We start from the raw sequence: 55661 nt of genomic DNA on the forward strand, positions 1-55661 counted from the left end.
CCATCTTGGACAAGGTGCGGGAGCAAGTCGCGGTGCGTCAACCACCGAGTTACAACCGCTTTCAGCATAGCTTTGGGCATATCTTTGCCGGCGGTTATGCGGCAGGCTACTACAGTTACAAGTGGGCTGAAGTGCTTTCTGCGGATGCCTTTGGACGTTTTGAAGAAGAAGGTATTTTCAACCGTGAGGTGGGTCAAGACTTCTTAACGGCGATCTTGGAGCGCGGTGGTTCCCGTGATGCGATGGAGCTTTTTAAAGCTTTCCGTGGCCGTGCGCCAGAAGTGGATGCCTTGTTGCGGCACTCAGGTATTGAATCACAAGAGCAAGCGGGTCGTGCGTCTTAACGGACGACCCAGTTCACGATTAACAAGAGTGTGATGACAAATAACACGATGAAGAAAACCCCAATAGCGATGAAGGCAGCTGGTTTGCCGTTGCTGAAGTCGCGTTGACGGTTTTCTTCAGTTTGCACTCCAAATAACGCGGCGAGCACGCTAAAGACAGTACTAAAAAGGCTGGTTGAGCGAGCCATTAGCCGAGACGAACTTTCTTGTCGCTATTGTAATCGCTACCACTACGCTCGGAACTACCGAACAGCAACTCGAACAGATCCATGAAGTGAAATTGGGTCGAGCGACTGTTTCCTGTCAACCAAGTACCCCAAGTTAACTCATTCGTTTTTGTCGTTTGTCCGCACTGTTGTGCTGTGCTGGCGTCTTCAGAGTTATTCAGGAGTTGTTGGCAGTGCGCTTGGCTCATCGCGGTAAGTTGCGTTGCGCTATTGTCCGCAGTGTTGTTTGAGCTAAGGACCACCACAGCCATCACCATACCAACGCTGATGACGCTGGTCGCAATTTTACGCTTCGCCTTAGAGCGAAGTGAGATTGTTGATGTTGTGTGTTGTGCTGTCATGAGTGACGCCTCCTTAACAACTGCGTGAATAACGTACAATTTATCAAGATAATGTTGCATTTGCTACGCTTTTCGAGGTTTTTTTTCACTGGCAAGCCAGCGAGGGTTTGATAAACTAGTGCACTTTCTAGGCATCGCCTAAGTGGCACCTAATGTGGCACCGCCTCAAACCATGTCTCAAATGTGGAGCGAATCATGGCAGACTTCTTGATTGCACCTTCTATTTTATCGGCTGACTTCGCTCGTTTAGGTGAAGAGGTCGAAGCGGTTCTCGCAGCTGGAGCCGATGTGGTTCACTTCGATGTGATGGATAATCATTTCGTACCGAACTTAACCATCGGCCCAATGGTCTGTAAAGCCTTGCGTGATTACGGCATTACCGCACCTATTGACGTGCACTTAATGGTTCAGCCAGTGGAGCGTATGATTGATGACTTTGCGGCTGCGGGCGCTTCGATCATCACCTTTCATCCAGAGGGCGCGACGCACATAGATCGCTGCTTACAGCAGATCCGTGACCATGGATGTAAAGCTGGTTTGGTGTTTAATCCGGCGACCCCACTACATTACCTTGATTATGTGATGGATAAAGTTGATGTCATCTTGCTAATGTCTGTCAATCCGGGCTTTGGTGGCCAGAGCTTTATTCCCGCGACCCTCGATAAGTTGAAGCAAGCGCGGCAACGTATTGATGCAAGTGGCTACGACATTAAGTTGGAAATCGATGGTGGTGTGAAAACAGAGAATATTGCCGAGATAGCGGCAGCAGGAGCTGATATGTTCGTGGCCGGTTCGGCCATTTTTAACCAGCCCGATTATGCGAAAGTAATCGCAGAGATGCGCGCTGAACTCGCGCAAGTTCATTCATTGTAAGCATTGAGACGTAACGGAAAATAACATGAGCAAACCCATTGTATTAAGTGGCTGTCAGCCATCAGGACAACTCTCTATCGGTAACTACATTGGCGCCTTACGTCAGTGGGTCAACATGCAAGATAGTCATGATTGTCGCTTCATGTTAGTTGACTTGCATGCGATTACCGTGCGCCAAGATCCAGAAAAGCTGCGTCAAGCGACCCTCGATGGCTTAGCGTTATATTTGGCGTGCGGCCTAGACCCTGAACGCAGCGTCGTGTTCGTTCAGTCGCACGTGCCTGAGCATGCGCAACTCGCGTGGGTACTCAATTGCTACACCCAAATGGGTGAGTTGAGCCGTATGACGCAATTCAAAGACAAGTCAGATCGTCATTCAAACAACGTCAATGCTGGTTTGTTTACCTACCCGACGTTAATGGCCGCAGATATTCTGATGTATCAAGCCAACCAAGTGCCGGTGGGGAACGATCAGAAGCAACACTTAGAGCTTGCGCGTGATGTTGCAACACGGTTTAACAATATCTACGGTGATGTCTTCACGATTCCAGACCCATTTATTCCAGAAGTGGGCGCGCGAGTGATGAGCTTGCAAGACCCCTTGAAGAAAATGTCGAAGTCAGATGACAACCCGAACAACTTTATTGGTTTGCTTGAAGATCCGAAAAAAGTCAGCAAAAAGCTGAAGCGAGCGGTAACTGACTCTGATGAGCAAGCGCGTATTTTCTTCGATGTTGAGGAAAAGCCGGGCGTATCAAACTTGTTATCCATCCTCTCGGCGGCCACCGGTCGTACTATTGCTGATTTGGTGCCAGAGTATGAAGACAAAATGTACGGTCATTTGAAGACTGACACGGCTGATGCTGTGGTCGCGATGCTTGAACCTATTCAGCAACGCTATCAAGACTACCGCAGTGATATGGCGTTCCTTAATCAGGTGATGGCGAAAGGGGCGGAAGCGGCGAGTGCACATGCTGCGCAAACCTTGCAGCAGGTGTATGACGTGGTTGGTTTCGTACCACGCCCACGTTAATCCGTGATGAGTGTGAGTGTTGCGCTGCTAGCGTTGTTATTGCTTGGTGGTATGGCGTGGTTTTGGCGCCATACCCGCCCGGTCGCATTGCCGGTAGCACAATGCCAGCGTTTCGGCGAAGCTCCTGCGGCAACTGCCGAGGTACCTAAAATCATCTGGACCTTTTGGCACAGCCCGGAACTGCCAGCAACGGTCGCAACCTGTATCGAAGGCTGGCGCCGGCTTCACCCTGATTACGCCATTCATGTCCTCAATGCGGACTCCGTACAGGAGTTTATTGATGACATTCCAGAGCAGCTGGCAACGCTGCACATTACCAAGCAAGCGGATTGGTTTCGGCTGAATTTATTGGCGCGCTACGGCGGTATTTGGGTCGACGCATCGGTGATTCTGACCCAACCTTTGGCTTCACTCTATGCCGCGCACAGTGATGCCGAGTTTATTGGTTATTATTTAGAGCGTTATACCACGAGCGACACCATTCCGGTGGTAGAAAATTGGTTGATGGTCGCCACTCCAGGCAGTCGTTTTGTGCAGGATTGGTTAGCCCTTTTTAGTGCGATTATTCTCACCGAGAGAACCGAGCCGTACTTGCAGCGTTTGCGTGACGAAGGACGCTATACCGCGCTGACGCAAGCCATCGGCGATCCGAGTTATCATACGATGCATGTGGCTGCGCAGGAGCTACTGCAACATCCTCAAGCGACACAGCGTTATCGGCTCGCGCTGGTCTGTGCAGAGCAAAGTGCTTACGTGTTACAGGCACACTCACAATGGCGGCGAAAACGTTTGTATGCCAAGCTCCTTTGGCAGACTCAGCAACAAGCTCCTGCGGTGATTAAGTTACGCGGCGGTGAACGGCGCAAGTTGGACGCTTATCTAAAGCACCGTTGGTACTTCACACGCAGCATTGTGGGCCGGTACCTTAGCAGTAAGTAGAGAAACGTAAAAACGATTGTCCTCACTCAAGCGCAGTCGTATAGTAGCACGATCATTTTCAGCGCTAGCACACTGCCATGCGACGATCTTCGCTCGACCCATCAAGACTCACTGACATTCATTATTTGCAGCAACAGTATGAGCGCTGGCAGACCATCTACGAGTTGGCTCCAGTGGGTATTTCCGTTGCCGATAGTAGTGGCCAAATCATTGCTGCAAACCCTGCGGCCGAACGTATTTTAAAGCAACCCACCAGTGCCCATGTCGGGCGGGATATTGATGATGCGCGGTGGCAAATTCTTGCCGAGGACGGTAGCCCGATGCCGAGTGAGCGCTTCGCCAGCACACGTGCGTTACGCGAGCAATGCATTGTGGAAGGGCAAGTCATGCAGGTGGTGACTGCCGATGAGGTCACTTGGTTAACCGTGAGTGCCGCGCCGTTGCCGCAAGGTGGTGTGATCGTGGTGTATGCGGATATTACCGATATTAAGCAACATCAGCGCCGAATTGAACAGTTGTCAGCCTACGATCAGTTAACACAACTGGCGAATCGAACTACCTTTTTTGCGATGCTCGACAAGGTGATGGTTGAGATGCAGGCGTCGGCCAAACAACTTGCTGTTGCCGTATTTGATATCGACAGCTTCAAAGAAATCAATGAGACCGCAGGCCATGAAGTCGGTGATCGGATTTTGTGCGAAGTGGCACAACGGCTCCAGGATCATGCTCCCGCGGGAAGTTTTGTCGCGCGCATCGGCGGTGATGAGTTTGCCGTGTTATGCGAGCATGGCGAAGCCATTCAGCAGCGCGCAACGCAGTACCTTGCTGCCTTGAGTCAGCCGCTAAGTGTTGGGCAAGCGGAGTTTCGGATTAATTTACGTGCGGGGTTATCATTGATGACCCCAAATAGTTCGCGTAGTGAAGCGTTATGGCGGCAAGCTGATTTAGCCCTGCATGAAGCCAAAGCGCGCCAACAGCAACTGGTGATCTATCAGCAAGCGATGTCAGAGCGTTTTAACCGTCGGTTTGAGTTAACCAAGCGCTTGCAAGAGGCCTTGTTAAACGAACGTTTGCACCTGTATTTTCAGCCTCAATTTGCAGTGAGCGGAGCGTTCACTGGCACCGAAGTGCTCGCGCGTTGGAACGATGCGCATTTTGGCGATGTCTCGCCTGCAGAGTTCATTCCCTTAGCCGAAGAGCGCGGGCTGATTTGTCAAATTACAGAGACCATTTTCACTCAGTTGTTGGCGACCATGCAAGTTTGGCAACGCCAAGGTCTCCTCGGACAGCAGACGTATGCGGTGAATATTTCGATACGCGATCTTGAGCGTCCAGATTTCGCTCAGCAGTTGGTCGAAAAAATTCAGACGGCGGGGTTTACCCCCACCCAGTTTGAGTTAGAGATCACTGAAACGGCGTTGATGAAAGACCCGCAGCACGCCTTTGTCACCTTGCGTGAGCTGCAGGAGTGCGGTTTTACCATTGCTATTGATGATTTTGGTATTGGGCATTCGTCGTTAAGCTATATCAAGCAAATGCACGCGCAACGGCTAAAAATCGATATGAGTTTTACCCAAGAAATGCTCAGTAACCCTGCTGATTACGGCATTGTAAAAACCATTATCGCGATGGCAGATATTTTCGCCATGAAGACGCTGGCCGAAGGGGTTGAAACGGAGCAGCAAGCTGAGGAGCTTAAGCGGCTTGGTTGCGACTATGTGCAAGGCTACTTGCTGGCAAAACCTATGCCAGCAGAAGACTATCAAGCGTTTTTGCATCGTCAGCAGCGCTAGCTGCTATTGTCACTGGCGCTCGATGAGCAAATACCCTTTACCGCGATAGGTCACGATAGGGTCTGCACAAGCGTCGTTAAAGCGTAGCTTTCGCCGTAAGCGTGACATCAAAATATCTAGTGCTCGACCTTCTGAGTAGTGTTCTTTGGCATCGACCGCTCGCGCTAAGGTGGTACGGTTGACAACTTTTCCTTGATGACCAATTAAGAGCAGCAGTAAGCGGTGTTCATTGATACTCAATTCACAGCTTAACTCCCCACAGCTTAAGAGGCGATTTTCAGGGTGTAACTGATAACCAAGAAAGCCGAGCGTTGAGTGGCTCTCGTCGTTGTTCGGGGAAAGCCGCCGTAAGAGCGCCTTAATGCGCAAGACGAGCTCTTCAGGATGAATGGGTTTGCAAACATAATCGTCAGCACCACTATTGAAGCCTTCGACGCGGGCCTCCTCTGAGGTACTTGAAGAGATAAAAATCTTGCCAAAGGTATCCTGTTGGGAGCTTTGGAACAGTTCAAGACCGGATCCATCGGGTAAGCCAATATCGGTGATGATAATATCAAATTGCCGTTGGGCAAGCTGCGCCTTGGCTTCAGTCAGAGTGGTTACGGCAACGACTGCAAAGCCAGCATCTCGCAGCTGAAAGGTCAGCCCTTGAAGGAGCCAGTCATCATCTTCGACAAGTAAAAGTTGAGGATTAGCCATAGTGTTGTTCTTCTCGTTGTTGTTGTAACGCTTCAATACTATTGTCGACAAGGTCTTGCAATACGTCTATTAGCACACTTTGCGGCGCGTCGCTCTGCGATAACTGCTCGCAACAGGCAGCCAGCTTTACAAAACCAAGTGTCGCGGCTTTACTGCCAATTTTATGCAACTGCTGCTTTAACTGCTGGGTATCATCCTGCCGTTGAAATGCGAGCAAAGCATGCAACAGACGCTCAAATTCATCGCCTAAATTGGCCATTTTATCGTTGCGCAGCTGTGCGGGTAAAAAATGCGCGATTTGCCAAAACTGTTCTGCATCAAACAGCGTTAGGCTGTTGCAATGATGCGTCAGTGCTAACGCAAGGTCTTCACGAATTAAGGGTTTGTGCAGGACTTGCACGATGCCTGCTTGCAAGGCTTCCGTTTCTATTTGCTGTGACACATTCGCGGTGACAAGAATAACAGGTGGGAGTGGGCGATACTCTTGTTTTAGATCAATAAAGGTGTCGATACCGTTGCCATCGGCAAGGTTAAGATCGAGGAGGACACCATCAAAATAGTGCTGGCGGAGTAACTGTTTTGCCTCGCTAAGCGATGTGACTGTCTGGCTCGAATGTCCCAACTTGCGCAGCAAACCCTGTGCAACGTGTTGGTTGATTTCAATGTCTTCAACAATCAGCAGGTGGAGTGGTTGTAAATGTTCGGCCTGCGGAATTGCTTGTGATTCGCAGGTGGCGAGTTCGAGCTCGAAGGAAAACACACTACCTTTCCCTTCAGAGCTCTGGAGCTTCAGGTTACTTCCAAGGCTTTGTAGGAACTGTTGGACCAGTGCTAACCCAAGCCCGGAACCGATTTGCGACAAACCATGCCAAGCACGGTTAAACGGAGCGAGAATAGAAACGTGTTCGTCCTCAGGAATACCAGCTCCTTGGTCGGTCACCGAGAAACGGTAATGGTTTGCAGTGGTAGGCACCACCGTAAGGTTAACCTCGCCTTGGTCGCTGTACTTAATTGCATTGCCGATCAAGTTATTAAGAACATGGCGTAAATAAGTCACATCGATCATCAGCCACTGGGGGATGGTTTCGGCAAGGGTGACGCTTAGGCGTAAACCTTTTTTATGGGCACTATCGCGATGGTTGGCGACGAGTTCTTCAAGCCAGTCTTTAACTTGCGTGGGCTGAGGCTTGATCAGCTGTTCACCGACATGCTCCACTTCAGCTTGGCGTAATATCAGTTGGTTAATCGCAGAAAGCTCCATGCCCGCGCTGGTAATACGTTCAATGGCGGCTTGTTGGGTTTTATTTTCCAGTTGCGGAGCTAATAATTGCGCTGTACCAACAATGGCATTGAGCGGCGTTCGAAACTCATGACTTAGAAAAGCGAGTAAGTGTTTTTTGCTTTCTGCCTGTTGATTTGCGGCCTGTTGGAGCTGCTGTATCTGCAGGTAGTTACGTTCGTTACTGAGCAAGAAGAACACCACCACCATGGCAAAGCTAATGAAGAAAGGTAGGCCGTGAATCAGCTGAACCAGAATATCGTACAGTTGATCGCCGCGCTGACTTGATTGTGCAAATAGCGCCCACAAGCGGTAGAGCATGAGCCCAATGGCGGTGCCTGCGATGACGTAATAGAGGCTCGCGGCAGCGCGATAGTGGGGCGTCCGACGCGTGACGAACAAATAGGCTAAACAGCCCAAATAGATAATGTAGTTGAGACTAAAAACGATGATACGTGCGGCGAGTGACGGCTCAACATAGGTGAAATAGAAAAATAAAAGGCTGTAGCAAATCAAGCCAACAATGACCGGAGCTCGATACAAAGGGCGCGAAAAAAATGTGAGCAAGCCGACAAGTTGTAATACCATGGCGGCGGCAAACAGGTGGTTCGAGGTAATGACGCCGAACCATTTGGGTGCAACATAAAGCGTACTCGAGGCGATAAGCGCGATAGCGAAGCAAGCGGTACCTAATGACCAAGCGACCACTCCCGGAATGGAGCGGTTGGAGCGGTACAACAACCAGCAAAAAAACAGGCAGAGTACGCACAACACTAGCATTGTAAATGAGTCTAATAAGTATGCGAGCACCCTATGGCCTCCTTGGCGTGCGTGTGCGCCACTGACGATTAGAGCAGATCAGTGATGGTTCTTTACATTGTATACTACGGTGGTAAGGCGTTGATGAAAAGAGGTTTGCCGTAGGAAAAAAGCCCTAGGCAAGTCGCAGCACTAGGAGTAAACGCGTGTTATTAATGATCGATAACTATGATTCCTTCACGCATAACGTGGTGCGGTACTTACGTGAAGTAGGTGCTGTGGTTGAAGTGATTCGTAATGATCAAATGAGTGTGGCGGCGATTGCTGAACTTCCATTGACCGGTATCGTTATTTCACCAGGGCCCTGTACACCTAATGAAGCCGGTATTTCGCTTGAGGTGATCCAGCATTTTGCCGGTAAACTGCCGATACTTGGAGTGTGCCTAGGGCATCAAGCGATCGGTCAGGCATTTGGTGCCAACGTGGTTGCAGCGCAACAGATAATGCATGGAAAAACTTCCCAAATCTGCCATCTCGATACGGGCTTGATGCAGGGCTTACCCAAGCAATTTCGCGTGGCGCGTTATCATTCCTTAGTGGTTGACCTAAATACTCTGCCAAAGTGTCTGGTGGTGGATGCATGGACGGATGATGCTGCGCAAGAAATTATGGCGTTTCATCACCGTGAACTCCCCATTTGGGGCGTGCAATATCATCCTGAAGCAATTGAGACGGAATACGGCCATGCGGTATTCAAACAATTTGTTAATGCCTGTTTAGCACCGCGTTACTAACTATTCACTTGAATAACTCCTTTGTGCATAGTTATGCAGCTAGTTCGCAAGCTTAGCCTAAAGCGCTGGAGCGCCTATTTTTTCTGCTCTGCGGACACGACATCGCCTTTTTTTTCTGCAATAATGACCGCCACTAAACCCATCCGTAATTGCATCCGACTGAGAGGAATTTATGGCAGAACACATGAAAGTTACCCGTGCGACGTTTAATGACGTCATGGTTCCAAACTACAACCCAGCGAAAATGATCCCTGTGAAAGGTGAGGGCTCGCGTGTATGGGACCAAGAAGGCAAAGAGTATGTTGATTTTGCAGGTGGTATTGCAGTGAACTGTTTAGGTCACTGTCACCCTGCGATGGTAAACGCCTTGACGGAGCAAGGTAACAAGTTATGGCATTTAAGCAATGTGTTCACCAATGAACCTGCCATTCGTCTCGCTAAAAAGCTTACCGATGCGACCTTTGCAGAGCGCGTTTATTTCGCGAACTCAGGCGCAGAAGCCAACGAAGCCGCGTTAAAACTCGCGCGTCGTTGGGCACTGGATAAATTCGGTGCTGAAAAAGATCAAATTATTGCCTTCACCAAAGGCTTCCACGGTCGTACTTTCTTCACTGTTACTGTCGGTGGTCAGCCTGCTTACTCAGATGGCTTTGGCCCTAAACCAGGTGCGATTGAGCACGTTGACTACAACGATTTGGCCGCGCTTGAAGCGCAAATGTCAGAGCGTACCTGTGCCGTAATGATGGAGCCTCTCCAAGGTGAAGGTGGTGTGATCAGCCCTGACGCCGACTTTGTCAAAGGTGTACGTGAGCTGTGTGACAAATACAACGCGTTGTTGATTTTTGATGAAGTACAAACTGGCTTCGGTCGTACCGGCAGCTTGTATGCTTATCAACAACTGGGCGTGACGCCTGATATTCTTGCTACGGCAAAAGCACTGGGTGGCGGTTTCCCAATTGGTGCCATGTTAACGACAGCGGCAATTGCTGAGCATCTTAAACCTGGCACGCACGGCAGTACTTACGGCGGCAACCCATTGGCGTGTGCTGTTGCTGAAGCGGTGTTTGATGTTGTCAACACTGACGAAGTACTGCAGGGCGTGAAAGCGCGTGAAGAGCTGTTCAAAACTAAATTGGCTGAAATCAACGAGCGCCACGGTATTTTTAAAGACATTCGTGGTCAAGGTTTGTTGATCGGTGCTGAGTTGAGCGAAGCCTATGAAGGCAAAGCGCGTGACTTTTTGAACGCTGCTGCTGACGAAGGCGTGATGGTCTTGGTTGCTGGTTTGAGCGTGGTGCGTTTTACGCCTTCGTTGATCATTCCAGAAGAAGATGTGCTTGAAGGTTTGGCACGCTTCGAAAAAGCGGTTGCAAAACTCGTCGGTTAAGACGAAACGGAGCCGTTTATGCTAGTCGTACGTCCGATAACGCCGCAGGATTATGCGGCGCTTTATACTTGCGCAGTTGAGTCTGGTTACGGTTTCACCTCACTGCCGGTCGATGAAGGTCTATTGCGCCGCCGCATAGCGCGGGCGCAGGAGGCCTTTGCCCGGGAGCATGTCAGTGAACCGGGCGAAGAGGGCTACCTGTTTGTCATGGAAGATACCGCAACCGGAGAGGTTGTTGGCTGCAGTGGTATTGAAGCTGCGGTTGGGTTGACCGAAGCCTTTTATCACTACCATCTGGGTAAAGTTGTGCATCACTCAAAGAGTCTTGATGTCTACAACGCATTAGAAACCTTGACGCTCTGCAACGATTACACGGGCGTAAGTGAACTTTGCACCTTATTTTTACGCGAACCGTTTCGGGTCAACCAAAACGGCCGCGTGCTCTCACGTTTCCGCATGTTGTTTATGGCGGAATTCCGTGATCGCTTTAGCGATATTGCGATTGCGGAAATGCGTGGGGTTTCCGATGAAAACGGAGAGTCACCGTTTTGGGGCTGGCTTGAGCAACACTTTTTCACCATTGATTTTAATCAGGCTGACTACCTTACCGGTATTGGTGAAAAGAGCTTTGTCGCTGAATTAATGCCGAAATTCCCGATTTACGTGAAAATGTTAGCTCCCGAAGCGCAAGCGGTCATTGGGAAAGTGCATAATAATACGCGGCCAGCATTGCGCATGCTCGAGAGCGAAGGCTTTCATTTCCGCGGTTATGTCGATATTTTTGATGCCGGCCCTACTGTTGAAGCTGAAGTTGCGCATATTAAGAGCGTCCGTGAGAGCCAGCGTTTACCTGTGCGGGTCGGCACGCCTTCGGAAACCGCAACAGCAGTGATTTTGTGTAATACCAAGCTAGCTGACTTTCGTGCTGGTAAAGCCGCGATTGAGGTCGGCGAAGATCATATTGTCGTGTCGCAAGAGGTGGCGGATGCATTGCATCTGCAAGCGGACGACCAAGCTCGTTTTGTCGCGCTCTAAATCAGCGCGCTAGTGGACTCAAGCATAGAGGAACACAGAATGTCAGAACAGAATCTATTTATTAATGGCCAGTGGGTTGCTGGCGAAGGTGATAGCTTTAAATCGATCAACCCTGCGCGCGATGAAGTCGTGTGGGAAGGCCGTTGTGCCAGCGAAGATCAAGTTGATGCCGCAGTCATGGCTGCGCGTAACGCATTCGTAGCGTGGGCGGACCGCTCGTTTGAAGATCGCTTAGCGATTTGTAAAAAGTTTGCCGAATTACTTGAAAGCAATAAGCAACAACTTGCCGAAGTTATTGCTGAAGAAACTGGTAAGCCAGTTTGGGAAACTTTGACTGAAGTTGGCGCAATGATCGGTAAGGTTGCGATTTCCGAGCGCGCCTACCAAGAGCGTACAGGCACCGTTGAGAATCCAATGCCTGCAGCGAAAGCCTTTATTCGTCATAAACCACACGGTGTGGTGGCGGTGTATGGACCTTATAACTTCCCTGGTCACTTGCCAAATGGGCATATCGTGCCGTCGCTATTGGCAGGCAACACCGTGGTCTTTAAGCCGAGCGAAATGACTCCTAAAGTGGCTGAATTTACGGTAAAACTCTGGCAAGAAGCAGGTATTCCTGCAGGCGTGATCAACCTTGTACAAGGTCTGGTCGAAACCGGGAAAGCATTATCGGCGCACTTGCAGATTGATGGTTTGTTCTTTACCGGCTCATCGACTACTGGACACTTGCTGCACAAGCAATTTGCTGGTCGCCCAGATAAAATTTTGGCACTCGAAATGGGCGGGAATAACCCACTTATCGTCAAAGACGTCAGTGATGTTGATGGCGCGGTTCACGATATTGTGCAATCTGCCTTTATCACCTCAGGCCAGCGTTGCACCTGTGCGCGTCGTCTGTTTATTGAGCGTAGCGCCAATGGTGATGCCATTTTGGAACGCTTGTTGGAAGTGACTAAACAAATTCAAGTGGGCGATTATGCTGCTGATCCACAGCCATTTATGGGCGCGATGATTTCTGCAAAAGCGGCCAATGATATGGTGAAAGCGCAAAATGATCTCGCTGAGGCTGGCGCCAAGGTATTGGTTCGCATGCAGCAAAAAGATCACCACTTAGGCTTTGTTACACCAGGTATCCTCGATGTGACCAATGTTGAAAAAATGCCTGATATTGAGCACTTTGGTCCGTTATTGAAAGTCTACCGCTACACTGATTTAGACGCTGCGATTGCTGAAGCGAACAACACCAGCTTTGGTTTGTCAGCGGGCATCTTGTGTGATGAAGAAGCAACGTATCGTTACTTCTTTAAGCATATTCGTGCCGGTATTGTTAACTGGAACAAACCGATCACTGGTGCGAGCAGTGCAGCACCATTTGGTGGTATTGGTGCCAGTGGTAACCATCGTGCGAGTGCCTACTACGCCGCTGATTACTGCGCATACCCTGTGGCCTCGGTTGAAGCTGAGCAAGTGGTTATGCCGGAGAAGCTAGCACCAGGTTTAGATTTCTCGAAGAGTGAGGGGTAATCCATGGCAGCAGCAATGCAAGCGACGGTCGAGTGGCAGAACGGTTTAGTTTTTAAAGCGACCTCGGGTACTGGACACGAATTGGTGATGGACGGCAACAAAACAGTTGCCGCTTCACCGATGGAGTTGGTGTTAGCCGCCGCCGGCGGTTGTGCTTCGGTTGATGTGGTAAGCATTTTAGAGAAAGCACGCCAACAGGTGACCGGTTGCCGTTGTGAGGTTGCTGGTGAGCGCGCCGATGCTGTCCCTGCGGTGTTTACCAAAGTGCACTTACACTTTGTGGTGACAGGGCATGATGTTGCTGAAAAGCATGTTGAACGTGCGGTCCAGCTTTCTGCGGATAAATACTGTTCGGTTGCGAAAATGCTTGAAGCATCGGTAACCATTACCCATAGCTACAGTATCGAGCAGGCCAACTAGGTGAACTACCGTCATAGTTATCATGCCGGCAACTTTGCCGATGTGTTAAAGCACGCCCTGCAATGGGTGTGCTTGTCCTATTTGCGGCAAAAAGAAAAGCCGTTTTGGTTGCTTGATACCCATGCGGGCATCGGTATGTACGACTTGCTGGGTGAGCAAGCAACAAAAACGGGCGAGTGGCAAGAAGGCATTGCCCGCATTCTAGCCGCAGAGCAGGTGCCAGCAAGTATTCAGGGCTATGTTGAGACGATACAAGCCTTGAATGATGATGCAAGCTTGCGCTGGTATCCTGGCTCGCCTTATCTGGCTGCAGCGCAGTTGCGTGCACAAGATCAGCTGGTTTTGTGCGAGCTCCACCCTGAAGACGCCCAGTCATTGCTGGAAAATGTGCAGCAGGGCTTTCCGCAGCGTGGACAAATTAAGGTCGAGACACAGCGCAACGGTTATGCAGCCTTAAAAGCGTTAACACCACCACCGATTAAACGCGGAATGGTGCTTATTGATCCTCCGTTTGAACAACCTGATGAGTTTGCCCAGATTGTGCGCGCTTTGGCAGAAGGCACACGGCGTTGGGCGAACGGTACTTATGTGGTGTGGTATCCGATTAAAGACCCGCTGGCGATCGGTGAGTTTCACCAGCAGGTTGCTGACTTACCTCAGGTCGATAAGGCTTTTGCGGTAGATCTATTGGTGCGTGCACCGGTGGATGCGAAAAAGATGAATGGCTGCGGCATGCTGTTTGTGAACCCGCCGTACGGGGTACTACAGCAACTTAATCCATTACTTGATTTCTTGTTACCCCACCTCGCCCAAGATCGTGGTGCTGAGTGGCAGGGACGTTGGCTGGTTGGTGAGCAAGCTTAACGCTTGAGCCAACCAGGCTTACCGCCGTGCTGTTTGGCAAACATCATTTCTTCAATTAGCGGCGCTAAAATCAATTCCATCGCAAACACCATCTTGCCGCCCGGAACCACTAAGGTATTCATGCGCGACATAAATGAACCGTCGATCATTTGTAGGTAATACGGGAAGTTGACGTTGCGCATGCCGCGAAAACGAATTACCACAAAGCTCTCATCCAGTGATGGAATATCTTTAGCACTAAATGGGTTTGAGGTATCAACCGTAGGCACGCGTTGAAAGTTAATATGTGTACGAGAGAACTGCGGCACAATATGGTGAATGTAGTCCTCCATACTGCGGACGATACTTTGTGTGACGGCTTCACGACTGTGACCACGCTCGGCGGTGTCGCGTAACAGCTTTTGAATCCATTCCAAGTTAACGATGGGCACCATACCAATAAGCAAATCGACATATTGCGAAACATCGTGCTTTTCGGTTACAACACCTCCGTGAAGCCCCTCATAAAAAAGTAAGTCAGTGGCTTCTGGAAGAGGCTCCCATGGCGTGAAGGTGCCAGGCATTTGGTGATAAGGAACGGCGTCATCAAAATTGTGTAGATAACGACGTACCTCGCCTTGGCCAGATGCACCGTATTCGCGAAACAGCGCTTCGAGGCGATCAAAAGCATTGGCCTCAGGGCCAAAGTAGCTAATGTGACGGCCTTGCTCTTGCGCTTTACGAATGGCGACGTCCATTTCTGGACGGGAGTAGCGATGGAAGCTATCGCCTTCGACACAGGCTGCAGTGATATTCTGCGACCGAAAAATATGTCGTAAGGCCTGACTAGTTGTCGTTGTTCCGGCTCCAGAAGAACCCGTTACCGCAATGATTGGATGCTTTACCGACATGCGAACTCCGTTAATAATTGAATAATTGTTATACGGGCTCGCAACCGAGTGGTCAAGTAACGCCGGTGTTAGTAATGGGGAGGGACTTCATCCGCTGGGTTTGTCGATGACGGGTCATCGTTGCGCTCTTGTAGCTGTTGAAAGCGCTCACCAAGCAGCTTGAGCTTATGTTCGAGCTGTTGAATTTGATGGAATTGTTGGGTCACCAATTGATTCAAGGTTTCAATGGTATCGTCTTGAAAGGCGACGCGACTTTCAAGGTCTGCAATTTGTGTGATGATTGCGTTAGTGTGCTTTTCAGCCATAGGCAAATGCCCCACTTTATGTGTAGTATAGGAACCGCAACGCATTAGACCCTGTTAACAGCAAGAATTCAATCTTGGAGTAAAAGGAATGAGTTATTTAAAGAAAACATTTGCGATCAGCATCATTGCGCTCGCAATTTCTGGATGTACACAAGAAAAACAAGAAGCGTATCCAGTTTCTGAACAGGTGCCGACCGAAGAACAAGCAAAAATGGCTTATGCACTGGGTGCATCTGTAGGTACGTTCGTTGGCGGCAACCTTGATGAACAAGATAAAATGGATTTCGTTCTTGATCGTCAATTGGTCATCGCTGGCTTTGTTGATTCATTAAAAGACACTTCTAAGTTATCTGATGAAGAAACTGAAGAACTGTTGATGGCCATGCAGAAGCAGTACACCGAATTGAAAACCTCTAAGCTAGGTGCGGCGTCACAAGCTGAAGGTGATGCTTACCGTGAAGAAAATGCGGCCAAAGACGGCGTGCAAGTGACCGAGTCTGGTTTACAGTACGAAGTGCTTACCGCAGGTGAAGGTGGTGCGAAACCAACTGCCGAAGACGTGGTTGAAGTGCACTATGAAGGCACCTTGATTGACGGTTCTGTATTCGACAGCTCTGTTGAGCGTGGCAAACCAGCCGTATTCCCTCTCAACCGCGTGATCGCCGGTTGGACCGAAGGGGTTCAGTTGATGAGCGTAGGTGATAAATACCGTTTCGTTATTCCACCTGAACTAGCTTACGGCGATCGTGAAGTGGGTAATGGCGCGATTCCACCAAAATCAACTTTGGTTTTCGAAGTTGAATTGTTGGACATCAAAGAGAAGCCAGAACAGCCTGCAGCTGATGTCGAAGTTGAAGGCGAAGGCGAAGCGAACCAAGGTTAAGGTGCGCTGCGAGAAACAAAAAAAGCCGCTTGTAGAAGCGGCTTTTTTTATGGGGTATTAGAGTAACCGGTGCTGCTCAAGCGCGTGGAGCAGTCGATCTTCAAACTCCATCCGTAGCTCTAGCGCCTCACCAAGTGAGGAGAGCTGCTGATCGAAACCATTGAGCTCTTCACCGTCGTTCAAGTCACCGTATGCGTCGTTGAAATCGAGCGCGATCACTGTTGTGTCACTGATTAGAGGGAAGACATCTTCAGCCAACTCCTGTGTTGCTTTTGGCGCATCGGTACAGTTTGAGATGATACGGTCGTAGATCTCAAAATGACCTGCGGAAATGTAATCCATGAGTAAGCCACAGAAATTACGAATGTCGCGCGTTGCTGGTAGTGCTTGACTGTCGCGCTCATAGGGCGGAAGTCCTGCCAATTTAAAGTAGTCGATCAGGAGACTTTGGCGTTCATGTAACCAGGTATCAATGGCGGTATGAGCTCCTCCCCATCGCTGCTTCGCTTGTTCTTGTTTCTTCAGCATGGTTGTCCCCCCTTGTTTGTGCATAGAGTCAATCTTCCGATGATGCTAAGCTAAGGTCAACCGTTTTTATTGCATAGTAAGTGATTCCCTATGACCAAACCTTATCAACGCCCGTCTGGCGATGAGCCAGCATGGTGGTTTATTTGTTCCGCGGGTGAATTGATTCTCACCGAGCACGCCTTACCCCCACATGGTCGTAAAGATGACCTGCCGCTGCCAGATATTGATGAGTATCAAGTGGTGTGGTTAGGAGAGTTGCGCGAGCGTAGCTGCTACCTCGTCGTCGCCGATCTCAATGATGATGCGTTCGCAGCTTTGGGTGACTTCAGTTCGTTGCGTGCGCTGATTGATGCGCAAGATGATGAGCTCTTCATGATGGCAGCACGGGCGAAACAAGTAACCGAGTTTTTGACCACCCATCGCTACTGTGGGCGCTGCGGTACGCGGATGCAAGCGGTGGATTGGGAGCTAGCGATGCAATGTCATGCCTGTCAACATCGCTGTTATCCACGTATTTCGCCGTGCATTATTGTCGCGATTCGAAAGGGAGACCAGATCTTGCTGGCGCGTGGCGAACGCCATCGTCCAGGTTTGTACTCGGTACTCGCGGGCTTTGTTGAGGCGGGTGAGAATTTGGAACAAACCGTGGCACGTGAAGTCATGGAAGAAGCTGGTATTAAAGTAAAAAACGTCCAGTACCTTTGCAGTCAGCCGTGGCCGTTTCCAAACTCATTGATGATGGGCTTCACTGCGGAATGGGCCGAAGGTGACCTACACTTTGACCCCTTTGAACTTGAAGATGGTGGTTGGTATCGCTTTGATGCGCTGCCAGATATTCCGCAACAGGGAACAATCGCAAATAAATTGATCCATGCCGTAAAAAAGCAAATAGATCGAGAATCAGGTGCGGGAGACTGATAGAATAGCGCGCACTTATTAGCTAGCTGAATTAAGGGTAGTCGAAACACGATGAGTACTTTGCAGAATGATCTCTACTTGCGCGCCTTATTGCGCGAACCGACCGAACGTACGCCGATTTGGATGATGCGCCAAGCAGGGCGTTATTTACCTGAGTACCGTGCGGTACGTCAGCAAGCCGGGGATTTCATGGCGTTGTGTAAGAACGCTGAGTTGGCCTGTGAAGTAACCTTACAGCCACTGCGCCGTTTCCCTTTAGATGCGGCAATCTTGTTTTCTGACATCTTGACCATTCCGGATGCGATGGGGTTAGGGCTTTACTTTGAAGCCGGTGAAGGTCCTAAGTTTGAACGTCCCGTGCGTGATATTAAAGCGATTGAAAAGCTTGGCGTACCCGATCCAGAGCAAGAGCTTGGCTATGTGATGAACGCGGTTCGTACCATTCGTCATGAATTACACGGTAAAGTCCCCTTGATTGGCTTTTCGGGGAGCCCGTGGACGCTGGCGACCTATATGGTCGAAGGTGGCAGCACCAAAAACTTCAGTTTAGTGAAGAAAATGATGTTTGCTGAGCCACAAGCCATGCATTTATTGCTCGATAAACTGGCTCAGTCGGTCACCAGCTATTTGAACGCGCAGATTGCTGCGGGTGCACAGGCGGTGATGATTTTCGATACTTGGGGTGGGGTGTTGAGTCCGCGTGACTATCGCGAATTCTCGTTGCGTTATATGCAGCAAATCGTTGACGGCCTTACCCGTGAAGCGGACGGTCGCCGTGTACCGGTCACTTTGTTTACCAAAAATGGCGGTGCGTGGTTAGCTGATATGGCGGCAACAGGTGTAGATGCGCTTGGGGTTGACTGGACCACTGACCTTGCTGATGCCCGTTCGCGCGTTGAAGATAAAGTTGCGTTGCAAGGTAACATGGACCCGAGCATGTTGTATGCGTCGCCACAGCGTATTGAAGAAGAAGTCGCTACGATTCTCGCAAGCTACGGGCATGGGCATGGCCATATCTTTAACCTTGGTCACGGCATTCATCCAGAAGTCGATCCAGAGCATGCTGGCGCCTTTATTGAGGCTGTACATAAACTAAGCCCTGCGTATCACCGTTAATTTGCGGTAGACCTCAAACTATCGGCGGTAAGCGGTGCTGCCGCCGATGCTCATCACGTTACAATATTGCCCTATTTTTTCAAATTCCTTAACAAGGGATCTCCGAGGGGCATGTTGTGACCAAGCTTTTTAATCCTATTTCACTCGTCGTAGTCCTCCTCGCAGTTGCTGCGGTCTACTTTAGTTTTCTCCATACACCAAGCGTTGAAGAACAGCGTCCGCAGCGCGCGGTCCCGGTAAAAGTGACCGAGGTTGTCAAACAACCGTTTCGCGACATTATTGAGTCTTTAGCAACCGCCCGCGCCAACGAGTCGGTAATGATTACCGCACAAGCGCAAGATAAAGTTGTCGCGGTTCACTTTGATGACGGTGACACGGTTGCGACCGGGCAATTACTGGTCGAGCTCGATGCTCGCGAAGAGCAGGCGCGCGTCCAAGAGTTAAAGTTCCGTCTTGCCGAGGCCTCTCGCCAATATCAACGCCTACAAGACCTACGCAAGCAAAATGCCGCATCGGCGCAACAAGTTGAAGCACAAGATGTGGTGGTGAAAGAGATTGTCGCCGCCTTAGAAGTTGCGGAAACCCAGTTGGCGCAAAAGCGAGTACTGGCACCTTTTGATGGCCGTTTAGGTATTCGTCAAGTGAGTCTTGGCTCGTTGGTGACGCCAGGACAGCAAATCACCACTTTGGATGACATCACGCCGATCAAACTTGATTTTAATGTACCAGAATTGTTCTTTGCCAGTTTGGCCGTGGGACAAACGGTGACGGCCATCAGTGGTGCGTATCCAGAGCATGAATTCAAAGGCACCATCCGCAGTATTGATTCTCGTGTAGACCCGGTGACGCGTTCGATTCTGGTGCGCGCGGAAGTTTCCAATAGTGAAGGGTTGTTGCGTCCAGGAATGTTGCTCCGAGTGCAATTGCTCCGGAGTGTCGATACCGTGATGCAATTGCCTGAACGTGCGATTGTGCCGTTAGATAGCCGCCATTTTGTCTACGTGTTGAATGACGACAACACGGCGTCACAGCGACAGGTCTCTATTGGACGTCGTCGCCCAGGTATGGTTGAGGTTATTGACGGCTTAGAAGTAGGCGAACGTGTGGTAACTGACGGTATTGTGCGGATGCGTGATGGCATTGCTGTGACCGTGAAGGAGGGCTAAGTCATGTTGCTCTCAGATGTCTCGGTAAAACGTCCGGTTTTTGCCACGGTTATTAATATCTTACTGATTGTTTTTGGGATTGTTTGCTTCAGCATGTTGCCGTTGCGTGAATACCCAGATATCGACCCACCCATTGTCTCGATCAGTACCAGCTATCCTGGCGCTTCGGCAGAAATTGTGGAAACGCAAATTACGCAAATTATCGAAGACCGTATCAGTGGTATTGAGGGCATTAAAAATATCAGCTCTAGCAGTCGCAACGGACGCTCATGGATCTCGATTGAGTTTACCCTTGATCGTGATGTTGATGCTGCTGCAAACGATGTGCGTGACCGTGTCTCACGAGTTTTGGATAACCTTCCGGAACAAGTTGATCCGCCGGAAGTGTCAAAAGCCAACTCTGATGAGTCGACGGTGGTTTGGTACAACCTACGTAGCGAGAACTTAAACATTCTCGAGCTGACCGATTATGCCGATCGTTACATCGTCGACCGCTTGTCTGTGGTCGATGGCGTCGCACGAGTGAACCTTGGCGGCGAACGTCGTTATGCGATGCGGGTGTGGCTTGACCGTGACGCCATGGCCGCCCGTGGCATTACCGTGACCGATATCGAACAGCGCTTGCGCGCCGAAAACGTCGAGCTGCCAGCCGGTGAGGTCGAGTCGGTTGACCGTGAGTTTAGTGTGCGCGTGGCGCGCACCTATCTGACGCCGGAGCAGTTTAAGTTACTCAGTATCAGCCGTGGGGATAACGGTCAGTTGATTCGTTTAGGAGATATTGCTCGCGTCGAAATGGGCTCCGAAGACGACAAAACTGAGTTCCGCGGTAATGGTATTAACATGATTGGTATCGGCGTGATCAAGCAGTCGAAAGCCAACACCCTCGAAGTGGTGGAGAATGTTCGACGGGAAATCGAGAACATTCAACGTACGTTGCCTGAGTCGATGTTTATTGTGCCAAGTTATGACTCGTCAATTTTCATTAAAGGTTCGATTGATGAGGTTTATAACACCTTAATTATTGCAATGGCGTTGGTGGTCGTTGTCATTTATCTGTTCCTCGGCAACATTCGCGCAACGCTGATTCCTGCCCTGACAGTGCCGGTCGCCATTATTGCATCTTACATCGCCCTTTTTGCCATGGGTTTCTCGGTCAACTTGCTGACCTTGTTAGCCTTGGTACTGGCGATTGGTCTGGTGGTCGATGACTCGATTGTGGTACTGGAAAATATTTATCGCCGCGTTGAAGCTGGTGAACCGCCTTTGCTCGCTGCTTATCGTGGTGCGCGCGAGGTCGGTTTTGCGGTTGTGGCGACCACCTTAGTGCTGATTTCGGTGTTTGTGCCGTTGGCGTTTCTAGACGGCAATATTGGTCAGTTGTTTACTGAGTTTGCCTTAGCGATTGCAGCGGCAGTGCTCTGTTCAAGTTTGGCGGCGCTGACCTTATCGCCGATGCTAAGCTCGAAAATTTTACAGCGCCGTGAACGCACCAGCCGTTTTGGGATTGCCGTGGATCGTTTCTTCAACCGTGTTGAAACAGGGTATGGGCGTTGGCTCAAGCGAACGATGGCGTATCCTTGGCTGGCGGTCGTGTTGGTGGTATTGGCGGGTACTTTGTCGTACAGCTTATTAAAGCTTGTGCCACAAGAATTTGTGCCGCCGGAAGACCGTGGCACTTTCTTTGTCATGGTACGGAGCGCCGAAGGTGCCAGTTTTGAGTCAAATGCCGCACATATGCGTGAAATTGAAGCGCTCTTGTTGCCCTACCTCGATGAAGGCAAGATTGACCGCTTATTGATTCGCTCACCGGGCTGGGGCAGTTCAGCGGGGGTTGCGATTGTCGGTGCGGTACCATTTGCCGAGCGCGATTGGAGCACCTTCACCTTAATGGATGAAGTTAGTCAAAAACTCAACCAAGTTGCAGGTGTACGCGGCTTTGCGTTTATGCGTAGTGGTATTTCTGGGGGGAACGGCCGGCCCGTGCAATTTGTGTTGCAGGGCAATACGTATGAACAGCTTGCCGCGTATCGCGACATCGTGATTGAAGAGGCGAGTAAGAACCCTAATTTGTTAGAGCTTGATAGCGATTTCAAAGAGACCTTGCCACAGCTGCTGATTCGTATTGATCAAACGCGTGCTGCCGACCTTGGCGTGTCGGTGGGGGACATTGGCCGTACGCTGGAAACCATGCTTGGCGAGCGGCGGGTTACCACCTACCTCGATCGTGGTGAAGAGTACGATGTTATTTTGGAAGGTGAACGTTCGGATTATCGTGATCCCTCTGCGATTGACCAGATCTATGTGCGTTCAGATGCGACAGGGCAACTGATTCCATTGTCGAATTTGGTAACCATTGAGGAGCGCGCGACGTCTGGCGTGTTAAACCGCTACAACCGGATGCGTAGTGTCACCATTGAGGCGAATTTAGCGGAAGGCTACTCCCTCGGTGATGCTTTGGCGTATTTAGAAACCATTGTGCATGAGAAGCTGCCTGAAGACGTGTCGATTGATTACAAAGGTGAGTCGCAGCTGTACCAAGAAAGTGGTAACTCAGTCATTTTTGTCTTCATTTTGGCATTACTGGTGGCGTATTTGGTGTTGGCTGCGCAGTTTGAGAGTTTTATTCATCCCTTGGTGATCATGCTAATGGTGCCGGTGGCGATTCTAGGTGCGGCAATAGGGCTCTACTTTACCGACTTAACGCTCAATATTTATAGCCAAATTGGTATCGTGATGCTGATTGGCTTGGCGGCGAAGAACGGTATTCTGATTGTGGAGTTTGCCAACCAGTTACGCGACGCCGGTTACAGCTTCGATGACGCGGTTAGTAAAGCGTCACAACAACGTTTACGCCCTATCGTGATGACGGCGTTTACTACCTTGATGAGCTCGCTGCCGTTGATTTTAGGGTCAGGTCCTGGTGCGGAAAGTCGGATGGTGATTGGTACGGTGATCTTCTGCGGTGTTGCACTATCGGCATTCTTAACGATGTTCGTGATCCCCGCGCTGTATTCGGTACTGGCACGCAACACCACGTCGCCGATGGCACTCACGCATGAGCTTGATGCCTTAGCGGCACAGCATCCGACACGGCAAGAGGAACCGCATTAGTCGATAGGATAAAGTTCTTGGGGCGCCATTGGGCGCCCTTTGAGTATATTGCGCGCAGCCGCAGGGTGATTACAAAAAATCCCATCAACTCCCATGGCATCGAGCTCAAGAATATCTTCGGGCTCATCGACGGTAAACACAAAGACCTTTAAACCACGTTGATGTGCGTCGTCGACAAAGGCTTGGGTCACAAAATCGACGTCGATATGTACTGACCATGCGTTGAGCTGGGCAGCAAAGGCTGCATAATCGAGCGGGCAAGCGGTAGTGAGTGCGCCGAGGTATTGTGCGGGATGATCGTCCTTAAGTTGCTTTAACCAGTGATGATTAAAGCTTGAGACCAGCAGTTGCTCATTGCGAAAACCATGTGCCGTGACAGCATGACGTAAATGACGTGTGAGCCCGCGCGTGATATCTGCGCCTTTGAGTTCAATATTGACCAAACAACGCCCGGCAATAAACGCTAGCGCCTCATCGAGCGTTGGTACTGGCTGCTGACCAAAGACTTTTAACTTGCGAACTTGCGCCAAAGTCAGGTCTTGTAAGCGTCCTGGATGGGCTGTTAAACGGGTAAGATAACGGTCGTGGAAGACAATCCACTCGTCTTGCAGGGGGTAAATATCAAGTTCGATGCCATCCGCGCCAGCATCGAGCGCCCGACCAAAAGCACTCAGGGTATTTTCTGGTGCTTCAAAACTGGCGCCGCGATGGGCAAGGATGAGCATGCCGTGGGCCTTACTTAATCGTCGATCTCACCAAGTATTTCACCCATCCGTGTGACGCTACCTGGTTCAAGATCATCATCAAAATCGATGGCATCTTCTGGAAAGGTCAGAACGACCGTGGAGCCGAGTTTAAAGTGGCCCATCTCTTCGCCTTTCTTCAGTTGGATCGCGTTATCACCCGACGCTGGATAATCCCAACTATGCACATGTGCACCCGTTGGAGGCGTCACAGTGCCAGCCCAGACAGTACCGATGCTTGCGACAATAGTGGCACCGACGAGCACCATCGCGAAGCGGCCGAACTCACCGTCGAAAATCGCGACAACGCGCTCGTTACGGGCAAAAAGGTTGGGCACATTGGCTGCCGTCAGAGGGTTCACAGAAAAGAGGTCACCAGGAACGTAAATCATCTTCCGCAAGGTGCCATCGCACGGCATATGAATGCGGTGGTAGTCTTTGGGTGCCAAGTAAATGGTGGCGAACTTACCATTCCGGAACGGGTGGGCGTCACGCGGGTCACCGCCGAGCAACTCAGTCAGGCTATAGTCGTGGCCTTTGGCTTGGAAGATACGTCCGTCATCAATGTTACCGAGCTGGCTCACCGCGCCATCAACCGGGTGTGCGAGTTGATCGTCGTCTTGCGCCAACATGGGGCGTAATCCTGGTTTTAGGTAGCGCGTGAAAAACTCATTAAAGGTTTTATAAGCTTTAGGACTTTCGTGTAGTGCTTCGCTCATATCGATTTTATAGGTGCGGATAAACCAGCGGATAAACAGCTGGGTAAACCAGCCTGCACGTGCCGCGGCAAACTTACCGACCAAACGCGATAACGCGTGTTTAGGGGTAAGGTACTGCGCCTTAATTTTTACGTCGTCCCAATTCACTTTTTACTACCTCGTGGTATCGCTCGTGATGGCTTGTTACTTGCCATTGATTCTATGATCTTGTGGAAATTGTACAACCGAAGTGTGTGTAAATCACCTGATTCTGCTGCGTCTTGTAGCGCGCAACCGGGGTCTTGAGGCTGATGTTTACAATCACGGAATTTACATTGGCCGAGGAACGGACGGAAATCGGTATAGCACCACGCTACTCGGCTTTCTTCCAAGTGCCATAAGGCAAACTCACGAATCCCTGGCGAGTCGATCAGGTAACCGCCCTGTGGCAACGGGTATCGGGTTGCCACCGTGGTGGTATGCTGACCCAAACCTGAATTGGTAGAAATGGCACCAACATCTGCATTAATGTTTGGCAACAGCGCATTCACTAGCGACGATTTTCCTACGCCTGATTGTCCTACCACAATAGAGACATGATCTTGCAATAAGGTCTGAATGCTATCCAAACCACCTTGGGTGGTCGCGCTGACCATCAGTACTTGGTAGCCGATGTCGCGATACATCGCTAGCGTGGTCGTGATGTCATGCTGGACTTCTTCAGGTTGTTCGGCAAGCAGATCGGCTTTATTTAAGACGATAATGGGGGTAATCCCAATATCTTCACAGGCGACAATATAACGGTCAATAATTTGACTGGAAAACGCAGGTAGGACACTGGAAACTACCAAAATTTGATCGATATTGGCCGCAACGGGCTTAATACCATCGTAGTAGTCAGGGCGGCTGAGGAGTGACTGGCGCTCTTGGACCGCTTCGATGACACCTTGCTCACCTTGTTCCAGTTGGTTCACAAAACGCCGCCAGACCACATGGTCGCCGCAGACTAAACTTTCGATACTACGACGAATATGGCAGCGGAAAGGCTGATCATCTGCGCTCGCGACAATTGCGTGCTGACCAAAACGACTCACAATAACGCCGGTTTCTGCAGCGGCTAAGTTGGCATCATCAATCTCTGCGGCAATCTCGACTTGCTGCAGACGTTTTTGCTGATTAGCGCGCACGCGCCGTAGCTGGCCTTTGTTTAGTTTCCTATGTTTCCCCACAGGGCTCCTTACTTCAATCACGCGATGGTCTCGTCTGTATTCTACAATATTCTGCGCCATGAGTTGTGTCTAAGCGTCGAATTTCGCACAATAGGTCTAAATTTCTAGGTAAAGGCAGTGAACATGAGTGCTACAGCGGACCGTTTGATTTGGATTGATCTTGAGATGACGGGCCTAGATCCCGAGCATGACGTGATTATTGAAGTGGCAACGATTATTACCGACCAACAATTGAATGTGTTGGCCGAAGGCCCAGTGATTGCAGTACATCATAGTGACGAAGTTCTGGCGCGTATGGATGACTGGAATGTCCGCACGCACACTGGGTCAGGCTTGGTGGCGCGGGTGCAGAGCAGCAATCATGACACAGCAAGCGCTGAACAGCAGACGCTGGCCTTCTTAGCGCAATGGTGCACGCCGGGTAGCTCACCTATTTGCGGCAATAGTATCTGCCAAGATCGTCGCTTTTTGGCACGTTACATGCCTCGCTTAGAAGCGTTTTTCCATTACCGCAACCTAGATGTTTCGACGGTGAAACAACTCGCGAAGTATTGGGCGCCTGAAGTTGCTGCCGGCGTGAAAAAGCAAGGGACACATACGGCTTTGGCTGATATTCGTGAGTCGATCGATGAATTGCAGCACTATCGTGCACACTTTTTCGACATTCAATCGTGATAACCCTAAAAATCGGTTGCAAAGCGCGGCGAATTCAGTAAAATTCGCCTCCGTTGTCGCAAATGACAGCGCTGAAGTTGATGCGGGAATAGCTCAGCTGGTAGAGCACAACCTTGCCAAGGTTGGGGTCGCGAGTTCGAATCTCGTTTCCCGCTCCAAACTTCAACTTCGAATACCTTTCTTGATGCGGGAATAGCTCAGCTGGTAGAGCACAACCTTGCCAAGGTTGGGGTCGCGAGTTCGAATCTCGTTTCCCGCTCCAAATTTTTAAGCTACGGTCAGTAGCACATCCACCAAACGTTCAGTGCCATGTCGAATTGGATCGACACAAGGTAGTCCTAGACGTTGCTCGACTTCTGCACAATACGCTTGCGCTTCAGTTTCACTCACAGACGACGTATTGACCGCGACACCAATCACTTTTGCCGCAGGGTTAGTCATCCGTGCCATCTGTTCATTGAGGGCAATGGTTTCTTCTAAGCTCGGCAATGGACGGTTATCGATAGCGCGCATACTACTGCGACCTAGCGCATGACAGACAATGAGCGCGTCGGCTTGAGCGCCGTGCAATAAGCCTAAACTGACGCCGGCAAAGGCAGGGTGATAAAGCGAGCCTTGGCCTTCGATGATGTCCCAATGCTCTGCCGTATTGGCAGGGGCCAATTGCTCGACTGCACCGGCAATAAAGTCGGCGACCACGCAGTCCACCGCAATACCTTCACCGGCAACTAAGATGCCGCTTTGCCCTGTGGCACGAAAGGTGCTTGGTACCTGTCGCTGTTGCAAGGCCCGCCAAATACTTAGCGAAGTGTACATTTTGCCAACGGAACAGTCGGTTCCAACTGTAAGTAGGCGCTTACCTTCCCGTTGATAGCCTTTGCCAGTGCGCAGGCGTCCAGATGGATGGCGAATATCGTGGAGCTGGCGGCCGAACTCGGCAGCGGTTGCAACCAATTCTGGATAGTCAGTGAGGCGGTCATGCAAACCACTAATGACATCTAAACCTGCCCGTAAGGCGTGCTGAATCATCGGTAGCCAATTTGGATCTAAGTGGCCCCCGCTGTTGGCAAAGCCAAGCACGAAACTTTTTGCACCTTGCTGAGCCGCTTCGTCAATGGACATTTCTGGGCAGCCTGTGGTGACGGTACAGCCCGGTAAACGGTATTCACCAATACATTTTTCTGGGCTCCAATCGGCAGCACTGCGTGCCATTTTGATACTCAATGGGTCCTGAGCATCGCCGATGAAAAGTAAGTAAGGGGTAGCAAGGTTTTGCATGGTTATAGGTTCCATCAAATGACGATGTCGCAAAGCTTACCGCGACCAGCGCAAATAGCTAATGAATAAGCGAGGGGAAGGTATAACCTTAGGTTATTAAGTCAGTCACAGCGCCACGCAAGTAAGGTAAAAAACTCTGGGTCACTTTCGCCAGAGGCTTGTCGGTTAAATGCAAGGCCCGGATCGGGCAGTGCAGCGGTGGGTCAAGATCTGCCATGGCGACTGACGCGGCCGGGTTACCTAGTGCCGAGAGCGTATCGATAACGCAGCAGCCCAGTCCGCGAGCGACTAAACGGGCGGCGATGAAGTAAGTGTCCACTTGCTGTGTACTTTGCGGTGTTAGCTGCGCTTGTTCGAGTTGCTGCCAGATCAGTTGGCCGACAGGGCCGCTGTCAAAAATATCGATCAGTGGGTGCTGAACCAGCGTATGCCAACTTAGTTGCTGGGGGCGTTGTGGAAAAGTGTCCACGGCATAGAGAGCTCGAATGGGCACATCGGCAATAGCAATGGCGGTGAGCGCTGGGTAGTGTGGCGGGGCAAAGCCGATGGCGAGGTCGGCTTTGCGCTGTTGTAGGGTCGGTAAAATTTCATCATGATGCACGGTTTGAACACGAAAGCGCACGCCCGGATGTTGACGCTGGAACGCAGCAATAGCGTCAGGCACCACATTAAAACCAAGCGCTGGGGTGATGGCCAAATCAATAGTGCCCTGAGCATCACGGCGTAAGTTTTGTGCCAAGCTTTGTACGCCTTGCAATTGGCGGTACAGCAACTCGATTTCTGGGAATAACGTATGGGCTTCAGCGGTCGGGAGCAGCTTGCCACGTTCACGTTTGAACAAGGCAAAGCCGAGTTGCTGCTCAGCATGAGCGAGGGTTTTTGATACCGCCGGTTGGGAGATATGTAATACTTGTGCTGCTTGGGTCAAGGAGCCGGTGAGGTAAATAGCATGAAAGACTTCAATATGACGAAGACGCATGGACGTTTGGCCCTTAAACCTACAAAATGAAACAATAAGTGCATCATCCTAGCTGACGGAGAGAAATTGATCTACATCGCTCATAGCTTTGCGCTGCCCTCGTTAGTGCCTGCCTTGTCGGCAGCGCTACTCCCAAGTGAGCAGCTTCAGGCCGAAAGTTATCAAAGTCCACAGCGTGCGTTACAGTATTTGGCGGGGCGCGGACTGTTACGCTGGTTGGTGTGTCAAACCCAAGCCGTTGCGGCGGAGCAGGTTGTGATCACACGGGCAGAGAATGGTGCACCGCTATTGACGATCAAAGGCGAGCCTTGGTCTTGCTCCATTAGTCACAAGTCGGGTGCAGTGATGGTGGCCTATACTCGCCGAGGAACCTTGGGCATTGATATCGAAGAAATGCGCTTACGAAAACGTCATGAAGAGCTTATCGATGCGTTTGCTGAAGGTTTTATGCGCGGTGTTTCGGTGGCTGACCGCGCGCAGTTTTATCAGCGTTGGACGCTCGCCGAAGCAGTGACTAAAGCGCGTCAAGGTAAGCTGCTGGCAACCTTACGAGAGGCGCCGGAACAGTACTTAGCGCAGGCGAGGTTTGTCGATGAGGCGCAGCATATGTTGTGTATTTATGCGGCGAAGAGCGTCGGTGACGGCCGCAGCCAGTGGTGGCAAGTGACCGTCACGGATACACAGCAGTTATTTATCAGCGAAGTGCGCTAGGTCAGCTTTTAACGCCGCCCCGGCAATAAAGGTGCCGGCACCGCATTGATATTCGCTGTCACTGGCAAATTCGTTGTGTTTATAGTTCGAACGGATATTCACAACCGCATCGTAGCCTTGTTTTTGGGCGGCGTCTTGCAGCACTTTCAATGCCGATAACATAACCCAGCGACAGGCTTCTTCATCGGACTTGTTGAAGGCGTTGGTTTTACGACTGGTGGTCACTTCTTTTGAGCGCTCGACTTCCGGGTGCGACTGGCCCGCAAAGTAAATAGGGACATCGAGCAAGACACTTTTGGCATCTGCGGAGTCAAGTAATTCTTGCAGTGGCAGGGTCAGTACGTCATCGCGAGCCTGCGCCGCGCTTGCGAATAATGTCAGTGCGAGAACTGCAACGAATGCTTTAAATTTCATGTGTATTTCCTTATAGCTAGGGGGTTAGTTCCAACGTTTAAAAATAAGCGAGGTATTGATACCACCAAACGCAAAGTTATTGCTCATGATGAGATCGGTTTGTAGATGTTTTGGCGTCTCGACAATATAGTCAAGGGCACCACACTCAGGGTCGATGTCGGTTAAGTTGAGGGTCGGGGCAAACCACCCCTCGTTCATCATTTCGATACTGGCCCACGCTTCGATGGCACCACAGGCACCCAAGGTATGGCCGAGATAGCTTTTCAGGGAGCTGATTGGCATGCGCTCTCCAAACACGCTGGCAGTGGCTTGTGATTCTGCGATATCGCCACGCTCCGTGGCAGTGCCGTGCGCATTGACATAACCAATTTGTGCTGGTTCAAGTTGCGCATCGGCGAGCGCTTGGCGAATGGCGATTTCCATTGTTGCCGCCGTCGGCTGGGTCACGTGCGCGCCATCAGTGTTAGTGCCAAAGCCGACCAACTCTGCGTAAATGGTTGCGCCACGAGCTTTCGCGTGCTCAAGCTCTTCTAAAATGAAGGTGCCGGCGCCTTCACCGATGACCAAACCATCGCGCTGGCGATCAAAAGGTCGCGGAGTTTGTTTGGGTTGGTCGTTGGTGGTGCTGGTAGCGTACAAAGTATCAAAAACCACTGCTTCAGAAGGGCATAGGGCTTCGGCACCACCGGCCACCATCAGTTGTTGTTGACCGTACTTAATCGCTTCATAGGCATAGCCGATAGCTTGTGAAGCAGAGGTGCAGGCCGAACTGGTGGTGTACATACGGCCTTTCAGACCGAAGTAAACGCCTACGTTCACCGCGGTCGTATGCGCCATACTTTTGATGTAAGTGGTGGCATTGATGCCGGTCATATCGTGCTTGGCGAGCATGTTGCCAAACACAATCATTTCCTCAGTAGAACCTGTGGATGAACCATAGGCGACACCACACCGACCGTCGCTTAGGCGCGGGTCATCAAGTAACCCGGCATCGATGAGAGCTACCTCAGTGGCACGCGTTGCCATCATACTGACTTGGCTCATCGAGCGTACGTCTTTGCGTGAATAATGGCTAGGGCGCTTAAAGGCGGGCTGTATCGGTGCTGCTAAACGGGTGTTTAACCCAGCAAAGGCATCCCATTCCGGCATGTGGACAACGGCATTTTCACCCTTGAGCAGGCCGTCTCGAAACGTCTGCCATGTATCGCCAAGAGCTGTGATAGCGCCCATTCCTGTTACGACCACACGTTTCATTAGACCAATCCACCATTTACCGAAAAGACTTGGCGGGTAATGTACGCCGCTGAATCTTGAAACAGATAGCCAACCAGGCCTGCGACTTCTTCAGGCTTACCTGCCCGTTGCATTGGGATCATCGACAGAATATGGTCCTGATGCTCAAGAGCTTCAGTCATGTCCGTTTCGATTAATCCTGGTGCGACACAGTTGACCGTAATCTTGCGTTTGGCAAGCTCCAAGGCGAGTGCTTTGGTCGCGCCAATAAGCCCTGCTTTTGAGGCGCTATAGTTAACTTGACCGCGGTTGCCAGCAATGCCTGACACTGAAGCTATGGTGACAATACGGCCACCTTTGCGCAGGCGAATCATTGGCATAACCAATGGCCATAGCACATTATAAAAGCCGTCGAGGTTGGTATGAATCACAGCGTCCCAGTCACTTTCAGTCAGTGCTGGGAACGCGCCATCACGCGTAATACCGGCATTACAAACCGCTCCGTAATACGCGCCATGGGCTTCAATGTCGGCTTCAATGGCGTGTTGCGCAGCGGCCCGATCGGCGACATCAAATTGCAGTAAACTAGCCTGCTGACCCAAAGCTTCGATGCTTTGACAGACAGCTTGGGCGGCAGCTTTATCACTACGACAATGAACGGCAATGTCGAAGCCTTGCTGGGCAAGTTGTAAGGCGATCGCTTTCCCGATGCCTTTGCCTGAGCCTGTGACGAGCACTCGTTTATTCATAGGTATCCTTTATAAATGCGGCCTCATCGGGCGGTTGATAAACATTCAACTTAGCTTTTGCAATCACGGTGTCGGCGTGCTGTATTTCACATTCAAAGACGCTAAGCCCCGAGCTCTCGGCATGGATCTCATGGACGTTGATAACGTACGTTTCGCCCAGGGCGAAATGGCTGACCTGACAGCGATAATTACGCGATCCTAGCAAAAAGCCAATCTTAATGTCTTGTCCGGCATCGCGATGCCGGTACCCTGCGGCGGCGGCGATGGTTTGCGCCATCAGCTCAATACCAACATGCGCAGGTAGACCCTTGAGTTCATCCCGATAGAAAAGATTGTCTTTGGTGATTGTGGCAGCGCAGGTCGCGCCTTCCTGATCACCTTTAAGAAATTGATCAATTAAACGCATTGGCGGCTGGTGTTTTATCAGTTCAGCTAATGCTGGCATGTGCGGTCTCCATCGCTGCGGCTAAACTAAAAATAAGCGAGACATTATTCCCCCCAAAGGCAAAAGAGTTGCTGAGGCAGTGGCGGACAGCGACTTTGCTTGCCTTGGTTACCAGCTGCAGTTGCGGCAGCTCAGGGTCATAGACGCCGTCATAAACATGGAGCGGTAGGCGGCCGTCGTTCTGCTGCAACGCTAACCAGCACAGGGCTGCTTCGACTGCGCCTGCTGCGCCTAAGGTGTGACCGGTCAGTGCTTTGGTGGCGCTGGCCGGTGTCGTAGCAAGCCCACAGGCAGTGACTGCTTGGGCTTCCATAGCATCGTTTAATGGCGTGCCGGTGCCGTGCAAGTTCACATAGCTAATCTCGGCTGGGCTGAGCTGGGCACGGCGCAAGGCTTGCTGCATCGCATCTTGTGCACCGCGTCCTTGCGGTTCTGGTGCCGTCATATGATAGGCATCGGAACTATGGCCAAACCCACTTAAGCTTACCTGAGGTAGTGTCGCGTCAAGCGGTTCTCGTGTGGCAATGAATAAGGCTGCAGCCTCACCTATATTGATTCCATCACGCTGTTGGCTAAAGGGGAGCGTGCGGGCTAAGGCGGTCGATTCAAGCGCATGAAAGCCGTTCAGGGTAAGCCGACATAACGAATCAACGCCTCCGACAATCACGGCATCGACCTGTTGTGCTGCCAACAGCGCTTGGGCACTGATCAAGGCGCGCGCACTGGACGAGCAGGCGATCGAAATACTGTAGCAAGGCCCCTGAACCCCTGTGTACTCGGCAATGAAATCGGCTGGCGCTGTCATCTCTTGCATGCTGTAGTGAAAGTTTTCGGGTAAGGCTTGCGTGGCGTCATAGTGACGGATGGCAGCTTCACCTTCACGAATTCCTGAGGTACTGGTACCAATAATGACTCCGACACGCTCCGCACCAAACTTGGCCTTGCAACGCTCGATGCTAGGCATGAGTTGCGCCAGTGCTGCTGCTGCAAGCTGATTGTTGCGCGTCGCGTGGTGTTTGGGTAACTCTGCAAGCGCCGGTAAACAGGTATCATCGACATGACCGGCGATAAGGTTTGGGCTGTCAGCGACACTTAAATCACAGGTGTGCATACCAGGGCTTTCACCGTTGCAGGCACGTTGCCACACCTGTTCCCCATGGTCGCCGAGTGCACACACAATACCGAGCTGATTGAGGATCATGGTTGCTCCTTAGGGTCGGTTACGGTGCTGAGCGTTTCACGAGTGATCAGGTGCAGTTCGAGGCGATAGCCTAATGCGAGATGCTCAATTTGACTGTGTTGGCCGTCGTGGGTGAGGCGCCACAAAGGAGTGCCCTCCGCATCGAGTAGCGTACGTCCGCTTGCGGTCTCAATGAGCTTGGCATCAGCAAGCTGGGGTTGTAACGCTGCGATAGGCCACGAGGCCAGCTGTAAGTTGGCGAGCACTTGCTGCATCAAGCGGGGATCGTCAAAGGGCGGGAGACCTGAGCTTTGTAGAGCACCGTCGTGTTGTATGCGTGCTCGCCAAAGTTCTTGCCCCAGGGGGCTAAGACCGACCACGGTAATACCTTGGCGCTCGCGAAGTGACGAGACCTGCATGCTTTGACTGGGCTGTTCGGGATGAAACCAGGTTAACGCCACTAACTCTTGTTGTGGGGTGCCCTGCCAAGAGGTCAGCAATTGCAGCTTGGCTGCACCTCCCAAGGGAACGTGCAGGTGCGCAGGAGTAGCCAGCATTTGACAGCCGGATAGTGCGAGCAGGGCTAAAAAACTTAGTACGTATCGGTTTGGCATAATTCAGAAACGACGCGCAGTCGACGCTCACTCTCTTTTACAAACGGGTTGCTTGTGTCCCATGCGTAGCCAGCAAGAATAGAGCAAATCATCGCTTTTATTTGTTCCTGTTGCTGACGGTAAAAAATAACATCTTGAAACGTGCAATTATACCAGCCTTTAACAAAAGTGCGGAAGGTGTCGATACCTTTTCGTAGTGGCTGACTGAACTCTGTTTCCCAGTCTACCGGTTCACCCTCTAATTCGCGCAGGACTAGCGGCACCGCCATGACCGATGACTTAAGTGCAATAGTGACACCGGAAGAAAAGACCGGATCAAGGAACTCACCTGCGTTGCCCAACAACGCGAAGCGCTTTCCGTAGAGTTGTCGCACATTGGCGGAGTAACCGGTCAGCACCTGTTCTGGGCGAATGACGTCATAGTCGCCTAAGAGCTCAACCAAAAAAGGTTCGTCTGCGACTTTTTGCCATAACGCCTCGGCAGGTGTTTGTGCTGGGTCGAAATACTCAGTGCCGCCAACCACGCCGAAACTGGCAGTGTTGTCGGCAAATGGAATGAGCCAAAACCACAGTTCAGGCTGCTTTGGGTGAACTGTGATCAAAATCTTATTCGGGTCGAATGCAGGGTGCGCAAGCTTACTACGGACATGACAAAACGCCGCTTGGCGGACGGGGAAGTCCGACGGGTACTCAAGCTCTAGCAGGCGCGGCAACACCCGTCCAAAACCACTGCCGTCGAGCAAAAAGCGTCCACAAATACGCAGCGTCGTTTGCTGCTCTAAGACGGTACAGCTTAAGGCGACGCCTTCCGGTGCGTCTAAATCGACCGCATCCACTTGGATGCCGTGTTTGACCTCTGCGCCATAAGCCGCAGCTTCATTGATCAGGAGATTATCAAAATGTTCACGTTTGATTTGATAGGTCGTACCGGGCCCAGGCGATGACTTCTTTGTAAAATCAAAATGGGTTTTGTCGCCGTCGCGATAGAAGGCTGCACCGTTTTTAAACTGAAAGCTCAAGGCTTCAGCTTCGCGTTCTACAGCAGCTAGCAAGCCTGCTTCCGCCAAATAGCTCATACATTGCGGCAACAGACTTTCGCCAATAGAAAAGCGCGGAAAGTGCTGCCGTTCAAGTACCAGCACCCGTTGCCCTGCTTGCGCAAGCATGGCTGCTGCGGCGGCGCCCGATGGACCAGCGCCGATAATGATCACATCGTAAAGAGAATGGTTGAACTGCACTAGGAATGTCCTTTGAAATAGGCGGTAGAGAGAACGGGTGCCAGCAAGGCAGTCACCCCAACCCCAACCAAAACAGTGGTGCCAAACGCGGCGATAGCAGGGGTGCTACTGAAGCTTAGTGCACCAAACGCGACCATGGTCGTTAGCGCGGAAATACTAATAGCTTGCAGTGCGTGTGCACGCTGAATGGGGCTAGCGCAAAACACCCCATAGTCGATCCCTAACACAACCACGAGCATGGCGCCGATAAGATGAAATAGGTTCAGCGCCTGACTGAGCAAGGCAACGCTAAAAGCACAAGCAATGGCGCTGATAATAATGACGATGATCTGCGTACTGATCAGGGCCCGCTGCTGTAGTTTTTCGGCGGGCAGGCGCCAGGTGAGCAGTAGCCACGCTAGGGCCAATAAACCGAGTAACCAGAGTGCCAGTTGTTGACGATACAGTGCCAGCGAATCACTGGCTTGCGTGAGGGGGTTGAAAAGCTCAGCTTGAGGCCAGTGTTGTAGCGCCTGCTTTAACGCGGCGCGGTCAGTTATATCAGCGAGGCGGATGATGGCAACGGCCGCAGCGTCATTTTCCTGAGCGTTAAAAAACGCGGGGTACAGTGGATGGTGCGCAATACCGCCTGACGTTGGCGGATAGCTCGGCGCGTCAATGCCGAGCCAACTCAGATAGGCTTGCCCCTCGGGCTGTTGCCAGAGCTTTTCCAAAGCCGCTTGGGTCGTCGCGAGTTGTTGTGGAGTCGGTACATAGTCAAACCAACTTTGCCAACGCGAGAGTATCCCTTGCTGTTGCCACTGCGGCAGCAACGCATTGATTTCGCCATATATCGGATACAGTGCAGCAATGTCTGGGCCACGCAGAAGAATCACATCGGCATCATAATAGGCGGAGGTTTGCGCGCGCACATGCTGTTCTTGTGCTAGCAAAGATGCCGGTGATGATGCCAATTGTTGCACCGCATCGTCCGTATCGTAAAGTGCAGCCAAAGTGGCAACTGGCACAAAACAGGCGATACAGAGGAGACTTAGCCGTAGGCGCGAGCTAAGGCGCTGATAGCCATTTTCCAGAGTTTGGTGGAGTGCTTGCCATTGTGGTTTCGGCGACTGTGCCAGTCCAAGTTGAGGGGTCAGTAAGACGACCAGCAGCACGACCGCTAATGCTGCTGCCATAAACACGCCGAGCTGCTGCATCAGAGGGAGTGGTAACCCGAGCAAGAGGAGAAAGCCGGCGATGGTGGTACAGGCTCCTAACAGTAGCGCTGGCACCACGTGACGCCAGCTGTGCCGACCGTGGCTGGCACCGATGCTGGCATGAAAGACGTAGTCGATACATAGCCCAATTAAGGTGGTGGCAAAGACCAGTGTTAATAGGTGCGCGTGGGGAAAGGCCCATAGTACGGCGGTGATCCCAGCCAGTGACGACAACGCGAGTGTCAGCGCAGCAAAAAATAATTGTCGAAGCGAACGAAAGACCCAAAGCAACAGCAACAACACCACGATGACGGAAAGCCCACCAAACCAAGTCATTTCCGATTTTGCTTGTGCGGCTGCGGCACTGGCATGGAAAATAAGCCCGCTGCGCGCCACCTCGACCTGTGGGAACTGTTGTTGCACCTGCGCAATGAGCTGTTCGACCTGTTGCGTCACCTGCTCGGCGGCAGTTTGACTCAGTGCATCGGCTGTGCTCGTCAGCGGCAGTAGCAGTTGGAAGACGTCACCTTGTCGACGCTGATAGAGAGGGCCTGAAGCCTGAAAGCCCGGAAATACTTCGGGTAAAGATTCGACGTAAGTTTGACCGAGCAGGAGTGGATCTTGTTGGATATCTGCCCAGACCGGCAACGGTTGCTGTAGACGTTGCTGGGCGTTGTTAATCAACTGCTGTGGGTCGTGTTGCAGGAGCGTTAGGGCCGCTGGCGTCGCCCAGTAGCCAGCGTGCTCCGCGTAAACCTGCAAGAACTGGGCACTGCTTTGCCCACTGAGGGGGGTAATGCCTGACGCGTGTTCGGTCAGTGCTGTGAGCTGCGCGGTAAGCAACTTTTGCAGTGGCGCTTGTAGCTCTTCGGGACCACTAAACAGTAGCAAAAAGCGTTGTTCGTTCGGCTTTTGACTGGCGAGGTAACGTTTATGATAGGGATCAGCTTCTTGGGGCAACGTATCAAGTAGGCTACTTTGCCATTGCACCATTGGTACTCGCACCGCCAGCAGGCCGCTTAGCACTGCGCCAGCAACCAGCAGGAGGAACCAAGCGAACCCTCTAGTGCGTTGCATCTGCTTGTGATTCACGTGGGGTGAAGGTGATGACGCTACGGTTGCCTTGGGTTTCTTCAATCGTCACTTGTTCGATGCCGGCGCTACCACAACTTGTGATCTCACGAATAAACTGTTGCAACTGCGCGGCTTTGGGTTGTAGGGCAAGGCAGTGTTCGGTCTGTTGATAGCTAAAACTTTGCGCTAAGGCTTCAGCGTCACCTTGCAAGACCGCGAGGAGCAGTTGTGCGACCACTTCGCTACCACGCATGGTTGTGCCATCTCCACCAGCGGTGATGCCCTCAGCGCTGATGGTTAATTGTTGTTGCAAGGGTTGTTGGGTATGCCAAAGAACTTGCGTTGCAGTAATGGTCAGCTCACCTTCACTAACCAAAGGACGTGGTAAACCCTCAATGCTACGGCGTTGGACAAAATTGACATGCAACGGGAGCGGTTGCTGTTGGGCAGCGAGAAAGTTTTTGAGGGCATCGGAAGGAGCATCTTGTGCACCCACACGAGGACTCCCTAGCATGATGATTGTGCAGCTCAGTAACAACAGGTAACGATAGAGGCTCATGACGGCTCCACCCCAAGACGCTCAAATAAGATTGGTGGTGACTCGAACAACATCTCTTGGGTATCGATGGCGACGGCGACTTGAATACTGGTTGCTTTGGTCAGCACCTGTTCGGTGTCACAGCACTGAATCACATAATCAATGCGCAAGCGATGTTCCCACTCTTTCAGCGTTGCAATGACCTCAACATCTTGGCCATAGCGCGCCGACGCGACATACTTTAGGCGTAGGTCAACGATGGGCCAAAGGTGGCCATTCGCTTCCATCTCGGGATAATCGTAGTTAAACAGTCGTAACAGTTCGCTGCGTGCCATTTCTAAATACTTCACATAATGCCCATGCCAGACCACATGCATGGCATCGACATCAAAAAATGGCACATTTATCTTCAAACGCGTTTGATACATCATTCGTCCTTATAGAGGGTCCAGCGTTGTGCTCGGACTTGCTCAAGCCAATAACGAAGCTCTGCTTCTAGAGGGCGATCTTCTTGCACCAAGGTGAAGTCTGCGCTGATATCTGCAAGCATCGCATCAATCGCCGCGCTACACTGTGTTTGCCCAGCCTGTTGTCGGCGCAGCTGTACCCCTTGTACGGTGGCCAATAAGGTTGCCACCATGACCTGCTCGGTCAGCTCCAGCACGCGTAAACAATCACGTGCAGCAATGGTGCCCATACTTACTTTATCTTGGTTGTGGCACTCGGTCGAACGTGAAAAGACACTGGCTGGCATGGTTAGCTTTAAGGCTTCTGCAGTCCAAGCTGAGCAGCCAATCTGCACGGCTTTAAATCCATGGTTGATGGGCTGGCGCGCCCCCTTTGCAGCGGACAAGTTGGCAGGCAGGCCGTTGTTCATCTTCGTGTCCATTAACAAAGCCATCTGGCGATCATGTAAGTCCGCCAAGTTAGCCACCGCTGTTTTCATGCTGTCCATAACCATGGCGATATGGCCACCGTAAAAGTGCCCTCCGTGCAGGACGTGTTCACCTTCACCGTCAATGATTGGATTGTCATTGGCACTGTTGAGTTCATTTTCGATGGTTGTTTGGAACCATGGTAGCGCATCACGCAGCACGCCAATAACATGTGGTGCGCAGCGAATGGAGTAGCGATCTTGCAAACGATCGGAATTACGAGGGTGCTCAAAATGATTCAGGTCGTGCTGAATCCAACTGGCAATGCGTTGCTGACCTTGGTGTGGCTTCACCGCAAAAAGCTTATCATCAAAGTGATTACTGTTGCCTTGCAGCGCAATGCTGGCAAGTGCCGTGATGCGGGCTGATAAACGCGAGAGGTACTCGGCACGATGCCACGCCTGACAGGCTAAAGCGGTCATCACCGCAGTACCATTCATGATCGCTAAGCCTTCTTTGGGACGTAAGCTCAATGGCGCTAAGCCAAGCTCTTCGAATACTTCAGCGCTTGCGCGCGTTTGGCCTTGGTAGCGCACCTCGCGCTCGCCGATAAGTGCACCGGCCACATAAGATAGTGGCGTCAGATCGCCGCTGGCGCCGACGCTACCCTCTTCAGGGATCAATGGCAGAATATTGTGATTCAGCATCACCACGAGGCGCTCCATCAAGGCCCAGCTAACGCCTGAGTAGCCTTGCGCGAGTGAGCATAGGCGGGTCGCTAAGATTGCGCGCACACTGTCGTCGCTAAAATGGTTGCCTAAGCCGCAGCCGTGGAACCGCGTTAGATGAATTGGCAGTTCGTGCACGAGCTCGAGTGGAACCTTGACCGTACAGCTGTCGCCATAGCCTGTGGTGACCCCGTAAATCACCCCATCTTCACGCAGTAGCTTATCTAAAAAAGCGGTGCCTGCATTGATCCGCTGACGAAATCCGGTGTCATCGCTCAAGCCCGCTGTGCACTGCTGTTGAGTGAGCCGAATAATGTCGTCAATGGTGATGCGTTTGCCGCCAAACGCTAGGGTTGCTACGGACATCGGTTACAGATCCTTGTCGTGTTGTTGCCAAAAAGAATAAAAGTTGAACCATTGGTACGGGTAACGTTGACAGAGCATTTCCAGCTTCGCAACATAGCGTGAGAGTACCTCTTGAATCGCTTGCTGGCGCTCACGTCGCGGTAGTTTGAGTTGCGTTGTGAGCAAATCTAAATGTAAATCGAAGCCAGCGTCTTCAGTGCGACGCAAACAGAATAGCAAATAAACCGGGCATTCAAGCACGCTAGCAAGTACCCATGGACCTATGGCAAAAGGTGCTGGAGCACCAAGAAAGTCGTGCTGGACACTTTGACTGGCGTCTGTCACCGAGACGCGGTCGCCAACAATCACCACAAATTCACCTTGATCCACCCGTTCACGCAAGCGAATGGCCAGCGCCATATCGATAGAGGTGACTTGAATGATATCAATGGCGACACTCGGATTGAGTTCTTGTAGCGCCCGGTTAAAGGCTTGTGCATGTTCGGTAAATACCAAGACATTCATGCGCTTGCTGTAGTTGCTACTGGCGATAGCGCGGGCGACTTCAAGGTTGCCAAGGTGGCTACCGATGAGGATGCCGCCCTCACTCCGTTGTTCAAGATCTTGAAAGAGGGTATTGCCACAGTTTTGTACATCAGTGCGTTGAATGCGACCAATCCAAGCATCGGTTTTTGCCAGCGAGGCCAGGCCAAATTGCCAAAAATGGCGCAAACTGTTCCGCCAGTTCGGAGCTCTGGCAAAGGGCGAGGCTGGCCCGGAAAACTGATGCAAGCGCTGCAAGTAGCTTAATGAAGCGCGACGCGCATCACCACCGGTCAAAAAGAAGTATAAAATGACCGGCGCGAGTACCAGTCGCATCAACCAATGACCGCCATACTTATAGGCGCGCAAGATAAAGACGATGCCCCAGTAACTACCGCGTTCTTCTTTTTTCGCCCAATGGCTCATGCTGTGCCTCGCCGGCACTTACGTGCCAACAGTTTCGGTAACCGCAGCAACATGCCAAAAAACAACCGTGTATGCATTTTTGATATGCGCCAGTTGTCCGCTAAGCCCTGAAAGTGAGAGCGCCCACCCTCTGGGTAAATGACCTTGGTCGGAATAAAGTACATAGCGATACCACGCCAATACATGCGCACCATAATCTCGATATCAAAGTCCATCCGCGCGCCGGGACAATGTGCTTCAATGGTGGCTAGTGTGGCCGCAACCGGATACACCCGGAAGCCACACATAGTGTCTTTCACTTGCAGCGACAAAGTTTCAATGTGTACCCAAAAATGCGTGATTTGTCGGCCGATTTTACGTGCTGTTGGAATTGAATCGTCGTATTGCGGTGCGCCACTGATAAGGGCCTCAGGATGCTTTGCCGCGCAGTCCCAGAAACGCGGAATGTCGTTGGCATCGTGTTGGCCGTCAGCATCAATTTGCAGCGCATGCGTTAATCCACGCTGGTGCGCTTGCCGCAATCCTTCCATCACAGCCCCACCTTTCCCCGTATTCACCGGCAAATGATGCACCGCCACCCACTGTGGGTACTGTTGTTGCAAGGCAGCTAATGCCTCTTTCGTCGCCGCATCAGAGCCATCATCAATAATGATAATCGGAAGCTGGTAGGGCAGTAACTGCGTCACTGTCGCGGCGATAGTGTCGTGATGATTGTAAATTGGGATGACAAAGCAACGCTGCAACATATTAGCTCGGCTCAGCAAAAATCAGTCGTCCAGATGACATCGCACGCTCACCACACTGATAGCGGAAGACCACACAGTTATCACGTTTGAACTCTAGGCGCAGGGTCACGTCAGCGCGTGGCAATAGCATGTCATTGAATTTCAGTACCTCAATGGTGCTGACTGAACGCGGTGTGTGCCAATGATCTGCAGCAATTTGGGCCGCCCAATCAAGTTGCGTGACACCCGGCAGTAAAGGCGCCTCGGGAAAGTGTCCTTGGAAATACACTGAATCAGGCGCCAAAGTGAAGTCAATCTGCAGTAGCGGACGCCCTTCAGGCGTGGTGTCCTGACGCAGCTGCGTGAATTCGGGAAGCTGTGGTTTCATAGTGACACATTCTCAATAAACAATTGTTGCAACGCGGCCTGAGTGATTTTCCCAGCCGCATTCAACGGGTAATGGCTAACGTAGCGATACTTGCGCGGTAACACAACTTTCTCGAAGCGGCGTTGCAAGTGTTCACGTAGGGCTTTACGCAAGGTCAATCGGCCTTCGTGTGCCAACATTTGTTGGCCTTGCTCGGTAAGGACGACGACTAATCCCAGAGTGCTTTTGGGTTCGCTTAAGATGCAGCAACGTGCTTGGGCAACCCACGGGTGGGTGGCGCAAAACTGTTCAAGCTCGGTCAGTGAGACGCGCTTTTCTGCGATTTTTACAATCCTATCCATCCGCCCGAGCAATTCAAAGTGATGCGCATCAAGCTGCTGCACACGATCTTCGGTGGTAAACCAGTTCGTGTCGGGCAGATGCGGTGAGCGCACGCTGAGTCGTTGCTCGGCCGACAGTGTAATATCGACACCGGGGAACAAAGTGAAAGCGGTCGCTCGGTTGTGTCGTTGCCGCCAGGCAATGCCACCGGTTTCAGTGCTGCCATATACTTCAACGGGGGCGGCCAACTGCGCCGCGACAAAACGCTCAGGCACAGCAGCAGCTAATGGACCACCGGAGGAAAAGACATAGCGTAAACTTGCGCTTGGCTCGGCAAGTGGCGCTAAGGCTTCATAGCGTTGCAAGTGCGCTGGGCTGCTGACGAAGTAGTAGCGGCGGCCATGTTGATGAAACCCATGCCATTGCTCAAGATACTGGACGGGCGGCGAGTCAAAACGGCGATTACAACAAATCGGCCACAACACCGTGAAGAGCAGCCCATAGATATGTTGATGGGTCACACTACTGAGTACTTCTGCGTCACCAAGGTGTGCACCGAAGGCCTGCTCTAACGTGTGCACTTCGTGCAGCAATTGTGCGATGCTTTTGTGAATCGCTTGAGGCTGGCCACTCGAACCGGAGGTGAATAAGGTAATACGCGTGTCTAAGCGTCCTGTCAGTGAGGCCGCAGTTAACTGTCGTGGGTCGATGTCTGGCAGCTGTGTCGGCGCGTGGGCATCGACATGATCGGCCAAAAAACTAAGCGTTTCAGGTTGTGCATTCTGTGGCATAACGGGGGTGCGATGCTCACCAAGGAGGGCAAATAACCAAACAGCAAAAGTGTAGCGGTCTTCATTGAATAAGAGCCAGCGCTGGCTATCGCTGGTCGCGATGATGCGCCGCGCTGCGTTACAGTGGTCGATAAACTGTTGCTGAGACAGCGAAATTTGCCAATTATTGCTGTCGCTTTTTGACCACACGTCGTACTCCTAATTCGATCAACATGAGTGCCCCCATGGCAATGTAGGCAATCACACCATTGTAGAGGGTCCAAAGTTTGAGATTTGCCAGCAGCGCGGTCCATAAAGCGAGCGCGCCATTGACACAAAAAAACAGGCACCACACTAGCGTGACTCGTTCGGTATAACGAATCGCCGCTGGCGTTAGTTCACCTTCCATGGCCTGTGCCAAGCGCGTGATAATGGCTGGTTTTTGTAGTAAGGAGCCGGCAAACACCAGCAAGAAACCTAAGTTCATCCAAACGGGATAAAATAATGCCCCGGCGATGGGATCAACCCACCAAGCGCCAAGCACGACCAGCGCGACGGCGGCAACCAAAATATACGTGCGCGGTTGGCGCCAGTCGCTGACCACGAGTTGCGGTAACACCAATAAACACAAAATCCACCAGAGTTTGTCCGTGTGCCCTGCATGCACTAATCCCGCTACCCAAAGCGGGTAAGCGATCAGCGCAATGGCAATCAGGACACGGACGGGCTGCATCATGGTCGCTTAACTTTGCATGAGCGCATAAACTTCGTTGACAACATCTTCGACGGTGCGCACCGCTTTAAATGCGTCTGGACTGATCTTTTTACCCGTGATTTCACGTAGTTTTACCACTAAATCTACCGCATCAATGCTATCAAGATCTAAATCTTGGTAGAGGTTCGCGTCAGGGCGAATGGCATCACTTTCCAGCTCAAAGTCTTCAACTAGGATCTGTTGCAACTGCTGGTAGACATCTTCTTTCGTTTGCATGGTACTCATTATCCTTTCTGGCTGGTGATGAAGTCAGCCAGAGTATTTACACTGTAGAAATGTTGCTTGGTGTCTGTTGCATTCGCATCAAGCTTTACATCGAAAGCTTTTTTGATCGCTAGGCCCAACTCAAGCGCGTCAATTGAATCAAGATCAAGGCCATCGTTCTCGTCGCTAAAGAGCGGAGCATCATCGCGAATGTCAGCAACGCCGACATCTTCGAGATCCAAGGCTTCAATGATCAGCGTTTTCAGTTCTTGTTTTAAAGTTTCCATTACTTTCCAATACCTTGTTGTAATAGCTTTCAAGATCGCGCGTGAGCTTGCGGGCTGCGATACTTGCTGTGTCGTCTTGGTAAGGGGCAATTTCAACCAAACGCAAATAGCCAATGGTAAGGGTTGGCTTTTGTTTGGGAGCACAATACCAAGGCTCATTTTTTATTAGCGTAACAGGGTCACACGCAACCCGTAGCGCAACTAAATCACTGTTTGTTCGCAGGGCCAGATTGGCAGGCCCGCGCTGGAACTTAAAAGCATGCCCAGGCTCAGTACGGGTACCTTCAGGAAAAATAATGAGATTATTTCCTTGCGCTAGTGAGCGCTGACAATCAGTGATGAGTCCGTCGGGGTCGCCGTTGCTAATGTAACCGGACGATTTTATCACACCTCGCATGAAAGGGTTATGCCACAAGTGTGCCTTGACGACGCAGTCAGCGTTGGGCACAAAAGAAATAAGGGCAACGATATCAATCAAACTCGGGTGGTTGGCGATGATGACCTGACCACGACAGTTTTGCAGCTGTTGGCGAGCTGGAAAATCAAAGTTAAACACGCCAGTAGCGCGCATTAAGCCAATGAAAAAGCGAAAGGTCTTTTGTACCATTTGCTTTGCCATTTGTTGCTGGCGTGCAGGATCACCGTAGGCACGTAACTTGAGCAGGGGTAATGCCGTCAGCGACATGACGAGACCACCGAGGCCAAACACAACGAAGCAAAGCCCCGTCGCAAAACGCCGCCAAGTTTGGTTCAACCAACGCCAACTAGCCCCCAACATGCCACTGCCAACGTTGGTTATCACGGCAAAGCTCGACCTGGGTCGCTTGCAGTTGGGTGATGCTGCGTTGTAAGTGCTCGGCAGCGCTGATCAGTGAAGTATTTGCAGTTGCTGCTTGATGCGTTTCAAAGCGCACTGGACAGCCTTCTTCACGACTTAACAGGGTGACAAAGGTAAAGCTGCGCTCAGGTAAAGCTGCGTGTTCAAGATAGGGCTCAGGTGGCGGCTCATCAGTATAAATGAAGAGGACTTCAGGCGCCTGCTGTAATTGTAAGCTCGCCTCTAGCCACCCCATCGCAAACGTACGTTCACCGGCAGCTATGGTGGTCATGGCTGCCGTATTCCCGAGTAAAATGCTGAGTTGCCCGAGCACCGCATTATTCACCGACAAACTAAATTGGGTGGGGGACAAAGGCTGGTCCGCTGCAAGTTCATGCAATAGCTTAATAGTGCGGTGCAAATCGCCATGTTGAGAGGCTAAGACCACCGGGATCTTTGCCGCCTGCGGGTGGTGTTCAAGCAACTGCAAAACGCCCCGCATGAGCAGTTTGGCGTACGGGCTTAAGCGCCGCCGTGTCGATGCGGGGATCGATTGCAGCGGGTCTTGCGCGTAGGCATCGTCATTTTGGGCCATAACGGCGGCTTTGCTGAACATCAACATGGGCAATGTCTTGTGTGAACGAGCTTCAAAAGAAGCGGATAATACACAAATCAGTAGTTGTTTTCAAAAAACCAACAATTCGGTTTAAGGCTCAACAATACCTGTGTACGCACGGGGATAATTTTCCAACGCCTGCGGAAGCTGAGCAAGTGTTTTTTTCATCGCGCGTAAGGCTGCTTTGCGGGCAATAAAGTCAGGTAAACGTCCCGCTGGATCTGCATAACCTTGATAGGTGATGCGAATGCGTTTGTCGTTGAGTGGTGTAATCGTCCAACGAAATGCGACTGCCGTCATCAGCACGCCTTGTGTGGCAACGTTGTACTCATCACTAGCGTCGCTGACATCGATAGTTACCGTTAAGCTTTCGCGATCTTGTTGCCATTGGCTTCGGGTGACCATTTCGCGCGGCGCGATCAGGAACATGCCTTCAAACTGGGTATGGACAATATGCACGTTCGTTTGTGGCTGCGCAATCAGGGTTGCCTTTTCGGCATGCGGCACCCAATCGCTGATAGACGCAGTGTTTTCAAGTAGGTGCAAAAAACTACCAAGACGAGCCGTCGTGGTGAGTTCGGCTTTCAGTTCTGTGACGCCGCTGGGCAAACTGCGATAGGCAATATAGCTATGCTCAGTCGTGGCGTACTCTTGCCACTCTTGTGGTGTCGCGCTTACCTGCACGGGCAGTAGTAAGGTTAGCGCGAGCATCGCCAGCCACCTCATCGGCTTACCACTCACGTAACATGGCCCAGAAAATCCACAGCCAACCAATGATAAAGCAGGCGCCGCCGACGGGGGTGATTGGACCAAACCATGTGATACCGGTTAATGCCATTAAATAGAGGCTCCCCGAAAATAGAATAATCCCTGCCAACAACAACCAACCACCGGTTCGCACCCCTCCAGAGTTTGGATAGGGAATTTGCAATAAGGCGACGAGGATCAATCCTAGGGCATGATAGATATGGTATTGTACGCCGGTTTGAAAAATCGCCAATGCCTCTGGAGTAAGCACTGACTTGAGTCCGTGAGCTGCGAAAGCGCCAAGGATGATACCAAGCATCATGTTAATGGCACCAAGCATTGCGAAACGTTTCATAGATGAACCTACTAAACTGAACGAAGTGGCTAGGTTTGCGAGAGACTACTGTACCCTAAAAGGAGCGAAAATGCGTGTCGCGAATGCAGTAAAAGCATTGGAAATTCTCAGTGATAATGACGTTATTTGGTGTCAGTCAATGGCTGCCACACCCTATAAGCTGCTGCATGGACTTGCCGAAGTTGCTTTGCAGCGAAACAACATGACCTTGCTACAATTACACACTGAGCATAGCGAGGTGCTGGCGGACCCTGCGTTGCAAGGGCATTTGCGTCAACGCGCTTTTTTTGTGGGCAAGTCAACGCGGCCAGCGGTACAGCAGGGCTTGGCTGACTATGTGCCTATTTTCTTATCAGAAATTCCGAAGCTGTTTCGCTCAGGCGAACAGCCTGTTGATGTGGCACTTATTCAGGTGTCACCTCCCGATGCGCACGGCAACTGCAGTTTAGGCATTTCCGTGGAAGCGACTCGGGCAGCGTTGCAAGTCGCTAAGAAAGTCATTGCATGGGTGAACCCTAAGATGCCGCGTACTCACGGCGATTCTTTTATTCATGTCAGCCGCATTGATCGTTACTTTGAAGAAGCAGCGGCACTTCCATTGCACCGGCAACCGCAACAAGATGACGTTACGCGCCGTATCGGTGAGCGTGTCGCCGAGCTGATTGACGACGGTGATTGCTTACAAATGGGGATAGGCGCGATTCCTGATGCGACCCTCGCGTGTTTAGGCAATCATCGTGATTTAGGCATTCATACCGAAATGTTTTCCGATGGGGTGTTGCCGCTGGTCGAAAGCGGCGTCATTAACAACGCCCGTAAACATAAGCACCGAGGGCGTATCGTCACAACCTTCGCCATGGGTAGTCAAAAGCTTTACGACTTTGTTGATGATAATCCGCAAGTGGCATTCCTCGACGTTGAGTACACCAACGACACCGCGGTCATTCGGCAAAATAAGCAAGTGATGGCGATTAATAGTGCCTTACAAGTGGATCTGTCTGGGCAAGTCTGCGCCGACTCTATCGGGACCCAAGTTTACTCCGGGGTCGGTGGGCAGATGGACTTTGTCCGTGGTGCGAGTCTCTCCGAAGGCGGTCGCTCAGTGATCGCCTTACCTGCAACCGCGCGTGGCGGCAGTGTGTCGCGAATTAGCTCATTGCTAGCACCTGGCGCTGGGGTGGTTACCACCCGGGCGCATGTGCACTACATCGTCACCGAGTATGGCGTTGCGAATCTGCGTGCCAGAAGCCTTACCGAACGTGCCGAAGCTTTAATTCAAGTAGCTGCACCGCAGTTTCGAGAAGCGCTCGCACGCGCCGCACGCGACGATTGGGGACTCGCGGTAAAGGTTTAATTTTAGAAAAGTTCAAAATAGTTATTGACAACGGTTGTGTTCGCCTCTATATCGTCAGTGTCGAAAGAGGCGAACATTATTCCCTGTAGTTGTTGGTCTGGAGGAAGACTTGCGATGACATCAAACAACCGTGAACTCATTACCAAGAAGGCGTTTAACGACTTCAAAAATTACCCTTATGGTTTTGCTCGCTCAGGTGACTTTTCCATTCGTGAAAGTGACCTGTTAAGCAAACATGGAAGCTTGGTTGCCGCGTTGGTGAACGGCGAGTTAGAACCTATGTCTGCCGAAGAGCAGTCACTGGTCGCTGTGGCGCGTGGTGAGAAAGCGGCGGAAACGCCATTAGAGAAAGCTTGGTCGAAATATCAAAGCCGTATTAATCGTCCGAAAGTGGGGAGTATGTACGGTCGCAGTCGCTACACTGATGAAGCGTTTGAAGTGTCAGGTAGTGATGACGATGATATCGTTGTCGAAGACTGAGAGATAGTTGTTGCGTCCTCGCAGCAGGCGAGGACGCAACCTTTCGCTAGGCCTGTTCGCGAGCGATCGCGCGGTGCGCAATATCGGTGCGATAGTAGGCATCTTGCCAATTGATTTTATTCACGCCAGCGTAAGCCTTCTGCTGCGCTTGACCGACAGTGTCAGCAATTGCGGTAACACACAACACACGCCCACCAGATGTAACAATATCGCCATTGTCTAAGCGTTGCGTACCCGCGTGGAACACTTTGGTGTCGCTAGTATCCGCATCAGCTAAGCCATGGATCACTTCACCTTTAGCGTAACTGTCAGGGTAACCGCCGGCTGCCATCACCACACCAACGGTCGCGCGTGGATCAAAATCGATGCTGGTGTCTGCTAATTCACCCTTACATGCAGCAAGGCATAAGCTGACGAGATCGGACTGTAAGCGCATCATAATCGGTTGCGTTTCAGGGTCACCGAACCGGCAGTTGTATTCCAATACTTTGGCAGTACCGTCAGGCGCAATCATCAAACCCGCGTACAAGAAACCGGTATACGGATGACCTTCCGCAGCCATCCCTGCAACCGTAGGTGCGATTACTTGATCCATCACCCATTGGTGCACAGCCGGGGTAACCACTGGCGCTGGAGAATAGGCTCCCATACCACCGGTGTTCGGGCCTTTGTCGCCATTGTCACGGGCTTTGTGATCTTGGCTGCTGGCAAAAGGCAGTGCCGTTTTACCATCGACCATAACGATGAAGCTAGCTTCTTCGCCAACCAAAAACTCTTCAATGACAACACGGCTACCGGCGTCACCGAAACGATTGCCAGCCAACATATCGTCAATGGCAGCATCGGCTTGCGCCTCATTTTCAGCGATGATGACACCTTTACCTGCGGCTAGACCGTCGGCTTTGATAACGATAGGCGTGCCTTGCTCGCGAACATAGGCTTTCGCACTTGCCACGTCAGTGAAGGTGCCGTAAGCCGCTGTCGGGATCTGGTGACGGGCGAGGAAGTCTTTACTAAAAGCTTTTGAGCCTTCGAGCTGCGCAGCACCTTGGGTTGGACCGAAGATGTTGAGGCCTGCAGCATTAAACGTATCCACTACGCCAGCAACCAAAGGTGCTTCAGGACCAACGATGGTTAATTCAACGCTGTTTTGCTGCGCGAAGGCTAGCAAGCCGTTGATATCGTCGGCTGCAATAGCGACGTTTTCCAATTTAAGCTCTGTCGCTGTACCCGCGTTTCCAGGTGCAACAAAAACGGTTTCAACCAACGGCGACTGTGCCGCTTTCCATGCTAGCGCATGCTCACGGCCACCGCCGCCAATCACAAGTACGTTCATGTCGTGTCGACTCTCTTGTTTCGCTTATGAAGAAGTTTCAGGTTTTTTAAATTTCAGGGTAAAACGGTCACTCTCACCAATAGCTTGGTAACGTGCACGATCTTGTTCGCCAAGACTGAGTGTTGGTGGCAGACTCCAAACGCCACGCGGGTGAGCCGCGGTATCTTCTGGATTGGCGTTAATGTCACTTTCCGCAACCAGAACAAAGCCCGCAGCTTGTGCCGCAGCAATTGCGATACTCGCTTTCATATAGCCAGAGCTATCTTGTTCGGTAACCGGGCGTTGTTCGGGCAAGCGGTGATCGACCACACCAAGAATGCCACCAGGTTTTAAGGCGGTGTAAAAGGTCGCGAAGGCGCCTTCGAGTGCTTGGTTACCACCCCCCATATACCAGTTGTGCAAGTTGCGGAAGGTCAAAATACGGTCGACACTCCCTGCAGGAGCTATCGCACTGTTTTCCGACGGCGCAAATTCAGTCACTTGAATGGCGCCAAATGCCTCATCAGAGGCGACGCGCTCGACAAATTTTTTGCGCGAATTGACATAAAAGTCACGCGTTTCTGATTGTGGAAAGTGCGCGGCATAAAGCTGCCCTTGCTCTTTCAAGTAGGGCGCTAAGATCTCCGTATACCAACCGCCACCTGGCCAAATCTCGACCACCGTCATATCCGGTTGCACATCGAAAAAGGTTAAGGTTTCAATTGGGTTGCGGTAGACATCGCGTTTGAGGTTTTCTGGATCACGTGCTGGGTTTTCATTGACCGCCTGAGTCAGGGTCATACCACTGACTTCGCTGGTGCTGTCGTTATTGCCACAGGCCATCAGTAGCAGCGTGGCCGCTGCTACTGTCATCATTTGCGTCATTGCTTTCATGTTGGCTCCTTACGTTGTCTCTGATGTGTCCTATCCTAGACCGCGAAAGGCGTCTCGGCAACGTCATTAATGACGGAAGTGACGCATCCCAGTAAATACCATCGCAATACCGTGTTCATCGGCGGCTTGAATGATTTCTTCATCACGGATTGAGCCACCCGGTTGGATAATCGCTTTGATACCCGCTGCAGCTGCAGCGTCAATGCCGTCGCGGAATGGGAAGAAAGCATCGGATGCCATCACACTGCCGGCAACTTCAAGGTTCTCATCGGCAGCTTTAATGCCTGCGATCTTGGCACTGTAAACGCGGCTCATTTGTCCAGCGCCCACACCAATGGTCATGCCGTCTTTGGCATAGACGATAGCGTTTGATTTAACAAACTTGGCCACTTTCCAGCAGAACAATAAGTCTTCCAACTGCGCTGCCGTCGGTTGTACTTTGCTCACGACTTTGAGGTCTGCTGCAGTCACTTCGCCACGGTCGCTGTCTTGTACCAACAAACCGCCACTTACACGTTTGTAATCCAGTGTTGCTGGGCGCTCTGTCGACCATTCGCCGCAGGCAAGCAAACGCACATTGGCTTTGGTTGCGACGATCTGTTGTGCTTCGGCGCTGACGCTTGGTGCGATAATCACTTCTACGAATTGACGGTCAATGATGGCTTTCGCAGTTGCTTCGTCAAGCTCGCGGTTGAACGCGATAATGCCACCAAAGGCTGAAGTTGGGTCTGTGGTAAAGGCGCGGTTATAGGCGTCAAGACAGTTGTCACCCACAGCAACACCACATGGATTGGCGTGTTTTACGATAACGCAGGCTGGCTGCTGGAATGATTTAACACACTCAAGCGCCGCGTCGGTATCAGCAATGTTATTGAAAGACAGTTCTTTACCTTGCAACTGCATCGCCGTGGCAACAGAAGCTTCGCTCGGTTGCGCTTCAACGTAAAAGGCCGCGTTCTGGTGGCTATTTTCACCGTAACGCAAGTCTTGTTTCTTCGCGAATTGGCTGTTGAACGTACGCGGGAATTGGCTTTCTTGCTGTGGCAAGCGGGCGCCAAAGTAGTTGGCGATCATGCCGTCGTACTGTGCCGTGTGCTCAAACGCGCGAATGGCAAGATCAAAGCGGGTGTCGAAGGTCAGGCTGTTTTGGTTCGCGTCCATTTCTTCAAGTACACGCGCATAGTCGTGTGCATTTACGATAATGGTTACGTCTTGGTGATTTTTGGCCGCCGCACGCACCATGGTTGGGCCACCAATATCAATGTTTTCAACCGCATCTTCGTGTGAGCAGTTCGGATCTGCAACTGTATTCGCAAACGGGTACAGGTTCACCACGACCATGTCTATAGGCGCGATGGCTTGTTCTTGCATCAGAGCGTCATCGGTACCACGACGTCCTAAAATACCACCGTGGATTTTCGGGTGGAGCGTTTTCACTCGACCATCCATGATCTCCGCTTGTCCGGTGTGTTCAGAAACATCGGTTACGGCAATGTTATTGTCACGCAATAAACGTGCGGTGCCACCTGTCGAAAGGAGCTGTACGCCACGCTGTTGAAGTGCCTGGGCAAACTCAACAATACCTGTTTTATCAGAAACACTAAGAAGCGCGCGTTGAATTGGTCGAATAGCCATCATAATCACCATTGAAAATCATTAAGTCATTGTTCTTAAAATAAAAAAGAGCGCACGGGCGCTCTTTTTCAGGGGGCACTTAGTTCATGCCGTATTTTTTCAATTTTTTGCGCAACGTACCGCGGTTAATGCCTAACATGGTCGCTGCACGCGTTTGATTACCGCGCGTGTAGGTCATGACCTCGGCCAATAATGGGGCTTCTACTTCGGCCAAGACTAACTCGTACAACTCTTCTGGATCTTGTCCGTCGAGCTGCTTCAAAAACGAGTTCAATGCTTGCTTAACCGAATCGCGCAGCGGTTTTGGCTGGGCGTTATTTCCCATTGTAGTGAATGGCGAAACTTGGTCACGATTTGCGTTTTGATCAAACATAGGTGCGCTCTATCTCTTCTTAGTTTACTGGGTTAAAAAACGTCGCCAGCGCATCGAGCTGCTGTTCAGCAGACTCAAGCGTAACAAAGTGCCGGCGAAATTCTGTTGCAGGCTGCTGCTCTTGTAAGTACCAGCCTACGTGTTTGCGGGCAATCCGAACGCCGGTGACTTCGCCGTAGTGCTCATGCAACTGTTGGACATGTTGCAGCACCACTTGACGGACTTCATCGGTACTCGGTTTTGCCAACTGCTCGCCGGTTGCCAAATAATGGGCAATTTCACGAAACAGCCATGGATTACCTTGCGCGCCTCGACCGATCATCACGGCGTCGGCAGCGGTGTAATCAAGAACTTCTCGGGCTTTCTCCGGAGAACGGATATCGCCGTTGGCTACCACGGGAATCGACACGGCCTGTTTAATGGCACGAATCGTTTCATACTCCGCTTCACCTTTGTACATACAAGCACGAGTACGACCATGGACAGCGAGCGATTGAATACCAGCTTGTTCAGCAAGTCGCGCAATAGCTACACCGTTACGATGGTCAGGGTCCCAGCCCGTACGGATTTTTAAAGTAACGGGAACCTCGACTGCAGCAACCACGGCGGTGACAATCGCCTCCACCAAGTCCGGATGTTGCAAGAGCGCTGAGCCCGCCATCTTTTTATTTACCTTTTTCGCTGGGCAACCCATATTGATGTCAATGATTTGCGCACCATTGGCAACATTATGTTGCGCGGCAGCCGCCATTAACTCGGGTTCGCAGCCAGCGATTTGAACAGCTTTGATACCGGGCTCATCCGCATGCCCCATGCGCTTTTGTGACTTTTCTGTTTGCCACACGCGCGGGTTGCTCGACAACATCTCCGAGACAGTTAAGCCTGCCCCTAAGGCGCTGCAAAGCTGCCGGAAGGGGAGATCTGTTACGCCTGCCATGGGCGCAAGAATCACTGGATTATCGAGCTGATAGGGTCCGATCCGCATCGGTTAAAAACTGTTCAACTTAAGGGTCGAAAATTTTAGGGAATTTAGCGCAGAAAGAAAAGGCTGTAATTTGTACAAAAGCAGCCTTTTTTGCACTTTTTACACTTGACAATTGTGTGACAATCTACTGTTTACGTGTTGCGTGGAGCATCACCCACTCATCATGCAGTTTTGCTGGTGAAAACGAGAAGTGTTCACAATACGCACTTTCCACGGCATCAATTTGACGCTCGAGGATACCAGACATGACCAGTTCACCTTTAGACCCAACGTAACCCTGAATAACATCAGCAAGTTCTTGGAGGGGGCCTGCAAGGACGTTGGCAAGCACGAGGTCGGCAGCGAGGGTGGGTTGTTGGCTTGGTAAATACACCTCCAACTTATCCGCAACACCGTTTCGTTCAGCGTTCTCACGACTGGCGAGCAAGGCTTGTTGATCGATATCAATACCGATGGCACGCTCAGCGCCGAGAAGAAGTGCTGCAATTGCCAGAATGCCTGAGCCACAGCCGAAGTCGACCACAGTTTTACCGGTTAAGTCTTGACCATCGAGCCATTGTAAGCACAGCGCGGTGGTTGGGTGAGTGCCGGTACCAAACGCCATCCCCGGATCAAGCAAGATGTTCACCGCATCGGGATCTGGAATGTCACGCCATGTGGGGCACACCCACAAGCGTTCACCGAAACGAATGGGATGAAAGTTATCCATCCATTCACGTTCCCAATCTTTGTCTTCAAGCTGATCGGTTTTGTACTGGAAGTCGTGCTCAAAGTAGCGAGACTTACGAATGTTCGTCAGCACACGCTGCATGTCCGTTTCAGCAGGGAAGAGGCCAGTGACGAGCGATTCTTTCCAGTACAAGACTTCACCTAAAGGTGGTTCAAAAATCGGATTGTCGTGGGCATCACGGTAGGTGACGGCCATGGCACCATTACCCATCAGCATGTCCCCAACTAAGGGGGCATGCTGCTCAGGTGCGGAAACGGTAAGTTGAATCCAAGGCATAGGCGTTAGTGACCGCCCATACCAAGTTTCTTCTCCAGATAGTGGATGTTGGTACCACCGTGCTGGAAGTTTTCGTCCGCCATAATGTCTTTTTGTAGCGGTACGTTGGTTTTAATCCCTTCGATGATAAGCTCGCTAAGGGCATTACGCATGCGCGCAATGGCGACATCGCGGTTTTCACCATAGGTAATCAACTTACCGATCATTGAGTCATAGTTTGGTGGAACTTTGTAATCCGCATAAACATGCGAGTCCCAACGCACGCCAAGACCACCTGGTGGATGGAAGCGTGAGATCAAACCTGGCGAAGGTACGAAGGTGTTCGGATCTTCAGCGTTAATACGGCACTCAATGGCATGACCACGAATCACCACGTCTTCTTGTGAGAACGATAACGGACGACCCGCAGCAATACGCAATTGCTCTTTGATCAAATCGATACCAGTAACCATTTCTGTGACCGGGTGCTCAACCT

Annotated in this window: 61 protein-coding genes and 2 tRNA genes (2 of these 63 running past the window's edge); 22 read left to right on the forward strand and 41 right to left on the reverse strand. The window is 51.3% G+C overall.

The features are described from left to right. On the forward strand, positions 1-344 hold the final stretch of the coding sequence (gene prlC / locus G535_RS0102995) for an oligopeptidase A (protein ID WP_026860705.1). 1723 nt of this gene lie to the left of the window's left edge; the window shows 344 of its 2067 coding nt (coding positions 1724-2067); the start codon falls outside the window, past its left edge; it ends in the stop codon at positions 342-344. Here the strand turns inward: prlC and G535_RS0103000 are convergent. Then, positions 341-532, reverse strand: coding sequence for a DUF2970 domain-containing protein (locus G535_RS0103000; protein ID WP_026860706.1), 192 nt, complete (start codon positions 530-532; stop codon positions 341-343). The two genes, prlC and G535_RS0103000, sit on opposite strands and share 4 nt — an antisense overlap. After that, the gene (locus G535_RS13815) at positions 532-912 is read right to left on the reverse strand and encodes a hypothetical protein (protein ID WP_051206926.1); all 381 of its coding nucleotides are present in this window, start codon (positions 910-912) and stop codon (positions 532-534) included. The genes G535_RS0103000 and G535_RS13815 overlap by 1 nt, the downstream gene beginning before the upstream one ends. 195 nt (positions 913-1107) lie before the next feature. Between G535_RS13815 and rpe the strand changes: the two genes are divergently transcribed. From rpe to G535_RS0103025, 4 genes are all read left to right on the forward strand, one after another. Then, positions 1108-1785, forward strand: a complete 678-nt coding sequence (rpe, locus tag G535_RS0103010; RefSeq protein ID WP_026860707.1) for a ribulose-phosphate 3-epimerase — start codon at positions 1108-1110, stop codon at positions 1783-1785. Positions 1786-1810: 25 nt separating this feature from the next. Continuing rightward, positions 1811-2818 (forward strand): tryptophan--tRNA ligase, encoded by a 1008-nt coding sequence (gene trpS / locus G535_RS0103015; protein WP_026860708.1) that lies wholly within the window; start codon positions 1811-1813, stop codon positions 2816-2818. 6 nt (positions 2819-2824) lie between these two features. After that, the gene (locus G535_RS12790; RefSeq protein ID WP_051206927.1) at positions 2825-3757 is read left to right on the forward strand and encodes a glycosyltransferase family 32 protein; all 933 of its coding nucleotides are present in this window, start codon (positions 2825-2827) and stop codon (positions 3755-3757) included. Positions 3758-3834: 77 nt separating this feature from the next. Further along, a complete protein-coding gene (locus tag G535_RS0103025; protein WP_026860709.1) occupies positions 3835-5550 on the forward strand; it encodes a putative bifunctional diguanylate cyclase/phosphodiesterase in 1716 nt (571 codons plus the stop codon). A gap of 9 nt (positions 5551-5559) precedes the next feature. Here the strand turns inward: G535_RS0103025 and G535_RS0103030 are convergent, their stop codons facing one another. Both G535_RS0103030 and G535_RS0103035 read right to left on the reverse strand, forming a co-directional pair. Continuing rightward, positions 5560-6249, reverse strand: a complete 690-nt coding sequence (locus G535_RS0103030) for a response regulator transcription factor (RefSeq protein WP_026860710.1) — start codon at positions 6247-6249, stop codon at positions 5560-5562. After that, positions 6242-8338, reverse strand: coding sequence for an ATP-binding protein (locus G535_RS0103035; RefSeq protein WP_026860711.1), 2097 nt, complete (start codon positions 8336-8338; stop codon positions 6242-6244). The genes G535_RS0103030 and G535_RS0103035 overlap by 8 nt, the downstream gene beginning before the upstream one ends. Positions 8339-8493: 155 nt before the next feature. Here G535_RS0103035 and G535_RS0103040 point away from each other — a divergent pair, with 155 nt between their 5' ends. The 6 genes from G535_RS0103040 to G535_RS0103065 all read left to right on the forward strand — a co-directional run bounded on the left by G535_RS0103040 (position 8494) and on the right by G535_RS0103065 (position 14311). Then, a complete protein-coding gene (locus G535_RS0103040; protein ID WP_026860712.1) occupies positions 8494-9081 on the forward strand; it encodes an anthranilate synthase component II in 588 nt (195 codons plus the stop codon). Positions 9082-9265: 184 nt separating this feature from the next. Further along, a complete protein-coding gene (locus tag G535_RS0103045) occupies positions 9266-10468 on the forward strand; it encodes an aspartate aminotransferase family protein (RefSeq protein ID WP_026860713.1) in 1203 nt (400 codons plus the stop codon). A gap of 18 nt (positions 10469-10486) precedes the next feature. Continuing rightward, positions 10487-11503 (forward strand): arginine N-succinyltransferase, encoded by a 1017-nt coding sequence (astA, locus tag G535_RS0103050; RefSeq protein ID WP_026860714.1) that lies wholly within the window; start codon positions 10487-10489, stop codon positions 11501-11503. Positions 11504-11542: 39 nt separating this feature from the next. Further along, a complete protein-coding gene (gene astD / locus G535_RS0103055; RefSeq protein WP_026860715.1) occupies positions 11543-13027 on the forward strand; it encodes a succinylglutamate-semialdehyde dehydrogenase in 1485 nt (494 codons plus the stop codon). Between the two features lie 15 nt (positions 13028-13042). Continuing rightward, complete coding sequence (locus G535_RS0103060; protein ID WP_026860716.1) at positions 13043-13447, forward strand: OsmC family protein; 405 nt, start codon at positions 13043-13045, stop codon at positions 13445-13447. Beyond that, complete coding sequence (locus G535_RS0103065) at positions 13448-14311, forward strand: 23S rRNA (adenine(2030)-N(6))-methyltransferase RlmJ (RefSeq protein ID WP_026860717.1); 864 nt, start codon at positions 13448-13450, stop codon at positions 14309-14311. Here G535_RS0103065 and G535_RS0103070 read toward each other — a convergent pair. Then, complete coding sequence (locus tag G535_RS0103070; protein ID WP_026860718.1) at positions 14308-15201, reverse strand: phosphoribulokinase; 894 nt, start codon at positions 15199-15201, stop codon at positions 14308-14310. The two genes, G535_RS0103065 and G535_RS0103070, sit on opposite strands and share 4 nt — an antisense overlap. Before the next feature lie 68 nt (positions 15202-15269). Next, positions 15270-15506, reverse strand: coding sequence for a SlyX family protein (locus G535_RS0103075; protein WP_026860719.1), 237 nt, complete (start codon positions 15504-15506; stop codon positions 15270-15272). Positions 15507-15594: 88 nt separating this feature from the next. Here G535_RS0103075 and G535_RS0103080 point away from each other — a divergent pair, with 88 nt between their 5' ends. Then, on the forward strand, positions 15595-16389 hold the full coding sequence (locus tag G535_RS0103080) for a BamJ family beta-barrel-assembly machinery protein (RefSeq protein ID WP_026860720.1): 795 nt from the start codon (positions 15595-15597) through the stop codon (positions 16387-16389). Positions 16390-16446: 57 nt separating this feature from the next. Here G535_RS0103080 and G535_RS0103085 read toward each other — a convergent pair whose 3' ends face one another. Continuing rightward, on the reverse strand, positions 16447-16917 hold the full coding sequence (locus G535_RS0103085; protein ID WP_026860721.1) for an Rsd/AlgQ family anti-sigma factor: 471 nt from the start codon (positions 16915-16917) through the stop codon (positions 16447-16449). A gap of 90 nt (positions 16918-17007) precedes the next feature. Here G535_RS0103085 and nudC point away from each other — a divergent pair, with 90 nt between their 5' ends. The 4 genes from nudC (at position 17008) to G535_RS0103105 (ending at position 23228) form a co-directional block, all read left to right on the forward strand. Continuing rightward, a complete protein-coding gene (gene nudC / locus G535_RS0103090) occupies positions 17008-17835 on the forward strand; it encodes an NAD(+) diphosphatase (protein ID WP_026860722.1) in 828 nt (275 codons plus the stop codon). A gap of 51 nt (positions 17836-17886) precedes the next feature. Further along, positions 17887-18951: a uroporphyrinogen decarboxylase gene (gene hemE / locus G535_RS0103095; protein ID WP_026860723.1), complete on the forward strand. Its 1065-nt coding sequence runs from the start codon at positions 17887-17889 to the stop codon at positions 18949-18951. Positions 18952-19067: 116 nt separating this feature from the next. Continuing rightward, positions 19068-20117 (forward strand): efflux RND transporter periplasmic adaptor subunit, encoded by a 1050-nt coding sequence (locus G535_RS0103100; protein ID WP_051206928.1) that lies wholly within the window; start codon positions 19068-19070, stop codon positions 20115-20117. 3 nt (positions 20118-20120) lie between these two features. Next, entirely contained in the window at positions 20121-23228 is a 3108-nt protein-coding gene (locus G535_RS0103105) for an efflux RND transporter permease subunit (protein WP_026860725.1), read from the forward strand. Here G535_RS0103105 and G535_RS0103110 read toward each other — a convergent pair. From G535_RS0103110 to rsgA, 3 genes are read right to left on the reverse strand one after another with little or no spacing between them, the layout of a single operon-like run. Then, a complete protein-coding gene (locus G535_RS0103110; protein ID WP_026860726.1) occupies positions 23225-23953 on the reverse strand; it encodes a glycerophosphodiester phosphodiesterase in 729 nt (242 codons plus the stop codon). The genes G535_RS0103105 and G535_RS0103110 overlap by 4 nt on opposite strands. 14 nt (positions 23954-23967) lie before the next feature. After that, on the reverse strand, positions 23968-24837 hold the full coding sequence (gene asd, locus G535_RS0103115) for an archaetidylserine decarboxylase (RefSeq protein WP_026860727.1): 870 nt from the start codon (positions 24835-24837) through the stop codon (positions 23968-23970). Beyond that, on the reverse strand, positions 24834-25898 hold the full coding sequence (rsgA, locus tag G535_RS0103120; protein WP_026860728.1) for a small ribosomal subunit biogenesis GTPase RsgA: 1065 nt from the start codon (positions 25896-25898) through the stop codon (positions 24834-24836). The genes asd and rsgA overlap by 4 nt, the downstream gene beginning before the upstream one ends. A 123-nt stretch (positions 25899-26021) precedes the next feature. Between rsgA and orn the strand changes: the two genes are divergently transcribed. The 3 genes from orn (at position 26022) to G535_RS0103135 (ending at position 26835) form a co-directional block, all read left to right on the forward strand. Next, positions 26022-26573 carry an oligoribonuclease gene (gene orn, locus G535_RS0103125; protein WP_026860729.1) on the forward strand — a complete coding sequence of 184 codons (552 nt, stop codon included), beginning with the start codon at positions 26022-26024 and terminating at the stop codon, positions 26571-26573. 82 nt (positions 26574-26655) lie between these two features. Next, positions 26656-26731 (forward strand) — tRNA-Gly (locus G535_RS0103130). Positions 26732-26759: 28 nt separating this feature from the next. Beyond that, a tRNA-Gly gene (locus G535_RS0103135) sits at positions 26760-26835 on the forward strand. A gap of 5 nt (positions 26836-26840) precedes the next feature. On the opposite strand, the gene dgcN is transcribed toward G535_RS0103135, so the two are convergent. Both dgcN and G535_RS0103145 read right to left on the reverse strand, forming a co-directional pair. Then, entirely contained in the window at positions 26841-27851 is a 1011-nt protein-coding gene (dgcN, locus tag G535_RS0103140) for an N-acetyltransferase DgcN (protein WP_034727408.1), read from the reverse strand. Between the two features lie 88 nt (positions 27852-27939). Next, positions 27940-28830 carry a LysR family transcriptional regulator gene (locus G535_RS0103145; RefSeq protein WP_026860731.1) on the reverse strand — a complete coding sequence of 297 codons (891 nt, stop codon included), beginning with the start codon at positions 28828-28830 and terminating at the stop codon, positions 27940-27942. A gap of 66 nt (positions 28831-28896) precedes the next feature. On the opposite strand from G535_RS0103145, the gene G535_RS0103150 reads away from it, so the two are divergent. Beyond that, a complete protein-coding gene (locus G535_RS0103150; protein WP_026860732.1) occupies positions 28897-29541 on the forward strand; it encodes a 4'-phosphopantetheinyl transferase family protein in 645 nt (214 codons plus the stop codon). Here the strand turns inward: G535_RS0103150 and G535_RS0103155 are convergent. From G535_RS0103155 to G535_RS0103260, 22 genes are all read right to left on the reverse strand, one after another. Continuing rightward, complete coding sequence (locus G535_RS0103155) at positions 29518-29955, reverse strand: excinuclease ABC subunit A (RefSeq protein WP_026860733.1); 438 nt, start codon at positions 29953-29955, stop codon at positions 29518-29520. The genes G535_RS0103150 and G535_RS0103155 overlap by 24 nt on opposite strands. A gap of 24 nt (positions 29956-29979) precedes the next feature. Continuing rightward, the gene (locus tag G535_RS0103160) at positions 29980-31209 is read right to left on the reverse strand and encodes a beta-ketoacyl-ACP synthase (protein WP_026860734.1); all 1230 of its coding nucleotides are present in this window, start codon (positions 31207-31209) and stop codon (positions 29980-29982) included. Further along, the gene (locus tag G535_RS0103165) at positions 31209-31937 is read right to left on the reverse strand and encodes a 3-ketoacyl-ACP reductase FabG2 (protein WP_026860735.1); all 729 of its coding nucleotides are present in this window, start codon (positions 31935-31937) and stop codon (positions 31209-31211) included. Before G535_RS0103165 ends, G535_RS0103160 begins: the two co-directional genes overlap by 1 nt. Beyond that, entirely contained in the window at positions 31930-32382 is a 453-nt protein-coding gene (locus G535_RS0103170) for a hotdog family protein (protein WP_026860736.1), read from the reverse strand. The genes G535_RS0103165 and G535_RS0103170 overlap by 8 nt, the downstream gene beginning before the upstream one ends. Next, complete coding sequence (locus G535_RS12795; protein ID WP_051206929.1) at positions 32366-33583, reverse strand: beta-ketoacyl-ACP synthase; 1218 nt, start codon at positions 33581-33583, stop codon at positions 32366-32368. The genes G535_RS0103170 and G535_RS12795 overlap by 17 nt, the downstream gene beginning before the upstream one ends. Beyond that, positions 33580-34119: a DUF3261 domain-containing protein gene (locus G535_RS0103180; protein ID WP_157981197.1), complete on the reverse strand. Its 540-nt coding sequence runs from the start codon at positions 34117-34119 to the stop codon at positions 33580-33582. Before G535_RS0103180 ends, G535_RS12795 begins: the two co-directional genes overlap by 4 nt. 35 nt (positions 34120-34154) lie before the next feature. Then, positions 34155-35414 carry an NAD(P)/FAD-dependent oxidoreductase gene (locus tag G535_RS0103185; RefSeq protein ID WP_026860738.1) on the reverse strand — a complete coding sequence of 420 codons (1260 nt, stop codon included), beginning with the start codon at positions 35412-35414 and terminating at the stop codon, positions 34155-34157. Continuing rightward, on the reverse strand, positions 35414-37687 hold the full coding sequence (locus G535_RS0103190) for an MMPL family transporter (protein ID WP_026860739.1): 2274 nt from the start codon (positions 37685-37687) through the stop codon (positions 35414-35416). Before G535_RS0103190 ends, G535_RS0103185 begins: the two co-directional genes overlap by 1 nt. Next, on the reverse strand, positions 37674-38243 hold the full coding sequence (locus tag G535_RS0103195) for an outer membrane lipoprotein carrier protein LolA (protein ID WP_026860740.1): 570 nt from the start codon (positions 38241-38243) through the stop codon (positions 37674-37676). The genes G535_RS0103190 and G535_RS0103195 overlap by 14 nt, the downstream gene beginning before the upstream one ends. After that, on the reverse strand, positions 38240-38650 hold the full coding sequence (locus G535_RS0103200) for an acyl-CoA thioesterase (RefSeq protein ID WP_026860741.1): 411 nt from the start codon (positions 38648-38650) through the stop codon (positions 38240-38242). Before G535_RS0103200 ends, G535_RS0103195 begins: the two co-directional genes overlap by 4 nt. After that, the gene (locus tag G535_RS0103205; RefSeq protein ID WP_026860742.1) at positions 38650-40191 is read right to left on the reverse strand and encodes an HAL/PAL/TAL family ammonia-lyase; all 1542 of its coding nucleotides are present in this window, start codon (positions 40189-40191) and stop codon (positions 38650-38652) included. The genes G535_RS0103200 and G535_RS0103205 overlap by 1 nt, the downstream gene beginning before the upstream one ends. A gap of 3 nt (positions 40192-40194) precedes the next feature. Beyond that, a complete protein-coding gene (locus G535_RS0103210; RefSeq protein WP_034727411.1) occupies positions 40195-41139 on the reverse strand; it encodes an LpxL/LpxP family acyltransferase in 945 nt (314 codons plus the stop codon). Further along, positions 41136-41885, reverse strand: a complete 750-nt coding sequence (locus G535_RS0103215) for a glycosyltransferase family 2 protein (RefSeq protein ID WP_026860744.1) — start codon at positions 41883-41885, stop codon at positions 41136-41138. The genes G535_RS0103210 and G535_RS0103215 overlap by 4 nt, the downstream gene beginning before the upstream one ends. A gap of 1 nt (position 41886) precedes the next feature. After that, a complete protein-coding gene (locus tag G535_RS0103220) occupies positions 41887-42252 on the reverse strand; it encodes an ApeI family dehydratase (RefSeq protein WP_026860745.1) in 366 nt (121 codons plus the stop codon). Next, entirely contained in the window at positions 42249-43553 is a 1305-nt protein-coding gene (locus G535_RS0103225) for an AMP-binding protein (protein ID WP_026860746.1), read from the reverse strand. Before G535_RS0103225 ends, G535_RS0103220 begins: the two co-directional genes overlap by 4 nt. Beyond that, positions 43528-44079: a COG4648 family protein gene (locus G535_RS0103230; RefSeq protein WP_026860747.1), complete on the reverse strand. Its 552-nt coding sequence runs from the start codon at positions 44077-44079 to the stop codon at positions 43528-43530. The genes G535_RS0103225 and G535_RS0103230 overlap by 26 nt, the downstream gene beginning before the upstream one ends. A 6-nt stretch (positions 44080-44085) precedes the next feature. Next, on the reverse strand, positions 44086-44334 hold the full coding sequence (locus tag G535_RS0103235; protein ID WP_026860748.1) for an acyl carrier protein: 249 nt from the start codon (positions 44332-44334) through the stop codon (positions 44086-44088). An 8-nt stretch (positions 44335-44342) separates the two neighbouring features. Next, positions 44343-44609, reverse strand: a complete 267-nt coding sequence (locus tag G535_RS0103240) for a phosphopantetheine-binding protein (protein WP_026860749.1) — start codon at positions 44607-44609, stop codon at positions 44343-44345. Next, positions 44569-45411 carry a lysophospholipid acyltransferase family protein gene (locus tag G535_RS0103245; protein WP_241970479.1) on the reverse strand — a complete coding sequence of 281 codons (843 nt, stop codon included), beginning with the start codon at positions 45409-45411 and terminating at the stop codon, positions 44569-44571. The genes G535_RS0103240 and G535_RS0103245 overlap by 41 nt, the downstream gene beginning before the upstream one ends. Then, on the reverse strand, positions 45374-46048 hold the full coding sequence (locus tag G535_RS12800) for a beta-ketoacyl synthase chain length factor (RefSeq protein ID WP_051206930.1): 675 nt from the start codon (positions 46046-46048) through the stop codon (positions 45374-45376). Before G535_RS12800 ends, G535_RS0103245 begins: the two co-directional genes overlap by 38 nt. Before the next feature lie 84 nt (positions 46049-46132). Further along, positions 46133-46753 (reverse strand): START domain-containing protein, encoded by a 621-nt coding sequence (locus tag G535_RS0103255; RefSeq protein ID WP_051206931.1) that lies wholly within the window; start codon positions 46751-46753, stop codon positions 46133-46135. Between the two features lie 19 nt (positions 46754-46772). Then, on the reverse strand, positions 46773-47144 hold the full coding sequence (locus G535_RS0103260; RefSeq protein ID WP_026860752.1) for a DUF423 domain-containing protein: 372 nt from the start codon (positions 47142-47144) through the stop codon (positions 46773-46775). Positions 47145-47214: 70 nt separating this feature from the next. On the opposite strand from G535_RS0103260, the gene G535_RS0103265 reads away from it, so the two are divergent. Both G535_RS0103265 and G535_RS0103270 read left to right on the forward strand, forming a co-directional pair. Beyond that, positions 47215-48498, forward strand: a complete 1284-nt coding sequence (locus G535_RS0103265; RefSeq protein WP_026860753.1) for an acetyl-CoA hydrolase/transferase family protein — start codon at positions 47215-47217, stop codon at positions 48496-48498. Between the two features lie 114 nt (positions 48499-48612). Further along, positions 48613-48978: a MaoP family protein gene (locus G535_RS0103270; protein WP_026860754.1), complete on the forward strand. Its 366-nt coding sequence runs from the start codon at positions 48613-48615 to the stop codon at positions 48976-48978. A 46-nt stretch (positions 48979-49024) separates the two neighbouring features. On the opposite strand, the gene purD is transcribed toward G535_RS0103270, so the two are convergent. The 7 genes from purD to accC all read right to left on the reverse strand — a co-directional run. After that, positions 49025-50314 (reverse strand): phosphoribosylamine--glycine ligase, encoded by a 1290-nt coding sequence (purD, locus tag G535_RS0103275; RefSeq protein ID WP_026860755.1) that lies wholly within the window; start codon positions 50312-50314, stop codon positions 49025-49027. 24 nt (positions 50315-50338) lie between these two features. Beyond that, positions 50339-51187 (reverse strand): class I SAM-dependent methyltransferase, encoded by an 849-nt coding sequence (locus G535_RS0103280; protein ID WP_026860756.1) that lies wholly within the window; start codon positions 51185-51187, stop codon positions 50339-50341. 66 nt (positions 51188-51253) lie between these two features. Beyond that, positions 51254-52825: a bifunctional phosphoribosylaminoimidazolecarboxamide formyltransferase/IMP cyclohydrolase gene (gene purH / locus G535_RS0103285; RefSeq protein WP_026860757.1), complete on the reverse strand. Its 1572-nt coding sequence runs from the start codon at positions 52823-52825 to the stop codon at positions 51254-51256. Positions 52826-52901: 76 nt separating this feature from the next. Then, the gene (fis, locus tag G535_RS0103290; protein ID WP_026860758.1) at positions 52902-53195 is read right to left on the reverse strand and encodes a DNA-binding transcriptional regulator Fis; all 294 of its coding nucleotides are present in this window, start codon (positions 53193-53195) and stop codon (positions 52902-52904) included. Between the two features lie 19 nt (positions 53196-53214). Beyond that, the gene (gene dusB / locus G535_RS0103295) at positions 53215-54180 is read right to left on the reverse strand and encodes a tRNA dihydrouridine synthase DusB (RefSeq protein WP_026860759.1); all 966 of its coding nucleotides are present in this window, start codon (positions 54178-54180) and stop codon (positions 53215-53217) included. Between the two features lie 124 nt (positions 54181-54304). Further along, positions 54305-55186, reverse strand: coding sequence for a 50S ribosomal protein L11 methyltransferase (gene prmA, locus G535_RS0103300; protein WP_026860760.1), 882 nt, complete (start codon positions 55184-55186; stop codon positions 54305-54307). Between the two features lie 5 nt (positions 55187-55191). Continuing rightward, on the reverse strand, positions 55192-55661 hold the 3' end of the coding sequence (gene accC, locus G535_RS0103305; protein WP_026860761.1) for an acetyl-CoA carboxylase biotin carboxylase subunit. Its footprint extends 880 nt past the window's final position; 470 of the gene's 1350 nt are visible here — the last part of the coding sequence; its start codon lies beyond the right edge, outside the window; it ends in the stop codon at positions 55192-55194.

The organism is Pseudidiomarina sediminum DSM 21906, assembly GCF_000423165.1.
Lineage (GTDB): Bacteria > Pseudomonadota > Gammaproteobacteria > Enterobacterales > Alteromonadaceae > Pseudidiomarina > Pseudidiomarina sediminum.

What these genes read in the sequence shown, in the direction of transcription:
- G535_RS0103000 (WP_026860706.1), bottom strand. Translation starts at nt 532, where the DNA reads ATGGCTCGCTCAACCAGCCTTTTTAGTACTGTCTTTAGCGTGCTCGCC.
- G535_RS0103255 (WP_051206931.1), bottom strand. Translation starts at nt 46,753, where the DNA reads ATGCTCGCGCTAACCTTACTACTGCCCGTGCAGGTAAGCGCGACACCA.
- dusB (WP_026860759.1), bottom strand. Translation starts at nt 54,180, where the DNA reads ATGCGGATCGGACCCTATCAGCTCGATAATCCAGTGATTCTTGCGCCC.
- G535_RS0103155 (WP_026860733.1), bottom strand. Translation starts at nt 29,955, where the DNA reads ATGAAATTTAAAGCATTCGTTGCAGTTCTCGCACTGACATTATTCGCA.
- G535_RS0103180 (WP_157981197.1), bottom strand. Translation starts at nt 34,119, where the DNA reads ATGCTGGCTACTCCTGCGCACCTGCACGTTCCCTTGGGAGGTGCAGCC.
- G535_RS0103080 (WP_026860720.1), top strand. Translation starts at nt 15,595, where the DNA reads ATGAGTTATTTAAAGAAAACATTTGCGATCAGCATCATTGCGCTCGCA.
- G535_RS0103215 (WP_026860744.1), bottom strand. Translation starts at nt 41,885, where the DNA reads ATGTTGCAGCGTTGCTTTGTCATCCCAATTTACAATCATCACGACACT.
- G535_RS0103270 (WP_026860754.1), top strand. Translation starts at nt 48,613, where the DNA reads ATGACATCAAACAACCGTGAACTCATTACCAAGAAGGCGTTTAACGAC.
- G535_RS0103110 (WP_026860726.1), bottom strand. Translation starts at nt 23,953, where the DNA reads ATGCTCATCCTTGCCCATCGCGGCGCCAGTTTTGAAGCACCAGAAAAT.
- G535_RS0103220 (WP_026860745.1), bottom strand. Translation starts at nt 42,252, where the DNA reads ATGAAACCACAGCTTCCCGAATTCACGCAGCTGCGTCAGGACACCACG.
- purH (WP_026860757.1), bottom strand. Translation starts at nt 52,825, where the DNA reads ATGATGGCTATTCGACCAATTCAACGCGCGCTTCTTAGTGTTTCTGAT.
- G535_RS0103145 (WP_026860731.1), bottom strand. Translation starts at nt 28,830, where the DNA reads ATGCGTCTTCGTCATATTGAAGTCTTTCATGCTATTTACCTCACCGGC.
- G535_RS0103165 (WP_026860735.1), bottom strand. Translation starts at nt 31,937, where the DNA reads ATGAATAAACGAGTGCTCGTCACAGGCTCAGGCAAAGGCATCGGGAAA.
- G535_RS0103235 (WP_026860748.1), bottom strand. Translation starts at nt 44,334, where the DNA reads ATGCAAACGAAAGAAGATGTCTACCAGCAGTTGCAACAGATCCTAGTT.
- G535_RS12790 (WP_051206927.1), top strand. Translation starts at nt 2,825, where the DNA reads ATGAGTGTGAGTGTTGCGCTGCTAGCGTTGTTATTGCTTGGTGGTATG.
- fis (WP_026860758.1), bottom strand. Translation starts at nt 53,195, where the DNA reads ATGTTTGATCAAAACGCAAATCGTGACCAAGTTTCGCCATTCACTACA.
- G535_RS0103030 (WP_026860710.1), bottom strand. Translation starts at nt 6,249, where the DNA reads ATGGCTAATCCTCAACTTTTACTTGTCGAAGATGATGACTGGCTCCTT.
- G535_RS0103200 (WP_026860741.1), bottom strand. Translation starts at nt 38,650, where the DNA reads ATGTATCAAACGCGTTTGAAGATAAATGTGCCATTTTTTGATGTCGAT.
- G535_RS0103205 (WP_026860742.1), bottom strand. Translation starts at nt 40,191, where the DNA reads ATGTCCGTAGCAACCCTAGCGTTTGGCGGCAAACGCATCACCATTGAC.
- G535_RS0103070 (WP_026860718.1), bottom strand. Translation starts at nt 15,201, where the DNA reads ATGTCGGTAAAGCATCCAATCATTGCGGTAACGGGTTCTTCTGGAGCC.
- G535_RS13815 (WP_051206926.1), bottom strand. Translation starts at nt 912, where the DNA reads ATGACAGCACAACACACAACATCAACAATCTCACTTCGCTCTAAGGCG.
- hemE (WP_026860723.1), top strand. Translation starts at nt 17,887, where the DNA reads ATGAGTACTTTGCAGAATGATCTCTACTTGCGCGCCTTATTGCGCGAA.
- G535_RS0103265 (WP_026860753.1), top strand. Translation starts at nt 47,215, where the DNA reads ATGCGTGTCGCGAATGCAGTAAAAGCATTGGAAATTCTCAGTGATAAT.
- astD (WP_026860715.1), top strand. Translation starts at nt 11,543, where the DNA reads ATGTCAGAACAGAATCTATTTATTAATGGCCAGTGGGTTGCTGGCGAA.
- purD (WP_026860755.1), bottom strand. Translation starts at nt 50,314, where the DNA reads ATGAACGTACTTGTGATTGGCGGCGGTGGCCGTGAGCATGCGCTAGCA.
- G535_RS0103060 (WP_026860716.1), top strand. Translation starts at nt 13,043, where the DNA reads ATGCAAGCGACGGTCGAGTGGCAGAACGGTTTAGTTTTTAAAGCGACC.
- G535_RS0103190 (WP_026860739.1), bottom strand. Translation starts at nt 37,687, where the DNA reads ATGCAACGCACTAGAGGGTTCGCTTGGTTCCTCCTGCTGGTTGCTGGC.
- G535_RS0103280 (WP_026860756.1), bottom strand. Translation starts at nt 51,187, where the DNA reads ATGAAAGCAATGACGCAAATGATGACAGTAGCAGCGGCCACGCTGCTA.
- G535_RS0103260 (WP_026860752.1), bottom strand. Translation starts at nt 47,144, where the DNA reads ATGAAACGTTTCGCAATGCTTGGTGCCATTAACATGATGCTTGGTATC.
- prmA (WP_026860760.1), bottom strand. Translation starts at nt 55,186, where the DNA reads ATGCCTTGGATTCAACTTACCGTTTCCGCACCTGAGCAGCATGCCCCC.
- G535_RS0103045 (WP_026860713.1), top strand. Translation starts at nt 9,266, where the DNA reads ATGAAAGTTACCCGTGCGACGTTTAATGACGTCATGGTTCCAAACTAC.
- nudC (WP_026860722.1), top strand. Translation starts at nt 17,008, where the DNA reads ATGACCAAACCTTATCAACGCCCGTCTGGCGATGAGCCAGCATGGTGG.
- G535_RS0103025 (WP_026860709.1), top strand. Translation starts at nt 3,835, where the DNA reads ATGCGACGATCTTCGCTCGACCCATCAAGACTCACTGACATTCATTAT.
- orn (WP_026860729.1), top strand. Translation starts at nt 26,022, where the DNA reads ATGAGTGCTACAGCGGACCGTTTGATTTGGATTGATCTTGAGATGACG.
- G535_RS0103085 (WP_026860721.1), bottom strand. Translation starts at nt 16,917, where the DNA reads ATGCTGAAGAAACAAGAACAAGCGAAGCAGCGATGGGGAGGAGCTCAT.
- trpS (WP_026860708.1), top strand. Translation starts at nt 1,811, where the DNA reads ATGAGCAAACCCATTGTATTAAGTGGCTGTCAGCCATCAGGACAACTC.
- G535_RS0103170 (WP_026860736.1), bottom strand. Translation starts at nt 32,382, where the DNA reads ATGCCAGCATTAGCTGAACTGATAAAACACCAGCCGCCAATGCGTTTA.
- G535_RS0103240 (WP_026860749.1), bottom strand. Translation starts at nt 44,609, where the DNA reads ATGGAAACTTTAAAACAAGAACTGAAAACGCTGATCATTGAAGCCTTG.
- G535_RS0103210 (WP_034727411.1), bottom strand. Translation starts at nt 41,139, where the DNA reads ATGAGCCATTGGGCGAAAAAAGAAGAACGCGGTAGTTACTGGGGCATC.
- astA (WP_026860714.1), top strand. Translation starts at nt 10,487, where the DNA reads ATGCTAGTCGTACGTCCGATAACGCCGCAGGATTATGCGGCGCTTTAT.
- rpe (WP_026860707.1), top strand. Translation starts at nt 1,108, where the DNA reads ATGGCAGACTTCTTGATTGCACCTTCTATTTTATCGGCTGACTTCGCT.
- G535_RS12800 (WP_051206930.1), bottom strand. Translation starts at nt 46,048, where the DNA reads ATGTTGATGTTCAGCAAAGCCGCCGTTATGGCCCAAAATGACGATGCC.
- G535_RS0103105 (WP_026860725.1), top strand. Translation starts at nt 20,121, where the DNA reads ATGTTGCTCTCAGATGTCTCGGTAAAACGTCCGGTTTTTGCCACGGTT.
- G535_RS0103075 (WP_026860719.1), bottom strand. Translation starts at nt 15,506, where the DNA reads ATGGCTGAAAAGCACACTAACGCAATCATCACACAAATTGCAGACCTT.
- dgcN (WP_034727408.1), bottom strand. Translation starts at nt 27,851, where the DNA reads ATGCAAAACCTTGCTACCCCTTACTTACTTTTCATCGGCGATGCTCAG.
- G535_RS0103160 (WP_026860734.1), bottom strand. Translation starts at nt 31,209, where the DNA reads ATGAAACGTGTGGTCGTAACAGGAATGGGCGCTATCACAGCTCTTGGC.
- G535_RS12795 (WP_051206929.1), bottom strand. Translation starts at nt 33,583, where the DNA reads ATGATCCTCAATCAGCTCGGTATTGTGTGTGCACTCGGCGACCATGGG.
- G535_RS0103230 (WP_026860747.1), bottom strand. Translation starts at nt 44,079, where the DNA reads ATGATGCAGCCCGTCCGTGTCCTGATTGCCATTGCGCTGATCGCTTAC.
- G535_RS0103195 (WP_026860740.1), bottom strand. Translation starts at nt 38,243, where the DNA reads ATGAGCCTCTATCGTTACCTGTTGTTACTGAGCTGCACAATCATCATG.